58 protein-coding genes (2 of these 58 cut by a window edge) are annotated in these 57,671 nt (G+C 34.0%); 53 read left to right on the top strand and 5 right to left on the bottom strand.

What is annotated here, in order from left to right; all coding sequences use genetic code 11:
* Window positions 1–148, top strand: partial view of a GerW family sporulation protein gene (locus EKH84_RS14390; RefSeq protein ID WP_013657346.1) — the 3' portion only. Its footprint begins 308 nt before the window's first position; only the last 148 of its 456 coding nucleotides appear in the window; the start codon falls outside the window, past its left edge; it ends in the stop codon at window positions 146–148.
* Window positions 149–227: 79 nt separating this feature from the next.
* Here EKH84_RS14390 and ychF read toward each other — a convergent pair whose 3' ends face one another.
* Both ychF and EKH84_RS22110 read right to left on the bottom strand, forming a co-directional pair.
* Window positions 228–1,322, bottom strand: a complete 1,095-nt coding sequence (gene ychF / locus EKH84_RS14385; RefSeq protein WP_127066834.1) for a redox-regulated ATPase YchF — start codon at window positions 1,320–1,322, stop codon at window positions 228–230.
* Between the two features lie 132 nt (window positions 1,323–1,454).
* Window positions 1,455–1,613, bottom strand: coding sequence for a hypothetical protein (locus EKH84_RS22110; protein WP_013657344.1), 159 nt, complete (start codon window positions 1,611–1,613; stop codon window positions 1,455–1,457).
* 117 nt (window positions 1,614–1,730) lie between these two features.
* Between EKH84_RS22110 and lgt the strand changes: the two genes are divergently transcribed.
* The 19 genes from lgt (at window position 1,731) to nrdR (ending at window position 22,099) form a co-directional block, all read left to right on the top strand.
* Window positions 1,731–2,597 (top strand): prolipoprotein diacylglyceryl transferase, encoded by an 867-nt coding sequence (gene lgt / locus EKH84_RS14380; RefSeq protein WP_127066833.1) that lies wholly within the window; start codon window positions 1,731–1,733, stop codon window positions 2,595–2,597.
* A 121-nt stretch (window positions 2,598–2,718) separates the two neighbouring features.
* Window positions 2,719–2,880: a hypothetical protein gene (locus tag EKH84_RS22105; RefSeq protein ID WP_013657342.1), complete on the top strand. Its 162-nt coding sequence runs from the start codon at window positions 2,719–2,721 to the stop codon at window positions 2,878–2,880.
* A gap of 175 nt (window positions 2,881–3,055) precedes the next feature.
* Window positions 3,056–3,484, top strand: a complete 429-nt coding sequence (mraZ, locus tag EKH84_RS14375) for a division/cell wall cluster transcriptional repressor MraZ (RefSeq protein ID WP_013657341.1) — start codon at window positions 3,056–3,058, stop codon at window positions 3,482–3,484.
* 10 nt (window positions 3,485–3,494) lie between these two features.
* Window positions 3,495–4,430, top strand: a complete 936-nt coding sequence (gene rsmH / locus EKH84_RS14370) for a 16S rRNA (cytosine(1402)-N(4))-methyltransferase RsmH (protein WP_127066832.1) — start codon at window positions 3,495–3,497, stop codon at window positions 4,428–4,430.
* A 15-nt stretch (window positions 4,431–4,445) separates the two neighbouring features.
* Window positions 4,446–4,880, top strand: coding sequence for a hypothetical protein (locus EKH84_RS14365; RefSeq protein ID WP_127066831.1), 435 nt, complete (start codon window positions 4,446–4,448; stop codon window positions 4,878–4,880).
* A gap of 16 nt (window positions 4,881–4,896) precedes the next feature.
* Window positions 4,897–7,062 carry a penicillin-binding transpeptidase domain-containing protein gene (locus EKH84_RS14360; protein ID WP_127066830.1) on the top strand — a complete coding sequence of 722 codons (2,166 nt, stop codon included), beginning with the start codon at window positions 4,897–4,899 and terminating at the stop codon, window positions 7,060–7,062.
* Between the two features lie 66 nt (window positions 7,063–7,128).
* The gene (locus EKH84_RS14355) at window positions 7,129–9,078 is read left to right on the top strand and encodes a penicillin-binding transpeptidase domain-containing protein (RefSeq protein WP_127066829.1); all 1,950 of its coding nucleotides are present in this window, start codon (window positions 7,129–7,131) and stop codon (window positions 9,076–9,078) included.
* Window positions 9,079–9,140: 62 nt separating this feature from the next.
* Window positions 9,141–10,592, top strand: coding sequence for a UDP-N-acetylmuramoyl-L-alanyl-D-glutamate--2,6-diaminopimelate ligase (locus EKH84_RS14350; RefSeq protein ID WP_013657336.1), 1,452 nt, complete (start codon window positions 9,141–9,143; stop codon window positions 10,590–10,592).
* Complete coding sequence (locus tag EKH84_RS14345) at window positions 10,589–11,959, top strand: UDP-N-acetylmuramoyl-tripeptide--D-alanyl-D-alanine ligase (protein WP_127066828.1); 1,371 nt, start codon at window positions 10,589–10,591, stop codon at window positions 11,957–11,959. The genes EKH84_RS14350 and EKH84_RS14345 overlap by 4 nt, the downstream gene beginning before the upstream one ends.
* 1 nt (window position 11,960) lies before the next feature.
* Window positions 11,961–12,914 (top strand): phospho-N-acetylmuramoyl-pentapeptide-transferase, encoded by a 954-nt coding sequence (gene mraY, locus EKH84_RS14340; RefSeq protein WP_013657334.1) that lies wholly within the window; start codon window positions 11,961–11,963, stop codon window positions 12,912–12,914.
* A gap of 22 nt (window positions 12,915–12,936) precedes the next feature.
* Window positions 12,937–14,301 carry a UDP-N-acetylmuramoyl-L-alanine--D-glutamate ligase gene (gene murD, locus EKH84_RS14335; RefSeq protein WP_243118678.1) on the top strand — a complete coding sequence of 455 codons (1,365 nt, stop codon included), beginning with the start codon at window positions 12,937–12,939 and terminating at the stop codon, window positions 14,299–14,301.
* A 4-nt stretch (window positions 14,302–14,305) separates the two neighbouring features.
* Window positions 14,306–15,520 carry an FtsW/RodA/SpoVE family cell cycle protein gene (locus EKH84_RS14330; RefSeq protein ID WP_127066826.1) on the top strand — a complete coding sequence of 405 codons (1,215 nt, stop codon included), beginning with the start codon at window positions 14,306–14,308 and terminating at the stop codon, window positions 15,518–15,520.
* A gap of 73 nt (window positions 15,521–15,593) precedes the next feature.
* Window positions 15,594–16,841 (top strand): UDP-N-acetylglucosamine 1-carboxyvinyltransferase, encoded by a 1,248-nt coding sequence (gene murA, locus EKH84_RS14325; RefSeq protein ID WP_127066825.1) that lies wholly within the window; start codon window positions 15,594–15,596, stop codon window positions 16,839–16,841.
* A 6-nt stretch (window positions 16,842–16,847) separates the two neighbouring features.
* Window positions 16,848–17,564 (top strand): cell division protein FtsQ/DivIB, encoded by a 717-nt coding sequence (locus tag EKH84_RS14320; RefSeq protein ID WP_127066824.1) that lies wholly within the window; start codon window positions 16,848–16,850, stop codon window positions 17,562–17,564.
* A gap of 54 nt (window positions 17,565–17,618) precedes the next feature.
* Window positions 17,619–18,731 carry a cell division protein FtsZ gene (gene ftsZ, locus EKH84_RS14315; RefSeq protein WP_013657329.1) on the top strand — a complete coding sequence of 371 codons (1,113 nt, stop codon included), beginning with the start codon at window positions 17,619–17,621 and terminating at the stop codon, window positions 18,729–18,731.
* 129 nt (window positions 18,732–18,860) lie between these two features.
* Window positions 18,861–19,739: a sigma-E processing peptidase SpoIIGA gene (locus EKH84_RS14310; RefSeq protein WP_127066823.1), complete on the top strand. Its 879-nt coding sequence runs from the start codon at window positions 18,861–18,863 to the stop codon at window positions 19,737–19,739.
* A complete protein-coding gene (gene sigE / locus EKH84_RS14305; protein ID WP_207669742.1) occupies window positions 19,739–20,494 on the top strand; it encodes an RNA polymerase sporulation sigma factor SigE in 756 nt (251 codons plus the stop codon). Before EKH84_RS14310 ends, sigE begins: the two co-directional genes overlap by 1 nt.
* 84 nt (window positions 20,495–20,578) lie before the next feature.
* Complete coding sequence (gene sigG / locus EKH84_RS14300; RefSeq protein ID WP_127066822.1) at window positions 20,579–21,352, top strand: RNA polymerase sporulation sigma factor SigG; 774 nt, start codon at window positions 20,579–20,581, stop codon at window positions 21,350–21,352.
* Window positions 21,353–21,640: 288 nt separating this feature from the next.
* Window positions 21,641–22,099, top strand: a complete 459-nt coding sequence (gene nrdR, locus EKH84_RS14295) for a transcriptional regulator NrdR (RefSeq protein ID WP_013657325.1) — start codon at window positions 21,641–21,643, stop codon at window positions 22,097–22,099.
* Window positions 22,100–22,129: 30 nt separating this feature from the next.
* Here nrdR and EKH84_RS14290 read toward each other — a convergent pair whose 3' ends face one another.
* Window positions 22,130–23,641 (bottom strand): YifB family Mg chelatase-like AAA ATPase, encoded by a 1,512-nt coding sequence (locus EKH84_RS14290; RefSeq protein WP_127066821.1) that lies wholly within the window; start codon window positions 23,639–23,641, stop codon window positions 22,130–22,132.
* A gap of 107 nt (window positions 23,642–23,748) precedes the next feature.
* On the opposite strand from EKH84_RS14290, the gene dprA reads away from it, so the two are divergent.
* The 3 genes from dprA (at window position 23,749) to codY (ending at window position 27,898) form a co-directional block, all read left to right on the top strand.
* Window positions 23,749–24,837, top strand: a complete 1,089-nt coding sequence (gene dprA / locus EKH84_RS14285; RefSeq protein ID WP_190283336.1) for a DNA-processing protein DprA — start codon at window positions 23,749–23,751, stop codon at window positions 24,835–24,837.
* Window positions 24,838–24,850: 13 nt separating this feature from the next.
* Entirely contained in the window at window positions 24,851–26,923 is a 2,073-nt protein-coding gene (topA, locus tag EKH84_RS14280) for a type I DNA topoisomerase (protein WP_127066819.1), read from the top strand.
* 216 nt (window positions 26,924–27,139) lie between these two features.
* On the top strand, window positions 27,140–27,898 hold the full coding sequence (gene codY / locus EKH84_RS14275; RefSeq protein WP_013657321.1) for a GTP-sensing pleiotropic transcriptional regulator CodY: 759 nt from the start codon (window positions 27,140–27,142) through the stop codon (window positions 27,896–27,898).
* A gap of 53 nt (window positions 27,899–27,951) precedes the next feature.
* On the opposite strand, the gene EKH84_RS14270 is transcribed toward codY, so the two are convergent.
* Both EKH84_RS14270 and EKH84_RS14265 read right to left on the bottom strand, forming a co-directional pair.
* Window positions 27,952–29,061 (bottom strand): hypothetical protein, encoded by a 1,110-nt coding sequence (locus EKH84_RS14270; RefSeq protein ID WP_127066818.1) that lies wholly within the window; start codon window positions 29,059–29,061, stop codon window positions 27,952–27,954.
* A 102-nt stretch (window positions 29,062–29,163) separates the two neighbouring features.
* Window positions 29,164–30,405, bottom strand: coding sequence for a nucleotidyltransferase (locus EKH84_RS14265; protein ID WP_127066817.1), 1,242 nt, complete (start codon window positions 30,403–30,405; stop codon window positions 29,164–29,166).
* Window positions 30,406–30,575: 170 nt separating this feature from the next.
* On the opposite strand from EKH84_RS14265, the gene pta reads away from it, so the two are divergent.
* From pta to EKH84_RS14115, 30 genes are all read left to right on the top strand, one after another.
* Window positions 30,576–31,571 carry a phosphate acetyltransferase gene (pta, locus tag EKH84_RS14260; protein ID WP_127066816.1) on the top strand — a complete coding sequence of 332 codons (996 nt, stop codon included), beginning with the start codon at window positions 30,576–30,578 and terminating at the stop codon, window positions 31,569–31,571.
* Window positions 31,572–31,604: 33 nt separating this feature from the next.
* Window positions 31,605–32,798, top strand: a complete 1,194-nt coding sequence (locus EKH84_RS14255; protein ID WP_013657317.1) for an acetate/propionate family kinase — start codon at window positions 31,605–31,607, stop codon at window positions 32,796–32,798.
* Between the two features lie 63 nt (window positions 32,799–32,861).
* Window positions 32,862–33,371 (top strand): YceD family protein, encoded by a 510-nt coding sequence (locus EKH84_RS14250; protein ID WP_127066815.1) that lies wholly within the window; start codon window positions 32,862–32,864, stop codon window positions 33,369–33,371.
* A 20-nt stretch (window positions 33,372–33,391) separates the two neighbouring features.
* Window positions 33,392–33,568: a 50S ribosomal protein L32 gene (gene rpmF, locus EKH84_RS14245; protein ID WP_013657315.1), complete on the top strand. Its 177-nt coding sequence runs from the start codon at window positions 33,392–33,394 to the stop codon at window positions 33,566–33,568.
* A 76-nt stretch (window positions 33,569–33,644) separates the two neighbouring features.
* The gene (gene plsX, locus EKH84_RS14240) at window positions 33,645–34,646 is read left to right on the top strand and encodes a phosphate acyltransferase PlsX (RefSeq protein ID WP_013657314.1); all 1,002 of its coding nucleotides are present in this window, start codon (window positions 33,645–33,647) and stop codon (window positions 34,644–34,646) included.
* Between the two features lie 64 nt (window positions 34,647–34,710).
* On the top strand, window positions 34,711–34,947 hold the full coding sequence (gene acpP / locus EKH84_RS14235; RefSeq protein WP_013657313.1) for an acyl carrier protein: 237 nt from the start codon (window positions 34,711–34,713) through the stop codon (window positions 34,945–34,947).
* 53 nt (window positions 34,948–35,000) lie between these two features.
* Window positions 35,001–35,723, top strand: a complete 723-nt coding sequence (rnc, locus tag EKH84_RS14230; protein ID WP_013657312.1) for a ribonuclease III — start codon at window positions 35,001–35,003, stop codon at window positions 35,721–35,723.
* Between the two features lie 8 nt (window positions 35,724–35,731).
* Window positions 35,732–39,322, top strand: coding sequence for a chromosome segregation protein SMC (gene smc / locus EKH84_RS14225; protein WP_127066814.1), 3,591 nt, complete (start codon window positions 35,732–35,734; stop codon window positions 39,320–39,322).
* 383 nt (window positions 39,323–39,705) lie between these two features.
* Window positions 39,706–40,614, top strand: a complete 909-nt coding sequence (gene ftsY, locus EKH84_RS14220; RefSeq protein ID WP_410497294.1) for a signal recognition particle-docking protein FtsY — start codon at window positions 39,706–39,708, stop codon at window positions 40,612–40,614.
* 100 nt (window positions 40,615–40,714) lie between these two features.
* Window positions 40,715–41,068 (top strand): YlxM family DNA-binding protein, encoded by a 354-nt coding sequence (ylxM, locus tag EKH84_RS14215; protein ID WP_207669741.1) that lies wholly within the window; start codon window positions 40,715–40,717, stop codon window positions 41,066–41,068.
* A gap of 10 nt (window positions 41,069–41,078) precedes the next feature.
* A complete protein-coding gene (gene ffh / locus EKH84_RS14210) occupies window positions 41,079–42,419 on the top strand; it encodes a signal recognition particle protein (RefSeq protein WP_013657308.1) in 1,341 nt (446 codons plus the stop codon).
* Between the two features lie 35 nt (window positions 42,420–42,454).
* Entirely contained in the window at window positions 42,455–42,697 is a 243-nt protein-coding gene (gene rpsP, locus EKH84_RS14205) for a 30S ribosomal protein S16 (protein ID WP_127066811.1), read from the top strand.
* Between the two features lie 24 nt (window positions 42,698–42,721).
* Window positions 42,722–42,952 (top strand): KH domain-containing protein, encoded by a 231-nt coding sequence (locus tag EKH84_RS14200; protein WP_013657306.1) that lies wholly within the window; start codon window positions 42,722–42,724, stop codon window positions 42,950–42,952.
* Between the two features lie 188 nt (window positions 42,953–43,140).
* Window positions 43,141–43,662: a ribosome maturation factor RimM gene (gene rimM / locus EKH84_RS14195; RefSeq protein WP_013657305.1), complete on the top strand. Its 522-nt coding sequence runs from the start codon at window positions 43,141–43,143 to the stop codon at window positions 43,660–43,662.
* Complete coding sequence (trmD, locus tag EKH84_RS14190) at window positions 43,653–44,414, top strand: tRNA (guanosine(37)-N1)-methyltransferase TrmD (protein WP_127066810.1); 762 nt, start codon at window positions 43,653–43,655, stop codon at window positions 44,412–44,414. The genes rimM and trmD overlap by 10 nt, the downstream gene beginning before the upstream one ends.
* 74 nt (window positions 44,415–44,488) lie before the next feature.
* Window positions 44,489–44,836, top strand: a complete 348-nt coding sequence (gene rplS, locus EKH84_RS14185; protein WP_127066809.1) for a 50S ribosomal protein L19 — start codon at window positions 44,489–44,491, stop codon at window positions 44,834–44,836.
* A gap of 145 nt (window positions 44,837–44,981) precedes the next feature.
* Complete coding sequence (gene ylqF / locus EKH84_RS14180) at window positions 44,982–45,836, top strand: ribosome biogenesis GTPase YlqF (protein WP_013657302.1); 855 nt, start codon at window positions 44,982–44,984, stop codon at window positions 45,834–45,836.
* A 15-nt stretch (window positions 45,837–45,851) separates the two neighbouring features.
* Entirely contained in the window at window positions 45,852–46,397 is a 546-nt protein-coding gene (lepB, locus tag EKH84_RS14175) for a signal peptidase I (RefSeq protein ID WP_127066808.1), read from the top strand.
* Window positions 46,398–46,434: 37 nt separating this feature from the next.
* Window positions 46,435–46,977, top strand: a complete 543-nt coding sequence (gene lepB, locus EKH84_RS14170; protein ID WP_127066807.1) for a signal peptidase I — start codon at window positions 46,435–46,437, stop codon at window positions 46,975–46,977.
* 27 nt (window positions 46,978–47,004) lie between these two features.
* The gene (gene lepB / locus EKH84_RS14165) at window positions 47,005–47,544 is read left to right on the top strand and encodes a signal peptidase I (protein ID WP_127066806.1); all 540 of its coding nucleotides are present in this window, start codon (window positions 47,005–47,007) and stop codon (window positions 47,542–47,544) included.
* Window positions 47,545–47,549: 5 nt separating this feature from the next.
* Window positions 47,550–48,320, top strand: a complete 771-nt coding sequence (locus EKH84_RS14160; protein ID WP_410496739.1) for a ribonuclease HII — start codon at window positions 47,550–47,552, stop codon at window positions 48,318–48,320.
* Window positions 48,317–49,777, top strand: a complete 1,461-nt coding sequence (gene fliK, locus EKH84_RS14155; RefSeq protein WP_127066804.1) for a flagellar hook-length control protein FliK — start codon at window positions 48,317–48,319, stop codon at window positions 49,775–49,777. The genes EKH84_RS14160 and fliK overlap by 4 nt, the downstream gene beginning before the upstream one ends.
* Before the next feature lie 10 nt (window positions 49,778–49,787).
* Window positions 49,788–50,072: an EscU/YscU/HrcU family type III secretion system export apparatus switch protein gene (locus EKH84_RS14150; RefSeq protein ID WP_013657296.1), complete on the top strand. Its 285-nt coding sequence runs from the start codon at window positions 49,788–49,790 to the stop codon at window positions 50,070–50,072.
* Window positions 50,038–50,406 carry a YraN family protein gene (locus EKH84_RS14145; RefSeq protein ID WP_013657295.1) on the top strand — a complete coding sequence of 123 codons (369 nt, stop codon included), beginning with the start codon at window positions 50,038–50,040 and terminating at the stop codon, window positions 50,404–50,406. Before EKH84_RS14150 ends, EKH84_RS14145 begins: the two co-directional genes overlap by 35 nt.
* A gap of 11 nt (window positions 50,407–50,417) precedes the next feature.
* Complete coding sequence (pgeF, locus tag EKH84_RS14140) at window positions 50,418–51,236, top strand: peptidoglycan editing factor PgeF (RefSeq protein ID WP_127066803.1); 819 nt, start codon at window positions 50,418–50,420, stop codon at window positions 51,234–51,236.
* 120 nt (window positions 51,237–51,356) lie between these two features.
* Entirely contained in the window at window positions 51,357–52,682 is a 1,326-nt protein-coding gene (gene der / locus EKH84_RS14135) for a ribosome biogenesis GTPase Der (RefSeq protein WP_013657293.1), read from the top strand.
* Between the two features lie 2 nt (window positions 52,683–52,684).
* Window positions 52,685–53,305, top strand: coding sequence for a glycerol-3-phosphate 1-O-acyltransferase PlsY (plsY, locus tag EKH84_RS14130; protein WP_127066802.1), 621 nt, complete (start codon window positions 52,685–52,687; stop codon window positions 53,303–53,305).
* A 17-nt stretch (window positions 53,306–53,322) separates the two neighbouring features.
* Window positions 53,323–54,312, top strand: a complete 990-nt coding sequence (locus EKH84_RS14125) for an NAD(P)H-dependent glycerol-3-phosphate dehydrogenase (RefSeq protein ID WP_013657291.1) — start codon at window positions 53,323–53,325, stop codon at window positions 54,310–54,312.
* An 84-nt stretch (window positions 54,313–54,396) separates the two neighbouring features.
* Window positions 54,397–55,875, top strand: coding sequence for a stage IV sporulation protein A (spoIVA, locus tag EKH84_RS14120; protein WP_127066801.1), 1,479 nt, complete (start codon window positions 54,397–54,399; stop codon window positions 55,873–55,875).
* Between the two features lie 166 nt (window positions 55,876–56,041).
* Window positions 56,042–57,671, top strand: partial view of an HlyD family efflux transporter periplasmic adaptor subunit gene (locus EKH84_RS14115; protein ID WP_127066800.1) — the 5' portion only. It continues 335 nt past the right edge of the window; only the first 1,630 of its 1,965 coding nucleotides appear in the window; it begins with the start codon at window positions 56,042–56,044; its stop codon lies off the right edge, out of view.

Raw genomic sequence — 57,671 nt, 5'->3', positions numbered from 1 at the left:
TCAAGATAGTATTACTAAGTTAATTGATATGATTCCTGGTTTAGTAGCAAAAGTGCCTGATTTAATTGCAAAATTTACTGGTGAAGAAGCTACAAAGGTTATGGATGCAAATAGTGATCACTATCATGATTTAGAAAAAGAAAAATAAGCGAGTAATCAATAGCAGAAAAGGGAACTTGGTCATCAAACCTAGTTCCCTTTTTGCTTCTGATTTAATGCTATAAGAACTATACATTAAATCTAAATAATATGATGTCTCCATCTTGTACTACGTATTCTTTTCCTTCAAGGCGTACGAGACCTTTTTCTTTAGCGGCGGTGTAGGAACCACAAGCAACTAAATCATCAAAGTTAACAATTTCTGCACGAATAAAACCACGCTCAAAGTCTGAGTGGATTTTTCCAGCAGCACCAGGGGCTTTGGTTCCAACAGTAATTGTCCAAGCACGTACTTCTTGTGGACCAGCAGTTAAGTAGCTAATTAAACCAAGTAATTTATAGCTAGCTGCAACAAGGCGGTCAAAGCCAGTAGACTCAAGCCCTAAATCTTGTAAAAATACTTGTTTTTCTTCATCATCTAATTCTGAAAGCTCTTGTTCAATGCTAGCACAAATAACGAAAGTTTCAGAACCCTCTGCAGAAGAAAAGTCTTTTACGCGTTTAACATAGTCATTTTCAACACCACCAATTAAATCTTCTTCAGAAATATTAGCGGCATAAAGCATAGGTTTAGCGGTAATAAGACCTAATGAACCAATAAAGGCATCTTTGTCAGCATCCTCACCTAAAAGTGTGCGTGCAGCTTTGCCAGATTCTAAAGTACTATAGATTTCTTGTAAAATAGCAACTTCTGCAGCTATTGTTTTATCGGTTTTGGCAACTTTTGCAGATTTGGCAATTCTTCTTTCTAAGACTTCCATATCAGCAAAAGCAAGTTCTAAATTAATAGTTTCAATATCACGAATAGGATCTACGGTCTTATCAACATGAACAATATTATCATCTTCAAAACAACGCACAACTTGTACAATAGCATCCACTTCTCTGATATGAGAAAGGAATTGATTTCCTAATCCTTCACCTTTGCTAGCGCCCTTAATAAGCCCAGCGATATCTACGAATTCGATAGCTGCAGGTAAGACGCGTTGTGAATTATACATGTTTTTTAATACTTCTAATCTTTTATCAGGTACAGCTACAACCCCTACGTTAGGTTCGATTGTACAAAATGGGTAGTTAGCAGATTCTGCACCTGCTTTAGTTAATGCATTAAATAGTGTACTTTTTCCTACGTTAGGTAGTCCAACTATTCCAAGTTTCATATGTTTCATCCTTCCTCAAACTCAGTTATCCTCACCTCTTTGATCAAGAGGAATCTGTGAAATAAATAGAGTGATATGTTTTATCATGTATAGTTTATCGCATAATAAATAAAACTGCAATAAAATGCAGTTTTATTTACGATGACAGCAACTTTTACTTAGGAAAAAACCTAATAAAATGCCAAAAAAGAATAGAGTAGATGGAAGTGAGAGGATAGAACGTAAAGAACAATCGTCTTGTCCTTCTTTTTGTCTAGCTACAACACGATAATGTGGGAATTGGGATGTCATGGGTAGATTCTCCTTTAAATTAAGTTTAATGCTAGTATGAATAAAATGAAATAGAATTATACCTCGTTTACAGGATTGATGAAATCTCCTATAATAAGTCCTAGAAGGAGGCGTATTATGGAAATACCAAATATTTATTTCCCTCATTTGGGACTATCATTTCATTTATCAGCAGAGGCTTTTAGCGTTTTTGGTATAACGGTTTATTGGTACGGCATTATTTTAACCACAGGTATTATTTTAGGTACACTTTTGGCCGTCTATATTGCTAAGAAGGAAAGAATAAATCCAGAAATCATAACGGATTTTGTATTATATGATATCCTTTTTGCACTTTTAGGTGCTAGAATTTATTTTGTAGCATTTAAGTGGGATTATTATAAGGAAAACTTAGGAGAAATTTTTAATATTAGACAAGGTGGGATTGCTATTTATGGTGCCATTATTGCGTCTATTCTTGTTGCTATTATTTACACAGGATATAAGAAGATTAAGTTCTTCCAATTTGCCGATATTGCCACCTATGGCTTGATTTTGGGTCAAGCGATTGGAAGGTATGGTAATTTTGTGAATAAAGAAGCTTTTGGTGGTTATACGAACAATCCTTTAGCTATGGCTATTTTAAAATCAGAAGCAAAACCGCCTCTTTCAGATGAAGTACTTAATCATATTGTACGATTTGAGACTTTTGGAACTGCCGAATATATTCAAGTACATCCTACATTTTTCTATGAATCAACTTGGAATTTCATTTTGCTTATCCTATTGTTATTTTATAGAAAGCATAAAAAGTGTAATGGAGAAATCTTTTGTTTATATTTAATTGGCTACGGAATAGGACGATTTTGGATAGAAGGATTACGTACGGACCAGTTATTACTACACCTTACTGGGATTCCAGTTTCTCAAATTGTTGCCATATCATCCATAATTTTGGGAATAATTGGAATAATCATGTGTCGAAAATCATTCGTTAAACAATAAAATAGAATTAATTATCCAAAAAAAGAGAATAATTGTTGTTTTCTTCCAGAAACTATATTATAATACCTTATATAGATAAAAAAGGTTTTATTTTTGTTTTTTTTGTTTAAGGGGGATTAATATGAATGAAGTGAAAAAGAGCATTACATTTATGCAAAATAATTTAAACAAGCTCTTGCATACTGCTGGTCCAACTGGATGTAAAACACCGGGAATTTACTCACTAAGTATTAAATTAGATAAAGAAATTGTTAAGTATTATAAATCATTAAGTCATCACTAGTAAAAAAGGGCTAACCCTATGGGGTTAGCCCTTTTTGTGTGCCATAAACTTGAGAGAGATTTGCTATTTAATAAAAAGTTAATGATTTATTAAGATTTGACTTGAAATTTTCATGAAAACAGCCTAAAATATAAGAAAATGGGTGTAAGTGGTGAGAAGTGGGGGGGAGTGGTGAATGTTTATAGGTGAATATAAGCATAGTCTTGATGAAAAAGGCAGAGTTATCGTTCCTTCTAAATATAGAGAAAAGCTAGGAGAATGTTTTATCCTAACGAAAGGACTTGATGGATGCTTATTTATTTATCCCCTCTCTGAATGGATGCTTTTTGAGCAAAAGCTGAAAGGGTTACCACTTACTAATTTAAATGCAAGAAAGTTTGTTCGTTTCTTTTTATCAGGGGCAGTGGAGTGTACGACGGATAAGCAAGGCAGAATTTTGATTCCAACTCATTTAAGAGTATATTCTGAGATTGAAAAAGACATAGTATTTATTGGAATGAGTAATCGAATTGAAGTATGGAGTAATAGTAAATGGGAAGCTTATAATAATGAAAGTTTGGATGTAGAATTACTAGCTGAGCAAATGGAAGAGTTAGGAATATAAAGGTGATAAAATGAAATTTGAACATGTATCTGTATTATTAAATGAATGTATTGAAGGTTTGGCCATTAAGCCTAATGGGACGTATGTAGATGGTACATTAGGTGGGGCTGGACATGCCAGAGTAGTATGTAGCTATTTAACAGAAAAAGGGCATTTTATTGGAATTGACCAAGATAAAAATGCTTTAGCAGTTTCTACCGAAAGGCTAAAGGATGCAAAGCCTAAAGTTTCAATTGTTAATAGCAATTTTGAAAAAGTAGCAGAGGTGTTAGAAGTATTAGGAATAGAAGGAGTGGATGGAATGCTTATTGATTTAGGTGTTTCTTCACATCAATTGGATGAACCTTCTAGAGGCTTTTCTTATATGCATGATGCACCACTTGATATGCGTATGGATCAAGATGGGGCTTATACAGCGTACGAAGTTGTTAATGATATGGCAGAAGAAGAGCTGTTTCGTATTATTAAAGAATATGGAGAAGAAAAATGGGCTAAAAGAATTGCTCAATTCATTGTAGAAGAAAGAAAACAAAAGCCTATTGAAACAACCTATGAATTAGTAGAAGTGATTAAAAAGGCAATTCCTCAAGGGGCAAGGAAGGATGGGCCACATCCTGCTAAGCGTACTTTTCAAGCTATACGTATTGCAGTCAATAGAGAGCTAGAAATTATTGAACCTACTATTAAGGCGATAGTGGATAAGCTCAATAGTGGAGGAAGACTTTGCATTATTACTTTTCACTCCTTAGAAGACAGAATTGTAAAGCATGCTTTTAGAAACTTGGAAAACCCTTGTACTTGTGCACCACATATTCCAATATGTGTATGTGGGAAAAAACCACTTGTAAAGGTAATAACAAGAAAACCAATTTTACCTTCAGATGAGGAGATAGAAATAAATCCACGTTCTCGAAGTGCTAAATTAAGAATTATAGAGAAGTTATAATTGGAGGGGTGAAGTATGGCAAAGGAGTTTAAGAAGGGGTATAATTATCAGTATGATAGTACAGCGCGGGCTTATGAACAGCCGATTATTAGTCCTGTACCAAGTACTGAGCCATTAAAACGTCCAAGAAAAGCTCAAAAGAAAAAATTAGATATTGCTTTTGGTATGCAACTTTCTTTTTGTGGTGTTGTTTTATTTACAAGTGCCTTTCTTTATATTAATAGTTATGCTTCGCTTCGCGCCAAACAAGGTCAACTGATTGAATTAAAAAATAATATGATAGCAGTAAAAAGTGCTATTAGTGAAACACAAGCGACGATATCAGAAAAGCTTAACTTAGATTATATACGTGAACGTGCAGCAAATGAACTTGGTATGAGAGAGCCTTTACCACATCAAATCGTTTATATTGAGTTACCAGAAGAGAGTTATACCTCATACGAGAAGTAAAGAAGTAGGTAGAAAGATGAAAAAACGGACAAGAGCAAAGAAAAAGCATAACCTAGTGACTAGAAAACACCTGAACAGGCGTATTGTTATTTTGAATATATGCTTCTTTGGTGTTTTTTTATTTCTAGGTTGGCAAGTAACAAGTATTAAAATCTTTAAAGGGGAAGAATATACCAAGGGTGCTTTAAGTAATATGACCAGAAGTGAATCTATTATAGCAGCTCAGCGTGGTGATATTGTAGATCGAAATCATAAGACATTGGCTACAAGTGTTTTGGCGTATAATGTTATTTTAAGCCCTAAAGATATTCTAACGCTTAAAGAAGAACAACAAGAAAAATTATATGCTACATTAGCTAAACAGGTAGACAAAACAGTCGATGAAATAAGAAACATCGTTAATGAAAGACCTAATTCAAAATATTATATTCTAGCTAAAAGAATATCTACTGAAAAAGCAGAGCCTCTTAAAGGTTTGGGAGGAGTAGCATTAGATAGAACTTATGTAAGAAAGTATCCAGCAGGTGAGTTGGCTGCACAAGTATTAGGCTATTTTAATAAAAATGAAGAAGGAAAATACGGTATAGAACAACAGTATGAATCCTATTTGGCAGGTAAGCCAGGTAGAGAATTTTCACAGATGGAAGGTTCTAAAATTATCACAAGACAATTACAAGATGCAGAAGCGGGAAGTACGATTACCTTAACTTTGGATGAAGTGATTCAACAATATGTAACCACAACTATGGAAAAATATATTGAGCAGTATAATCCCATTAATGCATCTGCAATCATAATGAATCCTAATACAGGTGAGGTTTATAGTATGTATTCCTATCCTAGTTATAATCCGAATACATATAATGATTTAAGTGAACAATTAGGAGCCAGTACTTGGAAAGGGTTGTCTTTAGATAAACAAACAGAAAAGCTTTTAGAGGCGTGGAAAAATCATACCATGCAATATATGTATGAACCCGGTTCTACTATGAAACCCATTATTATGGCAATGGCATTAGAAGAAGGTGTTATTAAAGGGGATGAAACCTACAATTGTCCAGGATATAAGGTTGTAGCAGATACAAGAATTAGCTGTTGGAAAACTGGTGGACATGGTGTACAAACTCTGGAAGAGGTAATAGCCAACTCTTGTAATGTGGGAATGATGGAGCTTACTAGCGGTATGGATAATGATGTTTTCTTAGAGTATATTAAGCGCTTTGGTTTTGGCGAGGAGACAGGTATTGAGTTAGCTGGAGAAGAAGTTGGCTTACTAGGCAAGAAATTAAATGTTGTGGATAAAGCAACTTATTCAATGGGGCAAAACCTGACAGTTACGCCGTTGCAACTTATTACAGCTTTTTCAGCAGTCGTTAATGGTGGGTATCTTATGGAACCCTATGTAGTTTCTAATATTATAAATGAAGACGGTGAAGAACTTCTTAATCAGAAAAAGGCAGTACGTCGTCCGGTTATTTCTTCTGAGATTTCTACTCTTGTGACGAGCTATTTGAAAAAGGTAGTAGAGGATGGAACTGGTACAGCAGCGGCTATTTCAGGGTATGATATTGGTGGGAAAACAGGAACTGGTGAAAAGCGGGTGAATGTTGACGGCAAGTTAGAGCGTCCAGAAGATGAATATGTTGTTTCCTTTATTGGAGCTGCACCTATCAGTAAACCTGAAGTTGTAGGATTAGTTGTTTTTGATGGTTTACCTGATAAAACGGGTGCTCCTTCAGCTGCTTTTAAAGAAATGATGGAAAATATTTTACCTTATTTAGATATTGAGCTGAATGTTAGCGCTGAGAATGCAGCAAGTACAGTAAGTGTAGTACCTGATGTTTCCAATAAAAATATTTATGAAGCGGTAGAGATTCTTAAGCAAAATGAGTTAGACTATGAGTTTGTTGGTGTAGGTAGTGAGGTTATAGATCAAGCACCAAAGGCTCAGTCTTTATGGAATAAAGGTGGAAGTGTAAAACTTTATTTAAAAACTAACCAAATGGATCAAATAGAAGAGGTTCCAGATTTGATAGGAAAAACAATAGAAGAAGCACAGACATTAGTAGAAGGTAAATTTGTAATTGAAGGTACTATCTCAGGAAGTATATCGAGTCAAATGCCAAAAGCTGGTACAAAAATAGAAAAAAATAATAAGATTATCGTAAAAACAACTGAATAATGGCATAATGCCTCCTCCTTTAAAATACACTTTAGGTAAGACAACTTTTAAAGGAGGAGTTTTTCTATGCAAAATGATGTTTCTCTTGCTTTAAAGAGAAGAATGCTGATTATAATGCTTTGCTTTACATTAGGTCTTTTAGGAATGGGTATGCGCTTAGCTTATGTACAAGTTATAGAAGGAAAAAAACTTCAAGAACTAGCAGATGAACAGCAAACGAGAAATAGAGCCATTACTCCCACTAGAGGAAATATTTATGACCGGAATTTAAATGTACTTGCAAAAAGTGCTTCAGTTGCTACTATTGGTGTAGTACATGCACAAATTACGGAACCAGAACGTGTTGCAAAAGTATTATCTGAGCATTTGAATATGGACTACGATGAAGTTTATAAGAAGGTGACAAAGCGAGTAGCTTTCATGCGTATTGCTACAAAGGTAGAAAAAAGTTTGGCAGATGAAATTCGTAGCCTGAATTTATCAGGTGTGAAAGTAGATGAAGATTCAAAACGCTATTATCCTTACCATACATTAGCTTCGCAGACATTAGGGTTTGTAGGAAAAGATAATCAAGGCATTATTGGGTTAGAGGTCAAGTATGATAGTTATCTGAAGGGTATTCCAGGAAAAATCTTAATGGAAACCAATGGTAAGGGTGAGAGAAGAGAGGAAGAAGTTGAGGTAAGGATTAATCCGGAAAATGGCAATCACCTTGTAACAACCCTAGATTTAACTTTGCAAGAGTATGCTGAACAAGCTATAGAAAAAGCTGTGGAGATGAAAGGAGCTAAAAGAGGGGCTATTATTATGTTGAATCCCCAAAATGGAGAAATTTATGCATTAGCTACAAAACCAGACTTTGACCTTAATGCACCTTTTACCATTAACAATGAAGCTATAGCGAATAATTGGGATTTATACTCATCAAAAGAAAAGCAAGAATTCTTAAATCAAATGTGGAGAAACTTCACCATTAATGATACCTATGAACCAGGATCTACCTTTAAAATTTTTACTTCAGCCATGGGACTTGAAGAGAATGTGGTAAGCGAGAATAGTCAATTTAACTGTTCAGGAAGTAAAGTAGTAGCTGGAAGAACCATCAAATGCTGGCGTAGTCCACGTTCTCACGGCGCCGAGAATTTTGTGCAGGGGGTTCAAAATTCATGCAATCCAGTTTTTATGGAGGTGGCAGAACGTGTTGGTGCTAGTAAATTTTACGACTATATGATAAAATTTGGCTTCAAATCCAAGACAAACATCGATTTGCCTGGGGAAGCAGTAGGAATCTTACATAATAAAAGTAATATTGGACCTGTAGAATTAGCAACCATGTCTTTTGGGCAATCTTTTCAAATTACACCTATGCAACTTTTATCTGCAGGTGCAGCAGCTGTTAATGGTGGTTATAAAGTAACGCCACATTTTGGTAAAGAGATTGTTAATGATAGGGGGGAAGTATTGACAACCTTTGAATATGCTAAAGGTGAACAAATTATCTCGAGTGAAACAAGTGAGCGCCTAAAAAAGATCCTAGAGAGCGTTGTTTCTGAAGGAGGAGGTAAGAAAGCTTATATTCCTGGTTATCGTATAGGGGGGAAAACTGCTACTTCACAAAAATTACCCCGTGGTTCAGGAAAATATACAGCCTCTTTTCTGGCTTTTGCGCCAGCTGAAAATCCAGTGGTAATGACACTGGTGATTATTGATGAGCCCCAAGGTACTTATTATGGTGGAACTATTGCAGGACCTGTTATGAAAGAAGTTTTATCTAATGCGCTTCCTTATTTAGGGGTTGAACCAACTTATTCAGAGACAGAACAGAAGTTGGATGAAGTTCAGAAAGTAATGGTACCTTCTTTTGTGGGAATAAAAGTTACAGAAGCAAAAAGCCTAGCGGAAAAGCAAGGAGTTGCGATTCGAATTGAAGGAGAAGGAAGTCAAATTGTTAATCAATTTCCTTTAGAAGGAGAGGTCATTAACAAAACGACGAAAATTATTCTTTATACAGACTAGATGACTTTTTTATCTGAATGAGTCGTGCTATAATAACTAGGAAATGAATAAGGAGGGTTACCATGGAACTAAGTAAACTATTAACGGGACTAAATTATGTATGTGTAAAAGGTAACGAACATCAGGAAGTTGACCATATGATTTATGATTCACGTATCAAGACAAATGCGGGATTATTTATTGCTATAGAGGGATTTAAAACCGATGGCCATCAATTTATTGAGGCGGCCATTGCAAATGGTGCAAAAGCTATTTTAGTACAAAAAGATGTAGAGATAAAAGAAGATGTTACAATCATTAAGGTGGAGGATACAAGGCTAGCTATGGCATTAGTAGCGAATAATGCCTATGGACATCCATCAAAGCAATTTGAACTTGTAGGTGTAACAGGAACTAATGGTAAAACAAGTATTACCTTTTTATTAGGACAGATTCTAGAAGCTTATCATAAAAAAATAGGAATTATTGGAACGATTGAAAATCGTATAGGAAGTCAAATTTTAAAAGCTGAGCGTACAACACCAGAATCTTTAGATTTACAAGCTTTATTTAAAAAGATGGTAGAAAGTCAAGTAGACACAACTTTAATGGAAGTTTCTTCACATGCTTTAGCATTAAGTCGTGTAGCAGGTTCTGATTTTAAAGTGGGTATATTTACGAATCTTACTCAAGATCATTTAGATTTTCATCAAACGATGGAAAATTATGCTGCAGCTAAAGCAAAGCTTTTTACTATGTGTGAAACAGGTATTGTTAATAAAGATAGTGATTATATAAACGAAATTATTAAAGGTGCTACATGTAATCTTGTAACGTATGCCATTGACAAGGATGCAGATTACAAAGCAACAAATGTAATAATAACTGCTGCAGGTGTAGAATATACTTTAGTGTGTGACCAGGGAACCTTTAAGGTTGATGTGCCTATTCCAGGTAAATTTACTGTTTATAATACATTAGCAGTTATTGCAGCAGCTCGTGCATTAGAAATTCCAATGACACATATTCTTGCAACGTTAAAAATAGCAAAAGGTGTTCCTGGCAGGGTGCAAGCTTTTAAATCTATCAAAGGTTATAGTGTATTAGTTGATTATGCGCATACACCCGATGGCTTAGAAAATGTTTTATCAACTATAAAAGAATTTGCACAAGGTCATATTATCACAGTATTTGGCTGTGGGGGAGATCGTGATAAAACAAAGAGGCCAATTATGGGAAAAATTGCTGCCACTTATTCCGATCATGTTTTTATTACCTCTGATAATCCAAGAACTGAAGATCCGCTTCTGATCTTAGACGAAGTAGAAGTGGGTGTTAAGGCAATAACAGATAATTATGTTAAAGTTGAAGATCGTAAGGCTGCTATTGAAATGGCATTAAGTGAAGCAAAAGCTGAAGATGTTGTACTGATTGCAGGCAAAGGTCATGAAAATTATCAAATTTTAAAAGATAGAATTATCCACTTTGATGATAGTGAAATTGTTAATGCGTATCTACAGGGGGAAATAGAATGAAATTAGATATACAAGACATTATATCAGCTGTAGGAGGCAAATGTATTCAAGAAGGTTTAATAAAACAACCTATTGAGGTGATTACAACTGACTCAAGAAGTCAGGTGACAAATGGTTTATTTATACCACTGAAAGGTGATCGCTTTGATGGACATGAGTTTATTAAAAGTGTATACGAAAAAGGAGTAATTGCCACCTTAACTATGGAGGATAAAGTGATTGACCCCCGTTTATGGACTATTAAGGTAGAGGATACGAGACAAGCGTTACTAGCTCTAGGACATTATTATAGAAATCAATTTACAGTACCAGTTGTAGGAATTACAGGTAGTGTAGGAAAAACAAGTACAAAAGAGATGGTTGCGGCTGTTTTAAGTGGCAAGTGGCATGTGCATAAGACGGATGGTAATTTCAATAATGAAATAGGTTTGCCACTTACCTTATTTAAAATGGATGCTTCACATGAAGCTGCTGTTATCGAAATGGGAATGAATCATTTTGGCGAAATTCATCGATTGAGTTTAGCAGCAGCACCAGAAGTGGCAGTTATTACTAATGTGGGAACCTCACATATTGAAAATCTTGGAAGTAGAGAAGGTATCTTAAAAGCAAAGCTTGAAATATTAGATGGTTTGATGCCAGGGGGCTTATTAGTACTTAATGGTGATAATGACCTTTTAAGTACAGTGGGTGAATTACCTTTTAATAAGGTGACTTACGGTTTAAATACAAGTAATGATTATTATGCAGAGGCTATTGCCAATGAAGGAGAATACACTACTGCAATAGTGACAACACCGCAGTATAAGTGCAACATACGTATTAAGGCATTAGGAGAACATATGGTATATAATACACTGGCTGCTATTGCTGTCGCCCAATATTTAGGTTTAAGTAAAGCTGAAATTCAAAAGGGATTAGAAAGCTATGCACCAGCAAAAATGCGTATGCATCTTGAAACTTATGATAATCAAATAACAGTTATTGATGATACTTATAATGCTAGTCCTGACTCTATGGAGGCGGCCCTTAAGGTACTTAAAGATTATGATACAAAGGGAAGAAAAATAGCAGTGTTAGGTGATATGTTTGAAATGGGAGAATTTGCCCCAGAACTTCACAAAAAGGTAGGAGCATTTGCTGCTGAAATAGGGATTGACAGAGTTTATGCAGTAGGGACTCTGGCAGAATATATTTTTATGGGTGCTAAAGAACAAGAAGGTGCACCAACATTTTATTATCCAACGAAAGAAGCGTTTATTGAAGTAATGCAAAGGGAACTTCAAGCAGAAGATACCGTTTTATTTAAGGCATCTAGAGGGATGCATTTTGAAGAAATGCTTGAAGCAGTAAGAAAGGTGAAGTGAGATGAAAAATGAAGCATTATATGCGGTTTTAATTGCATTCTTTTTAAATATTGTAATGAGCCCCTTTGTAATACCATTATTACAAAAATTAAAATTTGGGCAAAATGTAAGAACCGATGGACCTAATTCTCACCTTAAAAAGTCAGGGACCCCAACAATGGGTGGTATTATCATATTGGCTAGCCTTGTTTTAACAAGCTTATTATTTATCGTTAATAATAAAGAGGTTCAAACTATTTTATTTGTAACTTTAGGTTTTGGTATTATTGGATTTATAGATGACTATATTAAGGTTGTAAAAAAGCGTTCTTTAGGTTTAACAGCTATGCAAAAAATCATAGGACAATTGATTGTAACTTGTATTTTTGCTTATTTACTAGCGAATTATGTGGGGTTAGGCACTAGCATTATTCTACCATTCACAGGCGGAAGTGAGTGGGATATGGGTGTTTTATATTGGCCATTTTTAGTAGTAGGTGTACTGGGGCTAGTTAATGCAGTTAATTTAACAGATGGTTTAGATGGCTTAGCTTCAGGAGTAACTGTTTTAGTTGCTACTTATTTTGCAGCTATTGCATGGGGAATTCAAAGTAATGTCGTACCTATTGCAGCAGCGGCAGTAGGAAGTTTACTGGGCTTTTTATTATTCAATAGCTATCCTGCTAAAGTATTTATGGGGGATACAGGATCTCTTGCATTAGGTGGTTTTGTGGTTGCTACCGCTTTTGTTATGAAAATGCCGTTGTTTATTTTAATAGTAGGATTTATTTATGTAGTAGAAAATATTTCTGTTATTTTACAAGTGGCATATTTCAAAAAAACAAAAAAACGTTTGTTTAGAATGGCACCTATTCACCATCATTTTGAATTAGGAGGATGGCCAGAGACAAAGGTTGTAACAGTTTTTTCTGTTATTACTGCCATTATGTGTTTAATTGGGCTTATTGCCTTATAGGGAGGAAAGTAACGTGGAAATCATGGGAAAAAATGTTTTAGTAGTGGGTAATGCCAGAAGTGGTATTGGTGCTGCTAAGTTAGCACATCAAAAAGGTGCGACGGTTTGTATTTATGATGGTAAACCTTATGAATCATGGCAAGAAGAAGCTAAACAAACCATTAATGAGCTTAAATCACAAGGAATAATGTATACATTAGGAGAAATGCCTGATGTTAAAGCATTTGACCTTGTGGTGATGAGCCCAGGGATTTCTCCGGAGATTGAAGTAGTTCAGCTAGCTAAACAGCTAGGAAAAAAGATTACAGGAGAATTTGAATTTGCTTCATGGTACTGCAAGGCTCCCATTATTGCTATTACAGGAACAAATGGTAAAACAACGACAACCACTTTAGTAGGAGAAATTATGAAGAAATACAATCCGTCTACTTATGTGGTGGGAAACATAGGAAGGGCTTTTAGTGAAGAAGTGCTCCAAATACCTGAAAATGGCATTGTGGTAGCAGAAGTAAGCAGTTTTCAACTAGAAACAGCTGATACCTTCCATCCATTTATCAGTGCATTACTTAACATTACACCCGATCATTTAAATAGACATCATACAATGGAAAATTATTGTGCTTGTAAATATAATATTTTTAAAAATCAACCAGAGGAAGGATATAGTCTTTTAAACACTAAAGATCACTATTATGAAGAAGCAAAAAAACAGGTAAAAGCAAGGTGTATGAGTTTTTCTCTTCAAGAAATACCTGATTGTGGTGCGTATGTACAAGCTGGCACCTTATATGAAAATGTTCATGGAACGGCTCATGCAATTTGTAAAATAGAAGACTTGCATATTAAGGGCACTCATAATGTAGAAAATGCTTTAGCAGCTATAGCTATGGCTGCCGCCTTTGGTGTACCTGGAAATTTAATTAGAGAAGTATTAACAACATTTAAAGGTGTAGAGCACCGTACAGAATATGTATTGACAAAGAGGGGTGTAGATTTCTTTAATGATTCTAAAGCAACAAACACAGATGCAGCTATTGCAGGGCTAGTAGGTTTAAGTAGCTTAAACAAACCTATTCGTTTGATTGCTGGGGGAATGGATAAACAAACAAGTTTTAAAGACTGGATTAAACACTTTAACGGTTTAGTAGAGAAAGTTTATATTATTGGTGAAACAAAACAGCAAATTGTAAAGGAATGTCTAGAAGAAGGCTTTACACAGGTAGCTACTTTCGAAACTTTGGAGGACGCTATCAAAGCAGCTTATAATGATAGTAAGGCGAATGAATGTATCCTCCTATCGCCAGCATGTGCAAGTTGGGATATGTTTGAAAGCTATGAAAAAAGAGGAGAGCTCTTTAAAGAAACTGTAATGCAATTGGAAGGGTGAGATGATGGAAACAATTAGGTCAACTAACCTTACTAAAAGAAGAAAAAGGCAAGAACAAAGTACACCAGATTTTGTGTTAATGGCTATTATTTTAATCATTGTAGCTTTTGGTGTTGTAATGGTGTATAGTGCGAGCTTCAATTATTGTACAGGCAAAGGGTGGGCACCTACTAAATTAGCTATTAAACAGCTTGGATTGGGGGCTGTAGGGATCATAGCGATGTTATGGATTAGCTTTAAGTTTGATTATCATATCTGTACAAATCGTAATTTAGTACGCCTTTTTTACTGGGGAAGTATTCTCTTGGCAGCTAGTGTAAAGGTGATTGGTATTGAAGCTAATGGTGCAAAACGTTGGATTCAAATAGGAGGTATACAAATCCAACCATCTGAGTTTGTTAAATTAGCAGTTGTCCTTATGCTGACTTCCTTTATTATTAGAAATAAGAGGGATATGAATCGGCCCATTAACATATTAAAGGGCTGGTTACTTGTACTTATTCCAACAGGTGTAGTAGTTGTATTAGGAACAAATCTAAGCTCTGGACTCGTTATTGGTGGTATTGGAGCAGTTATTATGTTTTCTTGTACAGGCAAGGTGAGATACTATTTATTATTGATAGCATTAGGTGTGGGGCTGATTTTTGGTGTGCGTTACTTGGCTTCTGTAACACCAAAAGGTGAAGATCCTAATTTCCCTATTATCAATAAAATCTTACCAGGCTATCGTTTGGATAGAATTAGAGTATGGGAAGATCCTTGGACAGATCCTACGGAAGATGGGTATCAACCGATACAAGCATTATTAGCAGTAGGATCCGGGGGGTTATTTGGAGTAGGCCTAGGTTCAGGTGTACAAAAGTTAGGCTTTTTACCGGAACCCTATAATGATATTATTTTTGCTGTTATTTGTGAAGAATTAGGGTTAGTGGGGGCACTTCTCTTAATGTTAGGTTATGCTGTTATTGTTATACGAGGAATGGCTATAGCCATGCGGGCACCAGATTTTTCTGGTTCTTTAATGGCAATTGGGATTACTAGTATGATTGGGATTCAAGCAATTATTAATGTAGCTGTTAATACGAATACATTGCCTACTACAGGTATGCAGTTACCACTTGTAAGTTATGGAGGGACAGCTTTAGTAGTACTTTTAGCAACATTGGGACTTCTACTTAATATTTCTAGAAGTGCCGATATTGAAAAGCTGCAAAAGTAATAAGTCACATATTTCTACTTCTTGGAATAATATGGTTTTATAGAAGCTTACCTATTTCAGGAGGTGCTCTTAAATGAGTAAGTATGTTATTCATGGAGGTAAGCGTCTAGAAGGTGAACTGTGTATAGATGGCAGTAAAAATGCAGTTCTTCCTATTATTGCAGCGACTTTACTAAGTGGGAATATAACTTATCTTCAACATTGTCCTAGGATATTAGATGTGGAGATCATGATAGAAATATTGAAGCAATTAGGTTGTAAAGTAGAATGGGAACAAGAGAACTTGATGATTCATACAAGTACTTTGCAGAACTGTGACATTAGTGAAGAATTAGTCAAAAAAATGCGTTCGTCCATTATTTTACTAGGAGCCCTAATAGGAAGATGCGGGGAAGCCCGTATTAGTCAACCAGGTGGTTGTCAGTTAGGTGCAAGACCTATTGATTTACATCTTAGTGCATTAAAGCAAATGGGAGTTCATATTACAGAGCAGCAAGATACAATTATTTGTAAAAGTTCAAACCTTCACGGCGCTGAGATTTCTCTTGCTTTACCGAGTGTAGGAGCTACAGAAAATATTATGTTAGCTGCTACGCTTGCACAAGGCAATACGACGATTTATAATGCAGCTAAAGAACCAGAAATTGTTGATTTACAAGATTTTCTTGTGGCTTGTGGTGCCAATATTACTGGAGCTGGGACAGAAATGATTAAGATTCAAGGGGTAAAAAAATTAGGTGGTGTTAACTACCGTGTTATTCCAGATCGTATCATAGCAGGTACGTATTTGGTGGCGGCAGCGATCACCAGAGGAAATATTACCCTAAAAGACATACGCATTGAACATTTAGATACAATTATTAAAAAGTTAGAGGAAGTAGGGTGCCATATTAAGGTGAGCAGTAAAGAAGTAAGTTTAATGGCACCTACTCATTTAAAGGGTATAGAATTAATCACTGAGCCTTATCCAGGTTATCCGACAGATATGCAATCGCAAATGATGGCACTCCTTTGTACTTGTGAGTCGCCAAGTAGAATTAAAGAAAATTTATTTGAAGCACGTTTTAAACCAGCTTATGAATTAATGAAGATGGGTGCTAAAATTCATGTGGAAGACAATGAGGCTTATATTATGCCTACACATTTGATGGGAGCAAAGGTTAATGCTACTGATTTAAGAGGAGGGGCTGCGCTTGTTTTAGCGGGCCTAGCTGCAGAAGGTTATAGCATTGTAAATCAAATCCACTATATCAAAAGAGGCTATCAAAATATAGTAACTGATTTAAGCTCTCTAGGTGCACAGATACAAGAGAAGGAGTAGTTACAGTTGAAAAAGGAACAACAAAAGAAGAAAAGAAAACTGTATATAGGCATCATAATAGGGCTAATATTGCTCCTATTTTTTATGATGCCTATTTTTTATATTAATGAGATACAAGTTAAGAACAATCATTTCTATACAGCTGAAGATATTATACAAACAGCAGGTATTCAAAAAAAGCATTTTTTTGATTTATCTTTTAATGAAGCAAAGAAGCAGCTCTTAGAATTGCCATATATAAAAGAGGTAAAACTTAATTATATTTTTCCTGGTAAATTGGAAATAGATGTTGTAGAAAAGTCACCATTTGCATATGTTGAGTTTTCGGGAAATTATATTTGTTTAAATGAAAATGGACAGGTTATTGAGCAAAGTCCTAAAATGTATCATGAACTTCCGATTATTCAGGGATTAAAGTTTGAAAGTTTCAAAATAGGAGAAGTACTACCTATCCAGAATAATGAAGAGTGGCTTTGTGCAACAGAAGTTATACGTTATCTAGAAAAGCATCAGTATATAAAAGAAGTGAGTAAAATTGATGTATACAACCTAGAAGAAATTCACTTGTATGTTGATAAGTTAAATGTTATAATGGGTGATATAAGTGATTTTGACAAAAAAATCGAAGTACTTATCAAGGTTCATGCAGAGTATAATATGGGTATTTTAGATTTAAGCACTTTTGCAAAAAGAGGTGAAGCTTTTTTAAATCCCATTACATAGAAAAGATAAGGCTAAAAATAAATAAAGATACTTCAGATAAAGGGGGAGACTACTTTGCTCGAAATATGGGAAAATGAATTACAAGGTGCTCAAATAAAAGTTATTGGTGTAGGTGGTGGCGGTAATAACGCTGTAGATAGAATGATTGAAAAAGGTCTTGAAGGTGTTGAATTTATTACTGTTAATACAGATCATCAAGCACTGGCTAGATCAGGTGCACCAGCCAAAATTCAGATTGGTGAAAAAATGACACGTGGACTTGGAGCAGGCGCTAATCCAGAAATTGGTACAAAATCAGCAGAGGAAAGTCGTGAGGAGATACTAACAGCTATTAAAGGCGCAGATATGCTATTTATCACAGCCGGAATGGGCGGTGGTACAGGTACAGGTGCAGCACCAGTTATTGCGAGTATTGCAAAAGAAGAAGGTATTTTAACAGTTGGTGTAGTGACTAAGCCATTTAGTTTTGAAGGTCGCAAAAGAATGATTAATGCAGAGAAAGGTATTGCAGAGCTTAAGCAAAATGTAGATACTTTAGTTGTTATTCCAAATGATAAAATTTTACAAGTTATTGATAAGAAGACAACGATGGTGGATGCATTCAGTAAAGCTGATGATGTATTACAACAAGGTGTACAGGGGATTACAGATTTAATTTCAAACCCAGGTATTATTAATCTTGATTTTGCAGACGTACGTACAATTATGAATAATAAAGGTGTAGCCCATATGGGTATTGGACGCGCAACAGGCGAAAATCGTGCAGAAGAAGCTGTTAAATATGCAATTAGTAGTCCTTTACTAGATACAAGCATTGATGGTGCACGTTGTGTACTTGTTAATATGTGTGGTGGTGAGTCTTTAGGACTGATGGAAGCTAATGTAGGTATGGGGCTTATTAGAGAAGCTGTTGATCCAGATGCTGAAATTATTTTTGGTACATCTATTAATGAAAATCTTGGTGAAGAAATTATTATTACAGTTATTGCTACAGACTTTCAAAATCATGATGTAAGTCTTAATACATTCAAACCAGTTCAAGCAACAAAAGAAGAAACGCCAGTACAAACGCAAAAAGCAACTACAGCTCATGTAGAGGAAACAAAGTTTACACCGATTAAAGATATTCAAGTGGAAATTCCTCAATTCTTAAGAAGAAATCGATAAAAACATTCAAAAAAGATACGATATTGTCGTATCTTTTTTTTTATTCACTCTAGAGTTTTTACAAAATTTGTAAGCCTTATCCTTTAAAATGAGAATGTCTAAGGAAAAAGCTATAGATGAGGTGTACATATGTATGTTGTTTACATGGATGTTTTATTTTGTATTAATTTTATTATGGATACAATTATATTCTGGATTGTGTCCATGCTTATTAATCAGCCTGTTAAGGTAAAAAGGATGATAGCAGGAGGCCTATTTGCAGCTGTTTTGTACTGTATGTTAATCGTAGTCCCGTTTTTGCAGTATGTACCTTATAGCATTTATTCATTTTTTATTCCTGTTTTTCCTATTCTTTATATTTTTAGACCTATTCATATCAAACAATTGTTTATATATTATTTATTATCAATGTTAGTAGCTGCATTGTTAGGAGGAACTACTTTTAGTTTATGGTATATGTTGGGCTATGATAGTAGAGCTATTAGTGAACTCAATATATTCATGCTTATAGGTATAGGCGTAACAATGGGTTTCACTTTTTATACATCTTTTTATTATATAAGAAGGCGTTTTATTTTACCTACTTTTGAATATCAACTTCAATTCATTCAAAAAGATAGGAAAGTTATGTTAAGGGCATTACTAGATACAGGAAACTGTTTATACACACCAATTACGCATCGACCGGTTATCGTAGTTGAATATGATATGGTTAAAGGGCTTTTCACAGAAGAAGAGCAGAAGTTTTTCGAAAGGTTTTCAGATCATTTAGTAGAGTTAGAGCAACTTGATGATAATATAATTAAACATCTTATTCCGTTTAATAGTATAGGGTGTGAATCCGGTATGATTTTAGGCGTAGAAATTGATGAAATGATTCTTGAAAAAATGTCTACACAAAGGCATTTTAATAAATGCATTATTGGCATAGTACAAATGCCTCTTTTCAATGATCATAGTTATAAAGCACTATTACATCCAGAATATATTATAGGGGAGGTTGGATAATGACTAGGTATATTAATAGTATATTAAAAAAGATTAAGAAGAAATGGAGGAAGCTGTGGTATAGCTTTTTGCTAAGGAGGAGAAAAGCAGTTCATTATATTGGTGGAAGTGAGGTGTTACCACCACCTTTATCGCGAGATGAAGAAGAAATTCTTATTCAAAAGCTAATAGAATTTGCAGAGCAAGAAGAAGAGATTAAAGCGATTAAAACAACTTTAATTGAGCGAAATTTGCGCCTAGTTGTATACATTGCCAGAAAGTTTGAAAATACAGGTATTTATATGGAGGATTTAATTTCAATAGGAACAATTGGTCTTATTAAATCCATTAATACCTTTAAACCTTGCAAAAAAATTAAGTTGGCAACTTATGCTTCTAGATGTATTGAAAATGAGATTTTAATGTTTTTAAGGCGTACCAATAAGCTTAAAACAGAAGTATCAATCGACGAACCTTTAAATGTAGATTGGGATGGGAATGAATTACTCCTTTCTGACATATTAGGGACAGAACCTGATATTATTTATCGGAATATTGAAGAAGAAGTTGATAAAAAGTTACTTAAACAAGCACTACTTAAGTTAACGGATCGTGAAAGAGAGATTGTTGAATTAAGATTTGGATTTACGCCTCAAGGAAAAGAAAAGACACAAAAAGAAGTGGCTGATTTATTGGGAATATCTCAATCTTATATTTCAAGACTAGAAAAGAAAATTATATTAAGATTAAAAAAGGAAATTAATAGAATGAGTTAAAAGAGAGTATATTTCTAACGTTAATGGAGAACATATTTATTGACTTTACCTATGCTTAAATAGTATTCCTAGGAGGCAATAGATATGGCTATAAATAAAGTAGAAATATGCGGAGTTAATACAGCTAAGTTACCCATTTTGACAAACGAGCAAAAAGAAACACTTTTTAAGCTTATTGAACAAGGAGATAATAAAGCGAGGGAAGAATATATTAGGGGTAATTTAAGGCTTGTACTAAGTGTTATTCAACGATTTAATAATCGTGGTGAACATGTAGATGATTTATTTCAAGTAGGGTGTATAGGCCTTATTAAGGCTATTGATAATTTTGATGTTACGCAAAATGTAAGGTTTTCTACTTATGCAGTACCTATGATTATTGGGGAGATTAGACGTTACTTAAGAGATAATAATGCCATTAGAGTAAGTCGTTCTCTAAGAGATACAGCTTATAAAGCCCTTCAAACAAAGGAACAATTAACACGAAAAAACGCTAAGGAGCCTACAGTTCAAGAAATTGCAGATGAATTAGGTATAAAAAAAGAAGATATTGTATTTGCATTAGATGCTATTCAAGATCCTATTTCCCTTTTTGAACCAGTTTATCATGATGAAAGTGATACACTTTATATTATGGATCAAGTAAGTGATGATAAAAATCAAGATGACATATGGTTAGAGAATATTGCATTAAAAGAAGCAATGAAACGTATTAATGATAGAGAAAAGCAAATTTTGATGCTGAGATTCTTCGCGGGTAAAACACAAATGGAGGTAGCTAATGAAATTGGTATTTCTCAAGCACAGGTTTCTAGATTAGAAAAAACGGCCCTTAAACATATGAAGAAATATATTTAAGGGAAGAGGATTAGTGAGGCTACGTATAGTAGATATGAAACATAAAAATCTAATCTAAGGCTGAGTTATCTATGTGATGTCAAATGATATAGGAAAAAGGTACAATTAATAAATTAATTGTACCTGAATGAGGAAAGATAATAGGGGGTTTAGCAAGCATCCAGAATATGCTATTCTTTAGAGAAAGTAAAAGAGATAGGTGAAGAATGTTTAAAAGTAAGTGAGTATTGACTTTTATTTTCGTATTGTGATAATCTTGTCATATATATAAAAGGGGGAGTCAACATCATGAAGTGTCCATATTGTGGGTATAGTACCTCTAAGGTATTAAACTCTAGACCTGTTAATGAAAATGATTCTATTAGAAGAAGGAGACAGTGTGAAAGCTGCAACAAGCGTTTTACTACATATGAAAAAATAGAATCCATTCCTCTAGTTGTGATTAAGCGTGATAAGAGTAGAGAAGTATTTGAAAGAGATAAGTTGTTTAAAGGAATACTTCGTTCTTGTAATAAAAGAAATATCTCTATTGAGCAAATTGAGGATTTAGTAGATACCATTGAAAATCAGATTTGTAATGGTGAAAAAAAAGAAGTCTCTTCTACTGAAATCGGTGAAATGACAATGCAAGCTTTAAAAAATCTAGATGAGGTATCTTATATTCGATTTGCATCTGTTTATAAACAATTTGTTTGTATTGATGAATTTATTACAGAATTAGAAAATATAAAAAAGTTAAAAAGATAAAGGGTTATTATAGGTTTAATAACTCTTTTTTTATGCCCAAAAGTGTCGGTCTAGTAAGCGATATTGAAGCGCTTCAGCAATATGAGTTGAGGTAATTTGAGTTGCCTCTTCTAAATCAGCAAGGGTACGTGAAAGACGCAAAATTTTATCATAAGCACGGATACTGGCTTTAGTTTGAGAGAACCACTGATTTAACAAAGTTTCTCCCTCGGATGTAAGTGCACAAAAACGCTTAATCAGTGAAGGAGGAATTTGACTATTATAATCAAAAGGATAGTCTTGGTAACGAATAGTTTGTTGTTTATGGGCTAACATTACTTTTTTTGCCATTTCTTTTGAGGAAAGAGGTAGAGTGTCTTTAAATTCGCTAATAGAAGGTACATGGGTTTCTAAATGAATGTCAATACGGTCAATAAGAGGACCTGATAATTTAGATAAGTATTTTTTTATACTAGATAAGCTACAACTACATTTTTGTGTATCTGGATAGTAACCACAAGGACAAGGGTTCGTTGAAGCAAGGAATAGAAAGTTAGCAGGGTAGGTAAGGGTCAACTGGGCACGAGAAAGAACGATGCGATGTTCTTCTATAGGTTGGCGTAGCAAATCTAATGTGTGCCTATTAAATTCTAAGAGTTCATCTAGAAAAAGAATACCTAAATGAGCAAGGCTCATTTCACCTGGTTTGGGATGAGCACCTCCACCCGTTAAACCTAATGGAGAGATGGTATGATGGGGAGAACGAAAAGGACGATTCTTTATAATTTCACAGTCTGCTAGGAGATGTGCAACACTATAAATCTTCGTGACTTCTATACATTCCTTTTCGGTTAAAGGAGGAAGAATAGTAGGAAGTCTTTTGGCAAGCATAGTTTTGCCAGAACCAGGAGCGCCAATTAAAAGAGTATTATGATAACCAGCTGCAGCAATCATAAGACCTCTTTTGGCTGCTTCTTGACCTCTGACATCAGCAAAATCTATAGAGTGAGTTAACTCTGGTAAATGAGAAGATTGTTTGCTACATAAAGGTAAATGAAGGTTGCCTTTTACAGAGTCAACCACTTCATTTAGATGTCTAGCTAGTTTAATAATGGTGCTAGGAACTAAACTTCCTTCAGGTTCATTTCCTATAGGAATAATACATTCATCAGATTGATTTACTTCACATAATAAGGGTAATAATCCTCTAACACTACGTAGTGTACCATCTAAAGCAAGTTCACCTATAAAATATTTGTGTTCTAAGTTTGTTGGTGAGAATTCTCCTAAACAACATAATAAACCTAAGGCAATAGGAAGGTCATACAAGCTTCCTTCTTTTTTGATGTCAGCTGGTGCTAAATTAACGGTGATATGACAGATAGGAAATTTATAGCCACTATTTTTTAGAGCACTTTTAACCCGTTCCTTGGCTTCTTTGACTGCGGAGTCAGGGAGACCAACAATATCAAATCCTGGAAGACCATCATGTAGGTCAATTTCTACTTCTATCGGTAAGGCATCTATACCATTTAATGAGTAACTGTTTAATTTACAGAACATTAGGGTATCCTTTCTTTAATCAAAGAGATTTATTGGAGTATAGACAAAAAATTAAAATAATAAACTTAATTATTCGAAAATTTAATAATGGACAAAGTGGTGATTTTATGAGTAAAATATATAGTATCTGGTTTCATGAAATAGGATTACCAGAAGTGATTAAGAAGGAATTAGTGACATGTTTTCAGTCTTTTGAGTCTATTTATAAGGCGTCTCAGGAGGAATACATGTGTAAAGGATGGCAAGGAGAAATTGTTCAGCGTATTAAAAAGTCTCCTTTATTTACAGATGTATTAGAAGAGCGAATAAAGCGTTATGAAAGCAATCAAGTAAAATTAGTAGATTATTTGGATGAAGGATATCCGGAATATTTAAGGTATATCCCAGATTCACCTATGTTGCTCTATATAAAAGGTAATGATCAGCTGTTGAATTCACCTACTATTGGAATAGTAGGATCTCGTAATTGTTCAGAGTATGGTTACAGTGTAACGGTTCAATTAGCACAGGAGCTTGCAGGAGGGGGTATAACGGTTATAAGCGGTATGGCTATGGGAGTTGATGCAGCAGCTCATTATGGTGCTTTAAAGAGTGGTATGACCATTGCTGTATTAGGAAATGGATTAAATATATGTTATCCAGCTTGTAATCAAAGAATATATGAAGAGATCTTAAGCAAAGGGTGCATTATTTCTGAATATGATTTGGATCATGAACCTAGACCTTATCAATTTCCAAAACGAAATCGTATTATTAGCGGTATGTCTATGTGTGTGGTGGTAACAGAAGCTAATATAAGAAGCGGCTCTTTAATTACAGCGCAGTTAGCTCTAGATTACGGTAGAGACGTATGTGCTATACCAGGTAATATTACTAGAAAATTAAGTTTAGGAACCAATGAACTTATTAAAAAAGGTGCTAAGTGTGTTACCGGTGTAGAAGATGTAATAGAAGAACTTCCTTTTGATTTAAGAATAAAATACGAAGAAATAAAGAAAAATAAAACTAAAAAGCATTATGAACTTGCACAAGAGGAAAGGATAGTATATGCTTATGTAAGTCAGGAACCAATTTTTTTAAATGAATTAGTAAATAGCACACAGCTTTCCTATAAAAGTATTTATAAAGGTTTATTACAATTAGAAATAAAAGGGCTTATAAAGAGATTACCAGGGGAAAGATATGTACGTGTTTAATGAGGAGGCAAATATGGCTGATAATTTAGTAATTGTGGAGTCAGCAGCTAAAGTAAATACAATTAGCCGTTTTCTAGGCAAAAACTATAAAGTAGAAGCATCAATTGGACATGTAAGAGACTTACCTAAAAGTCAATTAGGTGTAGATACAGCAAATAATTATGAACCTAAATATATTACCATAAGGGGTAAAGGGGAACTATTACAGAAATTAAGAAAAGATGTTAAAAATGCTAAATGTGTTTACCTTGCGACTGACCCTGACCGTGAAGGTGAAGCCATTTCATGGCATCTATATCATGCGCTTAAATTGCAGGAGAAAAAAGTATGTCGTATTACTTTTAATGAAATTACAGAACAGGCTGTTAAAGAAGCCATTAAGCACCCAAGAGATATTAACACAGATTTAGTAGATGCCCAACAAGCAAGACGTGTTTTAGATCGTTTAGTAGGATATGAGATTAGTCCTATTCTATGGAAGAAAGTACGTAAAGGTTTAAGTGCTGGACGTGTGCAGTCAGTGACTTTAAGATTAATTAGCGATCGTGATAAACAAATCAGAGAATTTGTTGAAGAAGAGTACTGGAGCATTACGGCTAATTTACAACAGGGTAAGGGTAAAACATTTGAAGCAAAATTAGATACTTATAAAAATGAAAAATGTGACATTAATAATGAAGAAGAAGCAAAGAAAATAGTTAAAGCTTGTAAAAAAGGTCATTTTCAAGTTGTAAGTAGTAAAAAAGGTACAAGAGTTAAAAATACTGTATTGCCATTTACAACAAGTACTTTACAACAAGAGGCAGCAAAACATTTAGGATTTTCCACCCAAAAGACCATGAATATTGCACAGCAACTCTATGAAGGCATTAAAGTAGGAAAAAAAGAGGTGGGTGTTGTTACTTATATCCGTACAGATTCTATTAGAATAGCAGACAAAGCTAAAGAAGAGGCGACTACTTATATTACACAAAAGTATGGAGAACAGTATTTAGGTGCTAAAAAGCAAATAGAGAAAGCTAAAAAGGCACATATTCAAGATGCCCATGAAGCAATTAGACCGACTTATATGGAATATGAGCCAAATGAAATCAAAGAGTATTTATCGAGAGATCAATTTAGATTATATCAACTTATATGGAACCGCTTTGTGGCAAGTCAGATGGCTCCTGCACAATATGAAACTTATTCGATTAGAGTTCAAAATGGAGATTATGAGTTTAAAGCTTCTTATTCAATAGAGTTATTTGATGGTTTTATTAAGGTTTATAATTTAGGTGAAGAAAAAGCTAAGAAGGAAGCAAAATTCCAGGTGGAAGAAGGGGAACAATTAGTTTGTGGTAGTATTATTCCTAACCAACACTTTACACAACCACCTGCTCATTTTTCAGAAGCTACACTAGTAAAAACACTTGAAGAAAATGGTGTTGGAAGACCTAGTACTTATGCGCCAACTATAACAACTCTTCTTGCTCGTGGCTATATTGTAAAAGAAAACAAAATATTGTATATGACAGAACTTGGTGAAGTTGTTAATCAAATTATGAAAGAATATTTTGATGAAGTAGTAGATGTAGATTTCACTGCTAATATGGAAAGAATTTTAGATGAAATTGCATCAGGTAACGTAGAATGGAAGGAAATTATCAAATCTTTTTATCCTCATTTTCATCATACAGTAGAATATGCGGAATCTCAGATAGAGAATATCGATTTAACAGAACATACAGATATTCCTTGTGAAAAATGTGGCACCCATATGGTAGTACGTTACGGAAAATACGGTAAGTTTTTAGGATGTCCTAATTTTCCGGAATGTAATGGTACTAAACCATGGTATGAAGAGACTGGAATCAGTTGTCCAGAGTGTAATGGCAAGATTTTGATGAAGAAAACTAAAAAAGGTCGTAGCTATTATGGATGTGAACATAATGGTGAAGGATGTGAGTTTATGTCATGGGATAAACCAACAGGAGAGAAGTGTCCAATATGTGGAGAAGCACTGATTGAAAAAGGAAATAGTAAAAATAAAAAGATAGTGTGCCGCAATTCAAAATGTAACTACGGTAAACAAAATAAGCATTAGTTTACAATTTGTTAAATATTTTTAGTATTAATGTTTACAAATGTATATTGAGTTTTTTGTCAAATCATGTTAAGATTTGTTTGTACAAGACAAAGTTGTAATACAACTTTGTCTTTTTAAATGATAAAGTGTATATTTTAAAATTTTTAGAACATACTAAAGTATATAAAACCTTTAGAGTATAAAAAGTACAAATAGAACTAAGGAGGACATAAAATGTCTCAAGAATTATTACAAAAAATGCGAAAAGTAAATAGACTCTTACAAAGATTTGGCTCAGACCGCGTTATCTTTTCTGATATCTGTGAAGTGATTAGTGATGTAGTGAAAGCTAATGCTATGGTAGTTAGTACAAAAAGTAAAGTATTAGGTGTAAACAGTGGCATTCCACATAATTTTGCAAATGAAGAAAATTATATTGATTACTCAGTGAATGATGAATTCTTAACTATTATGGATATTAAAGAAGGTGTTTCTTTAGAATCATTATTCCCAGCTGCTGCAAATAGTGCTAATTATACAGCTTGTATCGTTCCAATCATTGCAGCAGGTCAAAGACTTGGTACATTTGTACTTTATAAAGAAAAAAGTGAAGCTTCATTTAATACGGAAGATTTTATTTTAGCAGAGTATGGTGCAACTATTGTTGCAGTTGAAATGTTAACTTCATTAAAAGATGAAAATGATGCGGAAGAACGTAGAGTGGCTATTGTTAAATCTGCTATTGCTACTTTATCTTACTCAGAACTTGAAGCTATTTTCCATATCTTTGAAAAATTAGACGGTAGTGAAGGCCTCTTAATCGCAAGTAAAATTGCTGATAAAGTAGGTATTACTCGTTCGGTAATTGTTAATGCACTTCGTAAATTTGAAAGTGCGGGTGTTATTGAATCAAGATCTTTAGGTATGAAGGGAACATACATTAAAGTTCTTAATAGTGCTTTATTAGATGAACTTAATAAATTACGTAAATAATAAAAAAGGAGCTACTAGCTCCTTTTTTATTATTTACTAACAGATTAAACGAATTAAGATCTATGACTTTCTTTAAAAGTAGTGAAAATGGAACGAATATTTTTATTAAAATGAGTCAGTAAAATAAAACTACTGACAAATCCGATTAAAATAAAGCTCCAAGTATGATTAAAAACTATTTTTGTTCCTTGTGTATACACAGAGAAAAAAGGATAAAGTACACAGGTTAATAAAAAACTAATAATGGCTTGCAAGCATTTACTAAAGAAGTAAGGTTTTGTGGAAAAATGAGTTCCTTCTAATACATAAAGCGTCTGAAAATAGACACATAAGCCTCCAAAAGCAAGAGTAGCCGCAAGTAAAGCTAGAGCATAGGGAGACGAAATCTGACCTAAAGCATTCACGCCGTTAGAGAGTTCAAGGAAGCTGGTAAGTATAGCTTGAAGTGTTGTAGTAGAAATTTGATTAATAAGGGGTAAGTGGAATAACCATTTTAATAGAAGTGTATCGGTTATAAGATGAGCTAAAACGGAAAAGAAAATAATATACCCACCAATACAAGTCATTGTATCCATAGAGTGTGCAACAGCTTCATTGAGCAATGAAGGTAAAGTTTTACTTGAAGGAGCTATCTGCAGAGAAGTAGATCTTATTGGATACAAAGGATAAGTTGGTTTAAGTAAGAGACTTGTTATAAGAGCAGATAAAATATGAATGAGTAATAGGAAGTAGCCAAGTTTAACATTACCAAGTATAGTGGTTCCCACAGTGCCAACAATAAAAAGTGGACCACAGTTGTTGCAGAAGCAAAGGGCTTTCTCACCTTGCTGAGAGGTTAATTCACCAGACGAAACTAATTCTTTAATGATGCGTCCTCCCATAGGATAACCTGCTAATAGTCCCATGATGAAGGCAAATAAAGTACTACCTGGCAAGTTCCAAAACTTATATGTAATAAAGGTTGCACGATTACTTATGCTTTTTATACTATCCAAACCTACAAGTATGTTGATTAAAATCATAAAAGGAAGTAAGGAGGGAAGAACTTTGTTAAACCAAAGTAAAAGGCCTTGCTGAGCAGCATTGATACATAAGTTTGGAAAAGCTAATAAAATAATGACGAAACAAAATAAAATAAAAGCGGTTGTTGATTTTTTTGACATCATGACACCCCCAAGGAAAATGCTATAAGTTAGTATATGTTGAGCTTGGACAAAAAATAACAATGAATAAAGGTGCTATCATAAGATAGCACCTTTATTCATTTAAAGCATCAAAAAACCTTGAGTAAAGTCTTGATTGTACAATTTAGGTTGCTTAGTTAGATAATGATAAAGTTTTGTAGCATTCAATTCATAATCAATAAGTTGTTTACTTAAAGGATCAAGGTCCGCATAAACTCTACTAAGGTTAGTGATAATGGGACGATTTGCAGAATAATTTAAGTGTTTCAAAATGGCCGCCGACTCTTTTTTACAACCTAAAACACGAATATAAGGAATCCAAGAAATGGCCTCGAATTGTTTTAGGGCTTCATCTTGAATATCAAGGAGCAAACGTAATAGCGCACGTCTAACAGTAGCAGAGGTGTAAGTTTTAGAAGTACATGCTTTAACCAATTCTGAAAGGTATTCAAAGGAAGTATAGTTGTTTAAAAAAGTGTTAATAAGATCATTTGGAATGTCCCATAAAGAATATAAATCCTTCTTGTTGGAAAACATAAATTTGTGATGTAAGAAAGGTGTTAAGATATCCATATCGGGTTGATGATATGAAGTATTATCTAAGAGTTCATAAGTGGTAGAGGGCATGCATGCGACTAGTTCTGAAGAGTAGCCATTACTTAGGTGTGTACGGATAGCAGTAGCCGAAGCAATCTGAGGATAGAGTAAGGGGTCATGATAACCTGCTGTTAAACGTTTAATTGTAAAAGGTTGAATAGTAGTACTAAAATGCTCTATGGCTCTGATATACTCAATTCCTAATATATTGTTAGGGCTCCTAATAAGTTCTAAGAGTGAAGTGTAAATTTCTGAGTCGAGCTCTAGGGTTTTTAAATCTTCTAGTAAGGCTTGTTCTCTAGCTCTAGGAAAACTGTAGCTTTCTTTTAAATGCTTTTTTAATGATGCATTAAAAGTAGGGGAAGGTGTTTCTAAACGTTTTGCAATCAATTCTAGTAAAGTCGTATCACCACATTCGCTACCAAAAGAAAGCGTTTCAACAATACCAGTTTGATGAAATAAAGAAACAGCACCTTGAGCAAATCGTTCAGCACTAGCTGTTGCAAAGGGGACAGGAAGCTCTAAGACAAGATCAACTCCTGCTTTTAAGGCCATTTGTGTGCGTACAAACTTATCAACAATAGCAGCCTCACCTCGTTGTGTAAAGTTGCCACTCATAGCAACTACGATATAATCGCAATGTGTTTGTTTTCTAGTAGAAACAATTTGATGGAGATGACCGTTATGAAAAGGATTGTATTCAGCAATAATACCAACAATATGCATTGGAACCTCCTTGAAATATTTTTATCAATTACTGATTTTATACTAAAAATCTTAATAGATAAAGGCGAAAAAACAAATAAATTTTTATTTCACTCTTGTATACACGAGATACATTGCATATAATAGAGGTTGAGGGTAATTGAAAGTAAAAATTGAAAGGGGTTATTTAAATGTCTTTTATTGAAAATATTAAAGCAAGAGCAAAAAGCGATAAAAAAACAATCGTTCTTCCAGAAACATCTGATATAAGAACACTTAAAGCTGCACATCAAGTTTTAGCTGAAGGGATTGCAGATGTTATCTTAATTGGTGATGAAACAGCAATTACTAACAAAGCTGAAGGCTTAGATTTAACTGGTGCAACTATTATTAACCCAGAAACTTTTGAACAAATGGATGCTTATATTACAGAACTTGTAAAGCTTCGCGAGAAAAAAGGAATGACAACTGAAAAAGCAAGTCAATTACTTCATAGAGATCCATTATTCCTTGGCGTAATGATGGTAAAACAAGGAATGGCAGATGGGATGGTAGCTGGTGCGATTCATGCAACAGCAGATGTACTTAGACCATCACTTCAAATTTTAAAAACAGCGCCAGGTACAAAACTTGTTTCAGCATTTTTTGTTATGGTTGTACCAGACTGTGAATATGGTTCAAACGGTACTTTTATCTTCTCAGATGCAGGCCTTAACCAAAATCCAAGTGCAGAAGAACTTGCAGCAATTGCACAAAGCTCAGCTAAAAGTTTTGCTCAATTAGTTGGAGAAGAGCCAGTAGTAGGTATGCTCTCACATTCTACATATGGCAGTGCAAAACATGCTGACGTAGATAAAGTAGTTGAAGCAACTCGTATTGCAAAAGAAGAAGCACCACAACTTAAAGTAGATGGTGAATTACAATTAGATGCTGCTATTGTGCCATCAGTAGGTAGTGCTAAAGCGCCAAATAGTGATGTGGCAGGAAAAGCAAATGTTCTTGTATTTCCAGACCTTGATGCAGGTAACATTGGTTATAAACTTGTACAAAGACTTGCAAAAGCAGAAGCTTATGGCCCAATTACACAAGGCATTGCTAAACCAGTTAATGACTTGTCAAGAGGTTGTAGTGCAGAAGATATTGTGGGTGTTGTTGCTATTACAGCTGTACAAGCCCAAGGTAACTAAAAGACAATTAATATAACTTAAGGAGTGTAAAAAATGAACGTATTAGTAGTAAACTGTGGAAGTTCTTCATTAAAGTATCAATTATTAAACATGGAAAATGAATCTGTTATTGCCAAAGGAATTTGTGAAAGAATTGGAATCGATGGTTCTTTTATCAAACATACAACTGAAGGTCAAGACTCAGTAAAAGTAATGGTAGATTTTCCAAACCATAAAGTGGCTTTAGCAAAAATGCTTTCTATGCTTACAGAAGGTGAAACAGCTTGTGTTAAACCAGAAGAAATTTCAGCAGTAGGTCACCGTGTTGTTCATGGTGGAGAGAAATTCAATCAATCTGTAGTGATTACAGATGAAGTAGAAAAAGCAATTGAAGAATGTAGCGCACTTGCTCCACTTCACAATCCAGCTAACTTACTTGGTATTGACGCATGTCGTGAATTAATGCCAAACGTGCCTATGGTAGCAGTATTTGATACAGCTTTCCATCAAACAATGGATAAAGCAACTTATATGTATGCTATTCCACAAGAATACTATGAAAAATACGGTATTCGTAAGTATGGTTTCCACGGTACATCTCATAAATATGTATCACAAAAAGCAGCTGAAATGTTAGGAAAACCACTTGAAGAAACAAAAATAATTGTTTGTCACTTAGGAAATGGTGCAAGTGTTTGTGCTGTGGATGGTGGTAAATCAGTTGAAACTTCAATGGGATTCACACCACTTGCTGGACTTGTAATGGGAACACGTTCAGGTGATATCGACCCAGCTATTGTTACTTTCTTAATGGAAAAAGAAGGTCTATCAGCTAAAGAAATGGATAACATTTTAAATAAAAAATCTGGTGTAGATGCTTTATCTGGTTTATCAAGTGACTTCCGTGAAATTGAAGATGGTGTTGTTGCAGGCGATCCAGCTTGTAGATTTACAATGGATGCATATCAACATCGCGTAGTATCCTATATTGGAGCTTATGCAGCACTTATGAATGGTGTAGATGCGATTTGTTTTGCAGGTGGCCTTGGTGAAAATAATGCTATTATGCGTGAAGAAATCGCTAATATGTTAACATGGTTAGGCGTAGACCTTGATGTTGAGAAAAACAAATGCCGTGGTGTGGAAAGAGACCTAACAAAAGAAACATCAAAAGTAAAAATGCTTTTAATTCCTACAAATGAAGAACTTATGATTGCTAGAGACACTGTAACATTAGTTGCAAAATAAGTCATTGACAAATATAAGTCAAGTAGGTATAATTACAGAAGTGTTACTTAATGGAGTGAAAAAATGAAGATTAATATCCATGAACTTAATAAAAAGTCCGAAGTAACTTTCAAAGGTGAACAGCGTGTATCCTTAAAAGGAATCAATCCTGTACATGATGTACTTGATTGTATGGCTTTTGTAGAAGGTGTTGCTACTAAGTCGGGTAACCGTTATTTAGTAAAAGGACATGTTACTACAACAGTCTTACTTTTATGCGATCGTTGCTTGGAAGAGTATAAACATGCCTTACAAGCAGACTTATATAAGGAATATTCATCTGAAGAGTTTTTGGATGATGAAGATGAGGATATCGTTCAAGTAACTGGATCTGAAATTGACTTAGAAGATGCTATAACCGAAGCAATTTATCTGAACGTACCAATGAAAGGTTTACATGATGACAATTGCAAAGGTATTTGCAAAACTTGTGGTCAGAATTTGAATAAGCAATCTTGTAATTGTGAAAAGAATGATATTGATCCTAGACTTGAAAGTTTAAAAAATATTTTTCACCCTCAAAGTGAAGAGTAGTAACAAGAGGAGGTGTAGAAATGGCAGTACCAAAAAGAAAAACTTCTAAAGCCAGAAGAAACCAAAGACAAGCAAATTGGAAACTTTCTCCACTTAACTTAGTAAAATGTCCAAAATGTGGTGAATTAATGATGCCACATAGAGTATGTAAAGCTTGCGGTTCTTATGCAAACCGTGTTGTAGTAAAAGTAGACTAATGCTTTAAAAAAGACAGCTTTTAGCTGTCTTTTTGTATATTTGATTTAAATTGTGAGAAAGATAAGGGTGATGCATATGTCAAGAATAGCTATAGATGTCATGGGTGGCGATCATGCACCTGATGAGATTGTTAAGGGATGCGTGTTAGCGGCAGAAAAGTTAGAATCTACCCTCGTTTTAGTAGGTAAGGAAGATGTCATTAAGGAAAAACTAGCTGCCTATACATATGACGCATCTAAGATAGAAATTGTACATGCAGATGAAGTCATTGAGATGGGGGATAGTCCTGTTGCAGCTATTAGACAAAAAAAGAACTCCTCTATGGTCGTAGGACTTAAATTAGTCAAAGAAAAGCAAGTGGATGGCTTTGTGAGTGCAGGTAGTACCGGTGCTCTTTTGACAGGTGCAACACTTATTGTAGGACGTATTAAAGGAGTGGAAAGACCAGCTATGGCTCCTTTTATCCCAACTGAAACGGGCTGTGCTTTATTGATTGATTGTGGTGCTAATGTAGATGCAAAGCCAACTTATCTTAATCAGTTTGCGCGTATGGGAACTGTTTACATGGAGCAATGTATGCAAATTAAATCACCTAAAGTAGGGCTTGTTAACATTGGGACAGAAGAAGAAAAAGGCAATCAGTTAACGAAAGAAGCATATAAGCTTTTAGATGCTGATGCCTCAATTAATTTCTGTGGTAATGTAGAAGCACGTGATATTCCTTTAGGAAAAGTAGATATTCTTGTATGTGATGGGTTTACGGGAAATATTATTCTTAAATTTATGGAAGGCTTTGGAAAGTGGATTTTAGGTATGCTTAAAGTTCAATTTTTAAAAAGTTTAAAAACTAAACTTGCAGCTGTACTTATGAAAAAAGGTATAGGAGAAATTAAAGAGAAATTCAACTATGCTACTAAAGGTGGGGCGCCTTTCTTAGGTGTTAATGGACTAATTGTTAAAACACATGGAAGTTCCAAGTCTCAAGAAATTTTAAGCACCTTAATACAGACGGAAGGTTTCATAAAAGATGGGCTTGTAGATAAAATAAAGGATAAATTTGAGGAAAATGTAAATTAATATTGACTATAAAAGTTGTATATACTATCATCAAAATATAAATGTTTATAAGAGGTGTTGAACAATGGTATTCGATAAAGTAAAACAGATAATTAGTGAACAGTTTAATATTTCGGAGGACGAAATTACTTTATTAACATCTTTCACTGATGATTTAAATGCAGATTCATTAGATGTATTTCAAGTGATTATGGCAATTGAAGAAGAGTTTGAAATGGAAATTTCTAATGAAGAAGCTGAGAAAGTATCTACTGTCGGTGATGTAGTAGAATACATTAAAGATCAAAAAGGATTAGACTAACAAAAAAGCCTCGCTTAGCGAGGCTTTTCGTATATTAAAGGAGAATTGTCAAAATGAGTAAAAAGGTACAAAAAGCTAACAAGAGTATAGTACTAGATGAAATGCAAAGAAAGTTAAGCTATACCTTTACCAATAGCAATCTTTTAGAAGAGGCTTTAACCCATAGTTCTTATGCAAATGAGCATAGAAATGAAAGGGTAAAAGACAACGAACGTTTGGAATTTTTAGGGGATGCTATTTTGGACTTGATTATTAGTGAATATTTATTTAAAAAGCATCCTGAAATGCCAGAGGGTGATTTATCTAAAATACGAGCTAGCATTGTATGTGAAGCTTCTTTAGCTAAAATGGCAAGATTTATTGGATTGGGCGAGTATATTCTGTTAGGAAAAGGAGAAGAAATGACAGGTGGAAGAGAACGTGCTTCTATTTTGGCAGACGGATTTGAAGCATTAACTGGAGCTCTTTTCTTAGATGGTGGATTTAATGAGGCTAAGTGTTTTTTGACAGATACGTTGATTGCACAAGTAGAACAAGTTGCTTCTCTAGAGGATCTGTATACTGACTACAAAACACTCCTCCAGGAATGTATTCAAAAGGTCAGCAATGCTCCTATTCATTATGAAGTAGTTGGAGAAGAAGGCCCAGATCATGATAAATATTTTTATGTGGAAGTTTATCATGATACAATAAGTTTAGGGCGTGGTATTGGTAAAAGTAAAAAGGAAGCAGAACAAGATGCTGCTAAAAAAGCATTGAATAATTATAAAAATTGAGGTGAAATATGTATCTAGATAAGATAGAGATACATGGCTTTAAGTCTTTTGGTGATGCTGTCAAGCTAAATATTCCAAAGGGAATTACCGGTGTAATAGGTCCAAATGGAAGTGGTAAAAGCAATGTGGCAGATGCTATCAGATGGGTGCTAGGTGAACAAAGTGCAAAGAGTCTTAGGGGTAGTAAAATGGAAGATATTATTTTTGCAGGAACAGAGAAAAGAAAATCTCTGGGCTATGCAGAAGTAGCTTTGACTATTAAAAACCCAGATGAAACTGTTCGTATTGCTTATACGGAGATTGTAATCAAAAGAAGAGTGTATCGTTCTGGAGAAAGTGAGTATTTTATCAATGGGAGTTCTTGTCGATTAAAAGATGTCCAAGAATTGTTTATGGACACAGGAATAGGAAAAGATGGTTATTCTATTATCGGACAAGGTCAAATTGATAGAGTGCTTAGTTCCAAGCCAGAAGAGAGAAGAACGCTTTTTGAAGAAGCTGCTGGCATTTATAAATACAAGGTAAGGCGTCAAGAAGCAGAAAGAAAATTAGAAAAACAAAGAGAAAATCTGACTAGACTACAAGATATTATTGGTGAGATTGAAAATAGATTATCACCTTTAGAAAGAGAAGCTGGGAAAACAACTCAGTTTTTAAGGTTAAAAGATGAATTAAAGGGAATAGACATCAATATATTTATCTATGAGATTGAGCGCTTAGAAAAAGAAATTCAGGAGCTATCTTGTAAAATGATAGCAACTGATGAAGAGCTAAAAGATAAAAATACTCAGTATCTGTCTAAGTGTGAATTAAATGATTCCTATAAAAAGCAAAGAGATGAGTTATATCATCAAACAGAGAATTTGATTGAAGCTATTTCAGAAAAAGAAAAAGACCAGGAGCGTAAACAAAGCCAATTGACAATCAATGCTGAAAAAAAGGTTAACATTGAGAGGTTACTAGAGCAGGTTTATGAAGATCAAAAGAATCAAACTAATGCGCATGAATCTAAGATAGAAAAACGGTCTTTTTTAGAAACAAAGCGTACAGCTTTGGAATTAGAAAAAGCCTCTAAGATGGCTATTATTGAGCAAGAAGAAGAGAAAATTAATCTTCTTATGGAGGAGCTTAGTCATTTAGAAGGAAGTATTAGTGAATCAAAGCAAGAGCTTTTTAATAAGATGAGAGAAATTGATGTTTTCGAAGCTGAAGTTAAAAAAAATGACGGTGTTGAAGCACAATTAGACTATCGTAAAGAACAAATTTTAGAACAAATAGCTATACTCAATAGCGAGATTCAACATCAAGAAGTTAGTTGCAAGGTACTTGAGAAGAATCAAGCAGAGGCAACTGTGCAACAAGCCAGTTTAAAATCTTCCTTAGAGGCGATGGAAAAAGATAAAGGACAGTTAATGTCTCAGAAGATACAATGTGAAAATGAGCTCAATACGGTTAAACAAAATAAGATGCAAGCTGAAAGGCAATATAAGTGGTTTGAACATCTTAAGGAAGAACATGAGGGTTATTTTAGTAGTGTTAAGCAAGTCTTAAATGTTGTGAAAGGTGACCCTAATAAATGGCAAGGGATAGTTGGTGTAGTAGGTGAGTTAATGGAAGTGCCAAAAGACTACGAGATTGCTATAGTGACAGCGCTAGGCGGTTCTATTCAAAATCTAGTAGCAGATAAAGAAGATGATGCCAAAAATATGATTCAAGTTATGAAGCAAAGAGGTATTTCTCGTGTGACTTTCTTACCATTAGATACGATTAAGCCGGCTTTTCCTATGCAAGAAAAAGGTTTATCTGAAGAAGTAGGGTTCCTAGGTTTAGGAAGTGAACTTATTTCTTATGATAAAAAATATGAAAATGTTATTTCATCTTTATTAGGACGTATTTTAATTGTTAATGATATGAAGAATGCTTCACGTATTGCAAAGAAGTACCACTATAAATACAAAATTGTCACTTTAGAAGGTGAGGTGTTTAATAGTGGTGGTTCTTTGAGTGGTGGAAGTATGAAAAATCAAAGTAACAACTTATTTTCTCGTGCTAGAGAGATGAAAGAATTAGAGCAGAAACTGAAGCACTTAGCAAAAGAAGAAGAAGAGAAAGAAAAAGTCTTAGTCATGCTTACAAAAGAGTTAGAAGAAAAACTGACTCAGTATGAAAGCACAGAAGTAAGATATATACAAATAAGTGATGCCATTAAAAATTATGGGCTAGAATGGGAGAAAAATGCTCATGCATTAAAACTCACTAAAAATAATCAGCTTCAACTTATAACAGAGCGAAATAATATTGATGAATCTATTGAAGTGATTAAACAAGGAAAAGAGCAGGCGGAAGAAAAATTACGGGATTTGAAAGCAACGATTAATGATGATGAATTACAAATTGCTGATTTAGAGAAGCAATTAGCGGATTCAAAAGGTAGACGAGAGGTCTTAGAAAAGGCATTGACTGATAAAAAAATAAGCCTTTCAAATACAGAACAAAATATTAATTATATGATAGATCAGATGAATGAATTAGAAGCTGATATTAATGGTCAAGACGAAAAAAATGCTCATTTAAGTGAAACGATTGAACGCTATCAAATGGAAATACAACAATTAATTAATGAAAATGAAAAAGTCAAAGAAGTGATTAAACTACTTAATGAAGAAGTTGTTATTAAGCAAAAAGAAAGAAAACAATTAGATGAACAAAAAGTATTATTAGAACAAAAACAAGTTCAACTATCAGATGAAATCACTACAATGTCAGAACAAATGAATTTATTGAAAGAGGAAAAATATCGTCTTGAAAATAAAAAGCAAAATAGTGAACTTCAAAAGCAGAATTGGGGGAATAGTATGTGGGAACAATATGAACTTACGTTCACACATGCATTACCATACCGCTTAGAAAATATATCTATTACTGATCTTAAAAAGCAATCAGTAGATGTAAGAGGTCAGATTAAACAAATAGGAAATGTTAATGTTAATGCAGTAGAAGAGTTTAGAGAAACTAAAGAACGCTATGAGTTTTTAACAAAGCAAAAGGAAGATATAGAAAAAGCTGAACAATCACTCATTGAATTGATTAATGAATTAATGGAGCAGATGAAAGATATTTTCATCACCCAATTTGCTATCATTGCCGAGAATTTCACTCATGTTTTCAAAGAATTATTTGGAGGTGGTGAAGCATATTTGAAGTTACTTGATGAAGAAAATATTTTAGAGTCAGGAATTGAAATCATTGCCAAACCACCAGGAAAGAAGCTTCAGAACATGACTTTACTTTCAGGTGGTGAAAGAACTTTAACAGCGATTTCACTTATTTTTGGTATTTTAAAATTAAAACCATCACCTTTCTGTGTACTAGATGAAATTGAAGCGGCTCTAGATGATGCCAATGTTTTACGCTTTGCTAATTATTTAGAGAGTTTATCGAGAGAAACACAATTCATTGTTATTACACATAGAAAAGGTACAATGGAAAGAGCACATACTTTATATGGCGTGACCATGCAAGAAAGAGGGGTTTCAACAATTCTTTCTATTCAGTTAGAGGATGTTAGTCAATATATTGATCAAAAGAAGACGAGTTAGGAGGTTAAACAGTGAGTTTTTTAAAAAAGTTTTTTGGTAAAAATAAAGAAGAGCAAATCAATGCGTCTAGTGTTCAAGAAGAGAAATTAGAGCAAGAATTATTAGTCGAGGATGAAGTTCTAGAAGAAAAAGAGAAAGCAGAAGAAGTACAAGAGGAAATATTAAAAGAAACAACTGAAAAATTAACGATGGGCTCAGCCGATGTGTTAGTAAATGACGAGGTAAGTGTCGATAAAATAGAAGTTTTAGAGGAAATATTAGAAGCTGATTTGGAAACAAATGATGAAGCGCTAGCTAAAACGGATGAAGAAGAGGTTGAGAATGCAACCAAGTTAAGTGAAGAAAAACAAGCTCAAAGTGAAGAAACAGAAAAGAAGGGGTTTATTAAACGTCTTTTTAGCGGACTTACTAAAACACGTGATAGTATTTTAAAAGGTGTAGATGATGTATTAAGTAATTTTAGACATATCGACGAAGACCTTTATGAAGAATTAGAAGAAGCATTAATAATGGCAGACTTTGGTGTTGAAACGACACTTCATATTATGGAGAGTCTTAAAGAAAAAGTAAAACAAGAAAAAATAACAGAACCTAGTGCCTTAAAAGTAGCATTACAAGAAATTATTACAAAGTTACTTACAGATCAGCCTAGAGAAGAGATATTAAATCCTAATGGACCTACAGTTATTTTGGTTATTGGTGTAAATGGTGTAGGAAAAACAACTTCGATTGGAAAAATGTCACATCTATTTAAGAGCCAACATAAAAAAGTACTCGTTGCAGCAGCAGATACTTTTAGAGCAGCAGCTATAGAACAGCTTCAAGTATGGGTAAATCGTGCAGGCGTGGACCTCATTAAGCATGAAGAAGGTACAGATGCGGCAGCCGTTGTATTTGATGCTATTGCAGCAGCTAAATCACGTAAAAGTGATGTGCTTATTTGCGATACAGCAGGTAGATTACAAAATAAAACAAATTTAATGAAGGAACTAGAAAAAATTTCACGTATTATAGCGAGAGAATATCCTGAAGCTAAAAAAGAGATTTTGATTGTTTTAGATGCAACAACAGGTCAAAATGCTATTCAGCAGGTAAAGTTATTTAAAGAAGTGGCAGATATTAATGGTATTATTCTGACCAAATTAGATGGTACAGCTAAAGGTGGAGCTATTGTAGGTATTTATGAATCGCTAAAAGTACCTGTTAAGTATATTGGCGTAGGAGAGCAAATAAATGATCTTCAACCATTTGATGCAGAAACTTTTGCTACAGCCTTGTTTAAAGAATCATAAACTAAAAGAAGGATTTAATAAAAAGGTTGACAAGTAACAAGGTTTTTACTATACTAACTAGTGTAAAGTAAAAGTGACTGACAGTGTTTGGGAGTAAATCATGGAAAAATTTGTGGTGATTACCTATTTGTTCGATTTTTATCAGGAACTACTTACTGATAAGCAAAGGGATTTATTAAAAGAATATTATTTTGAAGATCTTTCTTTAGGAGAATTAGCTGAGCAGCATGATATTAGCAGGCAAAGTGCTTTTGATACTATTAAAAAAGCAGAGCAGAAATTACTAGATTATGAAAACAAGCTAGCTTTATTTGCAAAATATCAAGCAGAGCAAAAAGTATTGAGTGATATAAAAGCTTTATGCCAGACGTTAGCTAGTGACTTAAAGGATGAAAAAGCGAATAGTGTAAACAAGGTCATTACGCTAGTAGATAAATTAATCAATAAGATTTAGGAGGACGGATATGGCCTTTGATCAATTATCAACCAAACTACAAGATGTCTTCAAACAGCTAAAAGGTAAAGGAAAGCTTTCAGATAAAGATGTAAAGTTAGCGCTTAGAGAAGTAAAACTAGCTTTATTGGAAGCGGATGTTAACTTTAAAGTGGTGAAACAGTTTATTAAAACCATTGAAGAGCGAGCTGTTGGACATGAAGTCATGGAGAGCTTGACTCCAGGTCAACAAGTAATTAAGATTGTTAATGAAGAGTTAATTAACTTAATGGGTTCGACCCAAAGTAAAATAAATTTTGCTCCAAGAGGTATTACTGTTATTATGATGGTAGGTCTTCAAGGTGCAGGTAAGACGACTACTAGTGCCAAATTAAGTAGTCATATCAAGTCACAAGGTAAAAGGCCACTCTTAGTAGCCTGTGATGTTTATAGACCAGCAGCTATTGATCAATTAACAAAAGTGGGTAAGCAGGTCAATGTTCCTGTTTTTTCAATGGGAAGTGATAAGAATCCAGTTGATATTGCACAAGCTGGTGTGAACTATGCTAAAGAAAATAACTTAGATGTTGTTATTATCGATACAGCAGGTCGTTTGCATATAGATGAAGTATTAATGGACGAGCTAAAGAATATCAAAGCATTAGTGAAACCGCAAGAAATCCTACTTGTAGTAGATGCAATGACAGGTCAAGATGCAGTAAATGTTGCTGAATCTTTTGATCAGACTTTAGGCCTTGATGGTGTTGTTATGACCAAGTTAGATGGTGATAGCCGAGGTGGTGCTGCTTTATCTGTTAAGGCAGTCACTAATAAACCTATTAAGTTCGTGGGAATGGGAGAAAAGTTAAATGACTTAGAACCTTTCCATCCGGAACGTATTGCTTCTCGTATATTAGGTATGGGAGATGTACTAACACTTATCGAAAAGGCACAACAAAATATTGATGAGAAAAAAGCAAAAGAGCTTGAAGCGAAGTTTAGAAAAGCAGAGTTTAACTTTGAAGATTTTCTTGAACAAATGCAGCAAATTAAGAATATGGGGCCTATTAGTCAACTCTTGGGTATGATTCCTGGAATGAATGCTGCAAAGCTAAATGAAATCCAAGGTCAAGTGGATGAAAAGCAAATGGCGCACATTGAAGCAATTATTTTATCAATGACAAAAGCAGAAAGACTAAATCCTAGCCTTCTAAATATGAGTCGTAAAAAACGTATTGCACAAGGTTCAGGACGTGACTTACAAGAGGTCAACAGACTGATTAAACAGTTTGAACAGATGCAAGGTATGATGAAGCAATTCTCAGGTGCTATGAAAGGCAAAAAAGGTAAATTTAAATTTCCTTTTATGTAAATAAATTTTAAAATAATTTAAGAGGTGAAAATATTATGGCAGTAAAAATTCGTTTAAAAAGAATGGGACAAAAGAAAGCTCCTTTCTACAGAATCGTTGTAGCTGATTCTCGTTCTCCAAGAGATGGTAGATTTATCGAAGAGATTGGATACTTCAATCCATGTCAAGAACCAAATGAGTTAAGCATTAATAAAGAAGCAGCTGAAAAGTGGCTTTCAACTGGTGCTCAACCAACAGATACAGTAAAAGATTTACTTAAAAAAGCTGGTATTCAATAATACTTTTCTAAGGGGGCAAGTCTTATGGAAGATTTATTACGTATGATTGCTACAGAATTAGTAGACAATAAAGAGCAAGTTTCTGTGTCTCAAGTAGAGGAAGAGGACAAAATTATCTTACAACTAAAGGTGGCCCCTGAGGACATGGGAAAAGTAATTGGTAAACAAGGAAGAATTGCTAAGTCAATTCGAACAATAATTAAAGCAACTACAGCTCAATCATCTAAAAAAGTTGTAGTGGATATTTTAGAATAGGTTAGGGTATATCCCTAGCCTATTTATCTATCCAAAAGTTGAAAAATAAATTTGTTTAATAATGATGTCATATAGGATAAATAATTTATGGCTATACTAGGAATAAGACGTTTGTGAGTTTTCATAAGTTATTGATTAACCTATCATTTATGAAAATTTATAAATGATGAAAGTAGAGGATGAATAAAATGAATGAAATGTTTATTGTAGGAAAAATAGTAAATACACATGGGGTTAAGGGTGAGTTAAAAGTAATGCCTAGTACTGATGATCCTACTCGTTTTGAACAATTAAAAGAGATTTATGTAGAAAGAAAAAAACTTGAATCATATGAAATTCAAAGTGTACGTTATCATAAAGGAATGGTTCTTCTTAAATTAAAAGGTATAGATGATATGACAACAGCGGAACTCTTTAAGGGCGCTTTATTAAAAATAGATCGTAAGGATAGTTTACCTCTGGAAGAAGATGAATATTACATCGCAGATTTATATGGTATGCAAGTGTATACTTATGATGAAGAACGCTATTTAGGAGAAATTGTAGATGTGATTTACACAGGAAGTAATGATGTTTATGCTGTTAGAAAAGAAGATAGAGCCAAGGATTTATTGCTTCCAGCAATCAAACAAGTAATCAAATCTGTTGATGTTAAACAAAATAAAATGCATGTGACACTTTTAGAAGGACTTGAAGAATTATGCGAATAACAGTTATGACCCTGTTTAAAGAAACCATTAATACCTTGTTTGATTATAGTATTATGGGCAGAGCAAGAAAAAGTGGATTAGTTGAACTAGAAGCAGTAGATATAAGAGATTTTGCTAATAACAAACATCATCAAGTAGATGACTATCCTTATGGTGGTGGTGCGGGTATGCTTATGATGGCTCAACCAGTGTATGATTGTTATGAACATATTCGTAGTAAAGCAGAAGGGGAGTCAATGCGCATTCTTTATATGACACCACATGGAAAAGTATGGAATCAGCAACTGGCCGAAGAATTTTCAAAAGAAGAAAATATTGTTATTTTATGTGGACATTATGAAGGAATAGATCAACGTGTTATTGATGAAATTGTTACAGATGAAATCTCTATTGGTGACTTTGTTTTAACTGGAGGAGAGTTGCCTGCTGTTATGATAGCAGATAGCATCATAAGATTATTACCTGGTGTTTTAGGTAAACAAGAATCTTTTGAGGAAGAGTCTTTTAGTGATGGACTTTTAGAATATTATCATTATACACGTCCTGCTGTTTTTAGAGGAAAAGAAGTACCACCTGTATTATTGTCAGGAAATCACCAAAAGATTGCAGAGCATCGTAGACAAGAGTCTCTTATTAATACTTATAAAAAACGTCCTGAATTACTAGAAACAGCTAAATTAACCCCTAAGGAACGAGCTTTTATTGAAGCTTATGCAAAAAAGGTTTGCAATGAAAATCAAGACATGTTATAATATGTAGTGTTATTACGGATGGTCCGCTGTCAAAGATCTTGTTAAGAACATCTGAGAAAAAAGGAGAATTAAATATGAACCCAATTATTAGAGAAATTGAAAGCGCTCAACTTAAAGCAGAAGTACCTTCATTTAACGTAGGTGACACAATTCGTGTATATGCTAAAATCAAAGAAGGTCAAAGAGAACGTATCCAAATGTTCGAAGGTATCGTATTAAAAAGACAAAATGGTGGTGTTCGTGAAACATTCACAGTTAGAAGAATGTCTTACGGTGTAGGAGTTGAAAAAACTTGGGCACTTCATTCACCAAACATTGAAAAAATTGAAGTTGTTCGTTTAGGTAAAGTTAGAAGAGCTAAACTTAACTACTTACGTGAACGTGTTGGTAAAAACGCTAAAGTTAAAGAATTAATCAAATAATAAAAAAAGGACTTTTATAGTCCTTTTTTTATTATTTATAAGTCTAAAAATATATTTATTGTAAAAATATATTGAGAAGCAAGATTAACATCTCTATAATAAAACTAGTAAAGATAAAATAGATTTCATAAAGGTGATAGACAGAATGAATATACAGTGGTATCCAGGTCATATGACCAAAACAAAAAGATTAATAGAAGAAAATATTAAGCTTGTTGATATTGTTATTGAACTTTTAGATGCAAGAGCACCTTATAGTACAAAAAATCCAGATATTGATAAGCTTGCACAAAATAAAATGCGTATTATTATTTTAAACAAAGCAGATTTAGCAGATGAATCAATTACAAAAGAATGGATCAAATGGTATAGTGCACATAATGTGAAAGTGGTACCTATTATTGCGACTACGGGAAAAGGTATTAAGGAAGTAACTAAAATTGCAGAAGATTTATTAAAGGAAAAAATAGAGCGTGATCGTGCGAGAGGAAGGATTTATCGTCCTATACGTGCCATGATTGTAGGAATTCCTAATGTTGGTAAATCTACATTTATTAACTCTTTAGTTGGCAAAGGGACAGCTAAGACAGGTGATAAGCCAGGAGTTACACGTGGTAAACAATGGGTTAAAATTAAGAAAGGCTTTGAACTTTTAGATATGCCAGGTATTTTGTGGCCTAAGTTTGAAGATCAAATGGTGGCACGTCATTTAGCGTATATTGGTTCTATCAATGATAATATTTTAGATAATAGACAGTTAGCTATTCATTTACTTGAAGAAGGAAGTACATTGTTTAAAGCACAGATTGAACAGCGCTATAAAATGAATTTACCAGTAGAGGCTTATGAAGCTTTTAAGGCTATTGGCTTAAAAAGAGGTTTGATAATAGCGGGTGGGGAGTTAGATGAATTGCGTACAGCTCAAACCATTATTGATGAATTTCGTAGTGGTAAATGGGGACGTGTAACAGTAGAAGTGCCTAGGAAAGATAAAGAGTAGAAAAGAAGTGATAAGATGCATGATGGGGGATTTAGATTAAAGACAATTATAGAAATGATAAAAGAAATAGCTATTGTAGTTTTAATTTGCTTATTGTTCTTTAGCTTTATATTGAGTCAAAATAAGATTCCATCTGGTTCTATGATTAGCACATTGAATATTAATGATCGCATATTAGTTTCACCTATCCCATTTTATTATAGAAATCCTAATAGAGGTGAAATTGTAGTTTTTCATCAAGAAGATAAAATGTGGGTGAAACGTGTGGTAGGTATGCCAGGAGATATAATTGATATACGTGAAGGTGATGTTTACATTAATGATGTATTCTATGATGAACAGACTTATTTAAAAAATACAGGAATTTCTACACCTAATTCGCCATGGGATGAACCTGTAGAGTTTCCATATAAGGTTCCAGAGGATCATTATTTTTTAATGGGTGATAATAGGATGGATAGTAAAGATTCTAGATATATAGGTGCTGTTTCAAGAGATGAAATAGTGGGAACACCTATTTTTCGTATTTATCCATTTAATCAGATAGGACCTATGAAATAAATCTTAAAAGAATACATAGCGAAAAGGATGTGAAAAGATGAGTAAAGTATTATATAGCATCAAAGGATGTGTAGAGTTTATAAAAGAGTTAGTTTTAGTTGTATTAGTTGCTTTATTGTTTACATCATTTATTGTAAGCCATAATAAGATTCCAACTCCTTCTATGGTTAGTACCATTAATGAGCAAGATCATATTCTAACTACCATGGTACCCTATTATTATCGTAATCCTGAGGTGGGAGAAATCGTTGTATTTAAACAAGGGGAAGAAAGTTGGGTAAAGCGTGTCATAGGTTTACCAGGGGATATAATTGATATTAGAGAAGGACAGGTTTATGTCAATGATGAAGCAATAGATGAATCTGCCTATTTAGCAGCAGGAATGAGTTCGGAACCTTATCCTGGATCTGACCATGTAACATTTCCTTATACTGTACCAGAAGATCATTATTTCTTAATGGGAGATAACCGGGCGCAGAGTCAAGATTGCCGTTATTTAGGAGCAATTGCTAGAGATAAAATATATGGTAAGGCATGGATAAAAATATATCCATTTAATCAAATAGGTTTACTTAAATAGAGAGTAGAAGAAAGAGATGTGCAGAGGATGAACAGGTATTACACTAAAGTAAGAAAAATAATAGAAATGATAAAAGAGCCTATGCTTGCTGTATTAACTGCACTATTAATTTCAAGTTTTATTATAAGTCATACAAGAATTCCTACAGAATCTATGAAGCATACCATTTATCCTGGAGATCATCTTATTGTTAATCGTATTCCTTATTATTATAGAAATCCTGAAAGAGGAGAGATTGCTGTATTTACGTACGAAGAAGATCATTTGATTAAGCGTGTTATAGGCTTGCCAGGAGATATCATAGATATTATTAATAATGAGGTTCATGTTAATGGAAAGGCTATAGATGAATCTAGATATTTAGATGAAACAACAAAAACATATCTTTATTCAGGTTCAGTCATAGACTTTCCTTATAAAGTACCCTCAGGCTATTATTTTATGATGGGAGATAACCGAATTAATAGTAAAGATAGTAGAGTATTTGGTCCTATTCCAAGGACTGCAATTATTGCAAAAGCTGGGTTTAGAATTTTTCCTTTACAACGCATAGGAGTAGTAGAATAGGTGGGGTGAATTTGAATATAAAAGAATTAGATCAATTGTTAAATAACTTAAGTATAGAGTCGCTAAAAGAAGAATTAAAAGCATATGAAATAGATACACGTAGTGGCGTTATTAAGTTAATTGATAAATATAAAAGAAAAATACAGACTTATGAAAATGAACTAGCTTTATGGCAACTTAAGTGCGAATTTGATAGCATATTTCATGATAATCAGTATATCCTTGTAGGAATAGATGAAGTTGGCAGAGGACCTTTAGCAGGACCAGTAGTGGCAGCTGCTGTTATTTTGCCTTATGATACAAATCTTGTAGGATTAAAGGATTCAAAAAAATTAACAGAACCCAAAAGAGAGAAGCTCTATGATCAAATTCAGTCCAATGCTTTAGGGATTGGTATAGGAATCGTAGATGCTGATCGCATTGATGAGATTAACATCTTACAAGCTACTTTTGAAGCAATGAGACATGCCTTAAGTGAGCTTAAGATGGACTATGATAGGGTATTAGTAGATGGTGATAAAGTGATTCCAAAGATTCAAATAAGACAAGAAGCTATTATAGGTGGTGATGACAAAAGTGCTAGTATAGCAGCTGCTAGTGTGATTGCAAAGGTGACAAGAGATCGAATGATGAAAGCTTATGCCAACACCTATGACAAGTATGACTGGGAAAATAATAAAGGTTATGGTAGTCAAAAACATTATGAAGCAATACGAAATTATGGTATTACGCCATTGCATCGTAAATCATTTTTAAAGAATGAGGGGATATTTTGATTAATGAAACTTTAAGGTTTAATCCGTTAACAGAAGCGACGCCAGCTGGTTATGAAGCCTCTTCAACTAGTAGGGATATAAGTCATTTACTAGCAAAGTTACAACCAGGAGATTATATTGAGGGGACATTAATAGAAGCCGAGAATGGTACTGTATTAAAATTAGGGAATGGTATAAGCGTGCCTGTTAATCTATTAGATGCTGTGGATATAGGCAAATTACTTTCTTTTGTGGTAGTGGGTAAAGAAAATCAAAAGCTTATATTACAACCTAAAATACCTGAAACTTTATCAAATGGTCAACTTATTGATAAAATTATGAGTGAGTTGAAATTACCTAATCAAATAGAAATGAAAAATATTATCGGACAGTTTATAGAGAAGCAATTACCTTTGAATAAAGAAAGCCTTTTATCCATTTTTCAAGGACATAAAACTTATGATTTACCAACAGAAATGCTTGTCAATTTAAAATCAAGTGAAGTGCCATTAGTATTAAAAGATATAGAGCAGCTTTCATATTTAAAATCGGAGGGAATAAAGGGAATAACTGAAGCCTTTAAAGGTATACTAGAGGGCATGAAAAACATGAACCAACTCGAGAATGTAGTACATGATTTTGGTCATGCATTGTCGCTAGAACAATTAGAAAAAGCAATAAAAGCAAGTTTGATTGATGAACAGACAGGAAAGTATGAGGAAAGTAAGTCCTTAAAAGAAAATAGATTAGTTGATGGTTCACCTGCACAGTCCCGCTCGGCTGAAGTGATTTTAAAAGATTGGGTTTCATCAATTTCTATGGAAGAGTTTCGATTGGAGCAGAAAGTAAATGACTATTTTAGGGGACAGCCGGAAATTTTTTATGAAAAAGTACTAAAAACACTTGCAGAGGCCATTTTTAAAAGTTACCTTGAAGTTGATATCAAACAAATAAATAACCATATAAAAGAAAGTGAAAAAATTACAGGGACAAGTGAACGTGTAGAAGCAATTCTAGAGCATTTAGGGAAATTAGATCTTTCTGAAGAAGGAAAAGAAAAGTTGCAGCAAGTACATCAGATGTTTCAAGTTGTTCAAAAGTATAATATAGAAGCGCAGTACTTTTGTTTTCCTATGGTTTTTAATAATCAAGAAAACACGGGTGAACTTTATTTTTTTAAACCAAAGAAAAAGCAAGGCAATAGCGATGAACGGATGTATATTGTAATGGCACTCAATATGCCCTTTTTGCGTAAAGTAGAAGTACATATAGAGCAAATAAAAGATGCTGTTAATATGACACTTAAAGTTGAAACTCAAACAATGAAAGAGCAAATAGAGTCTTCATTAGAACAATTATCTGAAGAATTAGGTAGTTCAGGATATCATTTAAATCAATTACAAGTTAAATTATTGAAGGATAATAGACTTAAGGAAGAAATATATACAGGACTTTATCATATGGACCTTAAAGCATAAGGAGGGCGTAATGAAAAAAAAGCAAAGAATGAAAGCTGTTGCCTTATCTTATCAAGAAGATATGAATGCACCTACTATTGTTGCTAGTGGAAGTGGAAAAGTAGCAGAAAATATACTGGAAGAAGCTAAAAAACATCATGTGCCTGTTTATGAAGACAAGAAGTTGGCTACAATCTTAGCAGAGTTACAAGTAGGAGAACAAATTCCAACAGAACTATATGAGCTTGTAGCAAAAGTCTTAGTATTTGTAGGTGATATGGATGAGCTTTACGCCAAAACGAGAGGGCATAAGTAATAAGCGTTTACTAGGAACACAATATGAACTATTAGCAATAGCTTATTTAGAAGCTAAGCATTATACGATTTTGGAACATAGCTATAGGTGTCGTTTCGGTGAGATTGACATCATTGCTAAGGATGATGAATATATTGTATTTGTAGAAGTAAAATATAGAAAAAGAGTAGATTATGGTTATCCAAGAGAAGCAGTTGATTATAAGAAAAGACAGCACATCTTACGTACGGCTATGTACTATTTAAGAACAAAGATAGGTTATGAAGTAGCAAGTCGCTTTGATGTGATTGAAATCTTGGAAACTAGCATAACACATTTAGAAGCGGCATTTTAGGAGGATTTGGCATGATAGATTTAGCATCATTTAAGTTTATTACAAAAGGAGAGTTAACTTACCTAATTTTTACACCATGGGAAAACGAAGCTTTAGTACATGGTTTTACTACTAGAACAGGTGGTGTAAGTGAGGGGGAGTGGTCCAGCTTAAATCTTGGTTTTAATAGAGGTGATAAAGAAACAAGCGTTATAGAAAATTATAGGAGAGTATGTGATGCACTAGAAGTAACACTGGATTCGCTTGTGCTATCTAAACAAGTACATGAATTGGAAATTGCAAAAGTGACTCAAGAAGATAAAGGGAATGGTATTACACAACCTAACAAGTGGAAAAGTAAAGATGGCATTTATACAAGAGAGAAGGGGGTCACATTAGTGACACACTATGCAGATTGTGTTCCCCTGTTTTTTTATGCACCTAAATATGGTATGATAGGTATGGCTCATGCCGGATGGAGAGGAACCGTAGGTAGAATTGGAAAGAAGATGATTGAGTTATGGGAAAAGGAAGGTATTTTGGCTAGTGACATTCAAGTGGCTATAGGGCCATCTATAGGCTCATGCTGTTTTGAAGTAGGTGCTGAGGTGGCAGACCAATTTAGTAATCAGTTTCCAGGAGCATCATTTATTATTTCCCATGAATATGATGATAAGTATCATATTGATTTATGGGCATGTAATGAAAGGATACTTCTTGAAGCAGGGATTTTAACGGAAAATATCATTCAAAGCCAAATCTGTACGTGTTGTCATTCAGATTTATTCTTTTCACACAGAAAAACTCAAGGTAAAAGAGGAACATTAGGTGCATTTATGTGCTTAAAATAACGTGACTTTTTTGAGAATAGGTGGAGACTCTTGACAGAATTAGGGATTATCAGTACATTAGAAAAAAGGTACTTTAGATAAGCTAAAGATTTTAAATTAATATTAAAAGGAGAAAGATAAATGAGTAAACCGATTGTTGCTGTAATAGGTAGACCTAATGTAGGAAAGTCTACTTTATTTAATAGATTAACAAAATCAAAAACGTCAATAGTAGACGATACACCAGGTGTAACAAGAGACCGTATTTATGGAGAAGTAGAATGGCTTAATCATAAATTCACTATTATTGATACAGGTGGTATTGAGCCAGATAGTACAGATATTATCTTAAGTCAGATGAGAAGACAGGCAGAAGCGGCTATTGAATCAGCGGATGTGATTATCTTCTTGGTGGATGTAAAGACGGGTATGACAGATGCAGATACTCACGTTGCTAATATGCTTAGAAAGTCACACAAACCAGTTGTTTTAGTAGTGAATAAGGTCGATGATATGGTTCATCAAACAATGGGCATGTATGAATTTTACAACCTAGGACTTGGTGAACCTATTCCTATCTCTTCTGGACAAGCTTTAAATTTAGGAGACATGCTTGACGAAGTAGTAAGCTATTTCCCAGATGAAGATGCAGAAGCAGAAGAAGATGATAAAATAAGAGTAGCGATTATTGGTAAGCCAAATGTAGGAAAGTCTTCTTTAGTTAATAAAATTGTAGGAGAAGAACGTGTTATTGTAAGTAATATAGCAGGAACTACACGTGATTCTGTAGATACAGAAGTGACTATTGAAGGTCAAGAATATGTACTCATTGATACTGCAGGTATTAGAAGACGTAGTAAAATCAAAGAAAACATTGAAAAGTATAGCATTATCCGTACAATAGCAGCTATTGATCGTGCAGATGTAGTTCTGATTCTTATTGATGCAGAAGAGGGAATTACAGAACAAGATACTAAAATAGCAGGTATGGCGCATGAGGCAGGAAAAGGTTGTATTATTGTTGTTAACAAATGGGATGCCATTGAAAAAGATGATAAAACAATGAATGCTTATTTGAAAAAGATTACAAATACATTAGCTTATATGCAGTATGCACCATGTATGTTCATTTCAGCTTTAACAGGTCAACGTATTCCTAAATTATTTGATACAATTTATGCAATTGCACAAAATCAGTCCCAACGTATTAGTACAGGTGTTTTAAATGATGTATTATATGAAGCAATGGCTATGAATCAGCCACCAAGTGATAAAGGTAAGCCACTTAAAATTTTCTATATGACACAAGTAAGTATCAAACCGCCTACATTTGTTATTTTTGTAAATGATAAAGAACTAATGCATTTTTCATACCAACGTTATATCGAAAATCAAATGAGAGAAGCCTTTGGTTTTAAGGGCACACCACTTCGATTTATTGTAAGAGAAAAAGGGGCGAAAGAATAAAAATGTATAGATTAGGGGCATTACTTATTGGGTATCTTTTTGGTGGTGTGCAATCAGCAATATTATGTGGTAAATTAAAAGGCATTGATATTAGAACACAAGGTAGCGGTAATGCAGGAACAACTAATACCATTCGTGTATTAGGAAAAAAAGCAGGATTTCTTGTTTTACTCATTGATATACTTAAAGCAATTATAGCTATTTATGTGGCAAAATTGCTGTTTTCACCAAATCATTCAGATGCAACTATTTTGATTGCGTTTTATAGTGGCATAGGTGCTGTTTTAGGACATAGTTTTCCTCTATTCTTTCATTTTAAAGGGGGAAAAGGTATTGCAACCACAGCAGGAACACTAATCGGAATAGATTATCGTTTGTTTTTAATAGGAGCAGCACTATTCTTGATAACATTTGCAATAACACGAATTGTATCGATTAGCTCTCTTATTATGACAGCCTCGATTCCTATTATGATTATTATTTTTTATTCTGGCAAAGGGAATATAGGTATTGAGGCCATGGTTCTGTCACTTTTGGTTACAGGTTTTACTTTCTATAGGCATAAAGCCAATATCAAGAGATTAATAGAAGGTAATGAAGCAAGGTTAACAAGTAAAAAGTAGTGTTAGGAGGTTTTAAGATGAAAAAGATAACAGTTATTGGAGCAGGTGGTTGGGGCTTAGCTTTAGGGTTACTTCTGAATGAAAAAGGGAATAACGTTACTTTTTGGTGCTATGAAGAAAAAGAAAAAGAGGACATATTGCAACATAGAGAAAATAAAAGGTGTCTTCCAGGAATTAAAATTCCTTTAGAGATTAATTTTACAACTTCTATGGCAGAAGCATTGGAAGAAGCAGAAGTTGCTGTTATGGCAGTACCTTCTAAAGCTGTTAGAGCGACTGCCCAAAAGATGAAAGATTATTTACAGCCAAGTACAATTATTGTTAATGTCGCAAAAGGTGTGGAAGAAGAAACCTTGCTTAGACTCTCACAAGTTATTGAATCTGTACTCCCTAATCCGGTAGTTGTACTTTCTGGGCCAAGTCATGCTGAAGAAGTAGCAAGACATATTCCAACAACAGTTACTGTGAGTAGCCAAGATATGAAATATGCTTATGAGATACAAGATTTATTTATGGATATGTATTTTAGAGTATATACTAATGAAGACTTAATTGGTATTGAAATAGGTGGCGCACTTAAAAATGTAATTGCCTTAGCAGCAGGCGTTGTAGAAGGTATGGGGTTTGGTGATAACACGAAAGCAGCACTTATGACTAGAGGTATTGCAGAAATGACGAGATTAGGTATTGCTATGGGCGGTAAGCCTAATACATTTGCAGGTCTTACAGGAATAGGAGATTTAATTGTAACTTGTACAAGTGGACATAGTCGTAATCGTCGTGCTGGTGAATTAATTGGTCAAGGCTATACAATGGACGAGGCTATTCAAAAGGTTAATATGGTAGTAGAAGGGGTTCCCACAACTAAAGCAGGTTATGCATTAATGCAAAAGTATCAAGTTGAGATGCCTATTCTAAATGCTATATATAAGGTTATTTTTGAAAATGAGCCAGTTAAAGAGACTATTTATAATCTTATGCTAAGAGATAAAAAAGACGAACATTAAAAATGAATAAAAGTGGTATATATCTGCCTTTTGTACAATATATTTTAATGTACCCATACAATTAAAATATAAGGAGGCTTTCATATGGAATACTATGATATTTACAAAGATATTTCTGAAAGGACAAATGGGGATATATACATAGGGGTAGTTGGACCTGTTAGAACAGGAAAATCTACCTTTATTAAACGTTTTATGGAAACATTGGTACTCCCTAATATTAAAAATGAGCATAGTAAAGAACGTACACAAGACGAATTACCTCAAAGTGGGGATGGCAAAGTTATTACAACAACAGAGCCCAAATTTATACCAAATGAAGCTATTGGTATTACTATAGGGGGAGATTTTGAAGTTAAAGTACGAATGATTGATTGTGTAGGTTATATTGTACCAGAAGCTGAAGGCCACCTGTATAATAATACACCTCGTATGGTTAAAACGCCTTGGTTTGAAGAAGAAATTCCTTTTTCACAAGCAGCAGAACTTGGCACTAAAAAGGTTATTACAGATCATTCTACCATTGGTGTCGTAGTGACTACAGATGGAAGTTTTACTGATATTTCTAGAAATAGTTACATAGAAGGGGAACAGCGTGCCATTAATGAATTGAAGCGTTTAGGAAAACCTTTTATTGTAGTGTACAATACGAAGAAACCTTTTGATACAGAAGTTATTGAAGCTACCAGTAAATTATCGAGAGAATATGATGTTCCAGTGGTACCAATGGATATTGCTCAAATGAAAACAGAGGATATTCATCAATTATTAGAAAAAATCTTATATGAATTCCCACTTAATGAAATTCAATTCATGCTCCCTAAATGGGTAGAAACCTTAGATAATGAGCATTGGGTAAAAAAAGCATGGATTGATTGTGTAAAGGAACAAATAGCAAATGTAGAGAATATTAGACAGATTAAAGAAGCTACCAATGAATTAAGAGCTTTAGATTTTGTTAAAAATGTCTATTTAGAAAAGATTCAATTAGGAGAAGGCGTTGTAAAGGTCGATATTAATACAACGGAAGAACTCTTTTATAGAGTACTTTCTGAAACGACAGGTATGGAAATTCATGGAGATCATGAGCTTATGAAGCTTATTAAAGAATTAGCTACTACTAAAAAAGAGTATGATAAGGTAGCTTATGCTATGAATGAAGTAAAGGAAAAAGGCTATGGAGTAGTTAGTCCTGTATTCGATGAGCTAAAATTAGAAGAACCAGAAATTATTAAACAAGGTAATCGTTTTGGTGTTAAACTAAGGGCTAGTGCACCAAGCTATCACATTATACGAGCCAATATTCAAACCGAAGTTGCACCTATTGTTGGAACAGAAAAACAAAGTGAAGATTTAATTAATAATATTTTAAGTGAGTTTGAAACAGATCCTACAAAGATTTGGGAATCAAATATTTTTGGAAAATCACTTCATGAATTAGTAAACGAAGGATTACAAAATAAACTATTTAGAATGCCAGAAGATGCGCAACAAAAATTACAAGAAACACTACAAAAAATTATAAATGAAGGAAATGGCGGTTTAATTTGCATCCTTCTTTAAGGGCACATGATGTGCCTTTTTTTATGGAAAAAATAAAAGGTTAGAAAGGAATGATAAAAATAAAAAACCTCTGTCAAATTATTAGCTTTTTAGAGGTAATATCTTGCAAGATAAGCTATTACATTATATGATGATAAGTATTAAGGATAGAATTGGAAGTGAATAAATGAAAAATAGTGGTAAAAAGAATCAAATCAAGCAAACCAATAAAAAGCAACCCACGTCTAAGGGACATACTACCTATGGTGAAGGAAGCTATTTTAATCCTTATGCTACTCATATGCCAGTACAATCACGTACACGTTCTACATACAAGACTAATACAACCATGCAAAAGGTAGATGATAATAGAAAAAAAGATGTTAGAAGCAAAACTAGCAGTAAGAGTACTTCCGCTAATAGAAATAAAACCACGCCAAAAAGGCAAGAATCTTCTTATGTTAGAGGAGGAGACAGGGGGTATCAACAATCATATACAAATCCATACAGTGCTACCTCATATACGAATCAAAATACAACACCTTATATAAAGGAGCAATACGTTACTCCTAACAGGCAAGTTACACAAGAAAATAATTCTCCGCACATGAGAAGAGAACAGATAAAGAAGAATAATAAGCTTACAAGAGCGCAGATTTATAGAAATAAGAAAAGGAAGCAACGTCAATTGATATTACGAATAGCACTTGTAATGATTTTTACAACCTTTGGGGTATGGGGAGCTATAGAAATGAAAGAGGCACTCACTAAAACTAAAATTTCTTATCAGGTTGTTAAAACAGGAACAATTGATAATTCAAAAAGTCTAAGCGGTATTATTTTAAGAAATGAGCAAGTGGTATATAGCCAAGATGAAGGAAACGTTCAGTATGTCGTTTCTGAAGGAGAAAAAGTAAAGAAGGATGGACTGGTTTATGTTTTAGTAGATGAGGAGCAGTTAGCACAGTCAACTAAGACAGAGAATGAGGTAGATGAGCAAATTTATCAGAAAGCAGAAGAACGTAAAGATATCTCCTTTTATCAAGATCAAATTTATGACTTAAATGAAGAGGTAAAAGCAGATATAGAGGCTTTCTATGATAATCGTTATGAAAATACAACCCACTTTATTTATACATTACGTAATCAATTAGATCAAAATGTCAATAAGCGGACAAGCATTTATACTCAAGAGCAACAGGATCAAGAACAAAGCATAGCAGCACTAAAAACAGAACTTCAAGCTAATATCAATCAGTACCGACTAGGTAAAACAGCACCACAAGCAGGGATTATATCATATAAATTAGATGGACAAGAAACTTCTAATTTATCAGAAGTGATAGAGACACTTAATTATGATAAATATAATAGTATTATTAAAAACTCTAATGTAAGCTATCTTAATAAAAGCGAAGTAACTAAAGAAGAACCTGTTTATAAGATTATTTTAGATAATAAGTGGTATATAATAAGTTATGTAGATTTATCGCAAGATGAAGCTTTTAAGGAAGGGCAAAATTATAATCTTGACTTTACCGGCACGAATAGTAAGCAAGTCACTTTTAAATTAGTTTCTAAAAAAGCTGAAGATGATAAACGTATACAACTAGTATTTGAAACAAGTGATCAGATAAGCAACTTTTTAGACTTGAGATATGTTGATTTTTCTATTGGGAATAAAAATGTGACAGGTCTTAAAATTCCACTGCAAGCCATTGTGGAGCAGAATATGTTGAAAATCCCAGCAACTTATTGCATAGAGAATGAAGGGCAATTAGGTGTTTATAGAAAAGTAGGTGAAGTAACAGAATTTG

This window comes from Cellulosilyticum sp. WCF-2 (assembly GCF_003990395.1).
Taxonomy (GTDB): domain Bacteria; phylum Bacillota; class Clostridia; order Lachnospirales; family Cellulosilyticaceae; genus Cellulosilyticum; species Cellulosilyticum lentocellum.
Note: the sequence above shows the minus strand (reverse complement) of the source record. Positions and strands in the feature narration are given on the sequence as shown.

Bases quoted from the DNA above. Each gene is read 5' to 3' on its own strand.
- EKH84_RS14145 (WP_013657295.1), top strand. From the start codon at position 50,038: ATGAGCTTTACGCCAAAACGAGAGGGCATAAGTAATAAGCGTTTACTA.
- EKH84_RS14310 (WP_127066823.1), top strand. From the start codon at position 18,861: ATGTATGTTGTTTACATGGATGTTTTATTTTGTATTAATTTTATTATG.
- rpmF (WP_013657315.1), top strand. From the start codon at position 33,392: ATGGCAGTACCAAAAAGAAAAACTTCTAAAGCCAGAAGAAACCAAAGA.
- lgt (WP_127066833.1), top strand. From the start codon at position 1,731: ATGGAAATACCAAATATTTATTTCCCTCATTTGGGACTATCATTTCAT.
- mraZ (WP_013657341.1), top strand. From the start codon at position 3,056: ATGTTTATAGGTGAATATAAGCATAGTCTTGATGAAAAAGGCAGAGTT.
- pgeF (WP_127066803.1), top strand. From the start codon at position 50,418: ATGATAGATTTAGCATCATTTAAGTTTATTACAAAAGGAGAGTTAACT.
- der (WP_013657293.1), top strand. From the start codon at position 51,357: ATGAGTAAACCGATTGTTGCTGTAATAGGTAGACCTAATGTAGGAAAG.
- EKH84_RS14350 (WP_013657336.1), top strand. From the start codon at position 9,141: ATGGAACTAAGTAAACTATTAACGGGACTAAATTATGTATGTGTAAAA.
- EKH84_RS14265 (WP_127066817.1), bottom strand. From the start codon at position 30,405: ATGCATATTGTTGGTATTATTGCTGAATACAATCCTTTTCATAACGGT.
- pta (WP_127066816.1), top strand. From the start codon at position 30,576: ATGTCTTTTATTGAAAATATTAAAGCAAGAGCAAAAAGCGATAAAAAA.
- ylqF (WP_013657302.1), top strand. From the start codon at position 44,982: ATGAATATACAGTGGTATCCAGGTCATATGACCAAAACAAAAAGATTA.
- EKH84_RS14270 (WP_127066818.1), bottom strand. From the start codon at position 29,061: ATGTCAAAAAAATCAACAACCGCTTTTATTTTATTTTGTTTCGTCATT.
- nrdR (WP_013657325.1), top strand. From the start codon at position 21,641: ATGAAGTGTCCATATTGTGGGTATAGTACCTCTAAGGTATTAAACTCT.
- codY (WP_013657321.1), top strand. From the start codon at position 27,140: ATGTCTCAAGAATTATTACAAAAAATGCGAAAAGTAAATAGACTCTTA.
- EKH84_RS14355 (WP_127066829.1), top strand. From the start codon at position 7,129: ATGCAAAATGATGTTTCTCTTGCTTTAAAGAGAAGAATGCTGATTATA.
- EKH84_RS14200 (WP_013657306.1), top strand. From the start codon at position 42,722: ATGGAAGATTTATTACGTATGATTGCTACAGAATTAGTAGACAATAAA.
- spoIVA (WP_127066801.1), top strand. From the start codon at position 54,397: ATGGAATACTATGATATTTACAAAGATATTTCTGAAAGGACAAATGGG.
- rplS (WP_127066809.1), top strand. From the start codon at position 44,489: ATGAACCCAATTATTAGAGAAATTGAAAGCGCTCAACTTAAAGCAGAA.
- EKH84_RS22110 (WP_013657344.1), bottom strand. From the start codon at position 1,613: ATGACATCCCAATTCCCACATTATCGTGTTGTAGCTAGACAAAAAGAA.
- EKH84_RS14360 (WP_127066830.1), top strand. From the start codon at position 4,897: ATGAAAAAACGGACAAGAGCAAAGAAAAAGCATAACCTAGTGACTAGA.
- EKH84_RS14330 (WP_127066826.1), top strand. From the start codon at position 14,306: ATGGAAACAATTAGGTCAACTAACCTTACTAAAAGAAGAAAAAGGCAA.
- ylxM (WP_207669741.1), top strand. From the start codon at position 40,715: ATGGAAAAATTTGTGGTGATTACCTATTTGTTCGATTTTTATCAGGAA.
- EKH84_RS22105 (WP_013657342.1), top strand. From the start codon at position 2,719: ATGAATGAAGTGAAAAAGAGCATTACATTTATGCAAAATAATTTAAAC.
- dprA (WP_190283336.1), top strand. From the start codon at position 23,749: ATGAGTAAAATATATAGTATCTGGTTTCATGAAATAGGATTACCAGAA.
- plsY (WP_127066802.1), top strand. From the start codon at position 52,685: ATGTATAGATTAGGGGCATTACTTATTGGGTATCTTTTTGGTGGTGTG.
- rsmH (WP_127066832.1), top strand. From the start codon at position 3,495: ATGAAATTTGAACATGTATCTGTATTATTAAATGAATGTATTGAAGGT.
- acpP (WP_013657313.1), top strand. From the start codon at position 34,711: ATGGTATTCGATAAAGTAAAACAGATAATTAGTGAACAGTTTAATATT.
- EKH84_RS14125 (WP_013657291.1), top strand. From the start codon at position 53,323: ATGAAAAAGATAACAGTTATTGGAGCAGGTGGTTGGGGCTTAGCTTTA.
- murA (WP_127066825.1), top strand. From the start codon at position 15,594: ATGAGTAAGTATGTTATTCATGGAGGTAAGCGTCTAGAAGGTGAACTG.
- EKH84_RS14365 (WP_127066831.1), top strand. From the start codon at position 4,446: ATGGCAAAGGAGTTTAAGAAGGGGTATAATTATCAGTATGATAGTACA.
- mraY (WP_013657334.1), top strand. From the start codon at position 11,961: ATGAAAAATGAAGCATTATATGCGGTTTTAATTGCATTCTTTTTAAAT.
- murD (WP_243118678.1), top strand. From the start codon at position 12,937: ATGGGAAAAAATGTTTTAGTAGTGGGTAATGCCAGAAGTGGTATTGGT.
- EKH84_RS14290 (WP_127066821.1), bottom strand. From the start codon at position 23,641: ATGTTCTGTAAATTAAACAGTTACTCATTAAATGGTATAGATGCCTTA.
- EKH84_RS14345 (WP_127066828.1), top strand. From the start codon at position 10,589: ATGAAATTAGATATACAAGACATTATATCAGCTGTAGGAGGCAAATGT.
- lepB (WP_127066808.1), top strand. From the start codon at position 45,852: ATGCATGATGGGGGATTTAGATTAAAGACAATTATAGAAATGATAAAA.
- lepB (WP_127066807.1), top strand. From the start codon at position 46,435: ATGAGTAAAGTATTATATAGCATCAAAGGATGTGTAGAGTTTATAAAA.
- ffh (WP_013657308.1), top strand. From the start codon at position 41,079: ATGGCCTTTGATCAATTATCAACCAAACTACAAGATGTCTTCAAACAG.
- EKH84_RS14255 (WP_013657317.1), top strand. From the start codon at position 31,605: ATGAACGTATTAGTAGTAAACTGTGGAAGTTCTTCATTAAAGTATCAA.
- EKH84_RS14250 (WP_127066815.1), top strand. From the start codon at position 32,862: ATGAAGATTAATATCCATGAACTTAATAAAAAGTCCGAAGTAACTTTC.
- lepB (WP_127066806.1), top strand. From the start codon at position 47,005: ATGAACAGGTATTACACTAAAGTAAGAAAAATAATAGAAATGATAAAA.
- EKH84_RS14150 (WP_013657296.1), top strand. From the start codon at position 49,788: ATGAAAAAAAAGCAAAGAATGAAAGCTGTTGCCTTATCTTATCAAGAA.
- plsX (WP_013657314.1), top strand. From the start codon at position 33,645: ATGTCAAGAATAGCTATAGATGTCATGGGTGGCGATCATGCACCTGAT.
- smc (WP_127066814.1), top strand. From the start codon at position 35,732: ATGTATCTAGATAAGATAGAGATACATGGCTTTAAGTCTTTTGGTGAT.
- sigE (WP_207669742.1), top strand. From the start codon at position 19,739: ATGACTAGGTATATTAATAGTATATTAAAAAAGATTAAGAAGAAATGG.
- topA (WP_127066819.1), top strand. From the start codon at position 24,851: ATGGCTGATAATTTAGTAATTGTGGAGTCAGCAGCTAAAGTAAATACA.
- rimM (WP_013657305.1), top strand. From the start codon at position 43,141: ATGAATGAAATGTTTATTGTAGGAAAAATAGTAAATACACATGGGGTT.
- ychF (WP_127066834.1), bottom strand. From the start codon at position 1,322: ATGAAACTTGGAATAGTTGGACTACCTAACGTAGGAAAAAGTACACTA.
- sigG (WP_127066822.1), top strand. From the start codon at position 20,579: ATGGCTATAAATAAAGTAGAAATATGCGGAGTTAATACAGCTAAGTTA.
- rnc (WP_013657312.1), top strand. From the start codon at position 35,001: ATGAGTAAAAAGGTACAAAAAGCTAACAAGAGTATAGTACTAGATGAA.
- rpsP (WP_127066811.1), top strand. From the start codon at position 42,455: ATGGCAGTAAAAATTCGTTTAAAAAGAATGGGACAAAAGAAAGCTCCT.
- trmD (WP_127066810.1), top strand. From the start codon at position 43,653: ATGCGAATAACAGTTATGACCCTGTTTAAAGAAACCATTAATACCTTG.